Origin of the sequence: Pseudomonas sp. PNPG3, from assembly GCF_023093815.1 — a bacterium.
In the GTDB taxonomy this organism is placed as follows: domain Bacteria; phylum Pseudomonadota; class Gammaproteobacteria; order Pseudomonadales; family Pseudomonadaceae; genus Aquipseudomonas; species Aquipseudomonas asiatica.
Genome location: NZ_JALLKV010000014.1, coordinates 1 through 57,671, shown reverse-complemented (window position 1 = coordinate 57,671; position 57,671 = coordinate 1). Strand labels below are relative to the sequence as shown.

48 protein-coding genes, 1 pseudogene and 1 riboswitch are annotated in these 57,671 nt (G+C 63.4%); of the genes and pseudogenes, 31 read left to right on the top strand and 18 right to left on the bottom strand.

The annotated features are described in order from the left end of the window. Positions 1 to 8: 8 nt before the first annotated feature. The 4 genes from MJ643_RS11985 to MJ643_RS11970 all read right to left on the bottom strand — a co-directional run bounded on the left by MJ643_RS11985 (position 9) and on the right by MJ643_RS11970 (position 4,756). Positions 9 to 686: a DUF3313 domain-containing protein gene (locus tag MJ643_RS11985; protein WP_024087157.1), complete on the bottom strand. Its 678-nt coding sequence runs from the start codon at positions 684 to 686 to the stop codon at positions 9 to 11. Between the two features lie 174 nt (positions 687 to 860). Then, positions 861 to 2,156 (bottom strand): FAD-binding oxidoreductase, encoded by a 1,296-nt coding sequence (locus tag MJ643_RS11980; RefSeq protein WP_047932726.1) that lies wholly within the window; start codon positions 2,154 to 2,156, stop codon positions 861 to 863. A 13-nt stretch (positions 2,157 to 2,169) separates the two neighbouring features. Then, positions 2,170 to 3,258, bottom strand: a complete 1,089-nt coding sequence (locus tag MJ643_RS11975; protein WP_208209658.1) for a polyamine ABC transporter substrate-binding protein — start codon at positions 3,256 to 3,258, stop codon at positions 2,170 to 2,172. Positions 3,259 to 3,397: 139 nt separating this feature from the next. Then, entirely contained in the window at positions 3,398 to 4,756 is a 1,359-nt protein-coding gene (locus tag MJ643_RS11970) for a glutamine synthetase family protein (RefSeq protein WP_013972693.1), read from the bottom strand. Positions 4,757 to 4,939: 183 nt separating this feature from the next. Here MJ643_RS11970 and MJ643_RS11965 point away from each other — a divergent pair, with 183 nt between their 5' ends. Together MJ643_RS11965 and MJ643_RS11960 are read left to right on the top strand one after the other, a co-directional pair. Further along, positions 4,940 to 5,839: a helix-turn-helix domain-containing protein gene (locus MJ643_RS11965; protein ID WP_013972692.1), complete on the top strand. Its 900-nt coding sequence runs from the start codon at positions 4,940 to 4,942 to the stop codon at positions 5,837 to 5,839. A gap of 176 nt (positions 5,840 to 6,015) precedes the next feature. Continuing rightward, positions 6,016 to 7,926 (top strand): AAA family ATPase, encoded by a 1,911-nt coding sequence (locus MJ643_RS11960; protein WP_024087154.1) that lies wholly within the window; start codon positions 6,016 to 6,018, stop codon positions 7,924 to 7,926. Positions 7,927 to 8,271: 345 nt separating this feature from the next. On the opposite strand, the gene MJ643_RS11955 is transcribed toward MJ643_RS11960, so the two are convergent. After that, positions 8,272 to 9,657, bottom strand: coding sequence for an aldehyde dehydrogenase family protein (locus MJ643_RS11955; protein WP_247726814.1), 1,386 nt, complete (start codon positions 9,655 to 9,657; stop codon positions 8,272 to 8,274). A gap of 107 nt (positions 9,658 to 9,764) precedes the next feature. Between MJ643_RS11955 and MJ643_RS11950 the strand changes: the two genes are divergently transcribed. The 4 genes from MJ643_RS11950 (at position 9,765) to MJ643_RS11935 (ending at position 12,721) form a co-directional block, all read left to right on the top strand. Continuing rightward, a complete protein-coding gene (locus MJ643_RS11950; RefSeq protein WP_013972688.1) occupies positions 9,765 to 10,631 on the top strand; it encodes a LysR substrate-binding domain-containing protein in 867 nt (288 codons plus the stop codon). Between the two features lie 125 nt (positions 10,632 to 10,756). Continuing rightward, entirely contained in the window at positions 10,757 to 11,200 is a 444-nt protein-coding gene (locus MJ643_RS11945) for a carboxypeptidase regulatory-like domain-containing protein (RefSeq protein ID WP_208209656.1), read from the top strand. A gap of 55 nt (positions 11,201 to 11,255) precedes the next feature. After that, entirely contained in the window at positions 11,256 to 12,002 is a 747-nt protein-coding gene (locus tag MJ643_RS11940; RefSeq protein WP_013972686.1) for a phytanoyl-CoA dioxygenase family protein, read from the top strand. 197 nt (positions 12,003 to 12,199) lie between these two features. Then, positions 12,200 to 12,721, top strand: coding sequence for an acyloxyacyl hydrolase (locus tag MJ643_RS11935; RefSeq protein ID WP_013972685.1), 522 nt, complete (start codon positions 12,200 to 12,202; stop codon positions 12,719 to 12,721). Positions 12,722 to 12,837: 116 nt separating this feature from the next. Here the strand turns inward: MJ643_RS11935 and MJ643_RS11930 are convergent, their stop codons facing one another. Further along, positions 12,838 to 14,973, bottom strand: a complete 2,136-nt coding sequence (locus MJ643_RS11930) for a TonB-dependent siderophore receptor (RefSeq protein WP_196185093.1) — start codon at positions 14,971 to 14,973, stop codon at positions 12,838 to 12,840. Positions 14,974 to 15,218: 245 nt separating this feature from the next. Continuing rightward, positions 15,219 to 16,109 carry a universal stress protein gene (locus MJ643_RS11925; RefSeq protein ID WP_013972683.1) on the bottom strand — a complete coding sequence of 297 codons (891 nt, stop codon included), beginning with the start codon at positions 16,107 to 16,109 and terminating at the stop codon, positions 15,219 to 15,221. Positions 16,110 to 16,256: 147 nt separating this feature from the next. Here MJ643_RS11925 and hisN point away from each other — a divergent pair, with 147 nt between their 5' ends. The 16 genes from hisN to MJ643_RS11850 all read left to right on the top strand — a co-directional run bounded on the left by hisN (position 16,257) and on the right by MJ643_RS11850 (position 33,272). Then, positions 16,257 to 17,048: a histidinol-phosphatase gene (hisN, locus tag MJ643_RS11920; RefSeq protein ID WP_013972682.1), complete on the top strand. Its 792-nt coding sequence runs from the start codon at positions 16,257 to 16,259 to the stop codon at positions 17,046 to 17,048. Between the two features lie 225 nt (positions 17,049 to 17,273). Then, positions 17,274 to 18,005, top strand: a complete 732-nt coding sequence (locus tag MJ643_RS11915; protein ID WP_024087153.1) for a hypothetical protein — start codon at positions 17,274 to 17,276, stop codon at positions 18,003 to 18,005. Between the two features lie 258 nt (positions 18,006 to 18,263). Beyond that, positions 18,264 to 19,220: a benABC operon transcriptional activator BenR gene (gene benR, locus MJ643_RS11910; RefSeq protein ID WP_013972680.1), complete on the top strand. Its 957-nt coding sequence runs from the start codon at positions 18,264 to 18,266 to the stop codon at positions 19,218 to 19,220. A gap of 306 nt (positions 19,221 to 19,526) precedes the next feature. After that, positions 19,527 to 20,192 carry an RHS repeat-associated core domain-containing protein gene (locus MJ643_RS31550; RefSeq protein ID WP_080563783.1) on the top strand — a complete coding sequence of 222 codons (666 nt, stop codon included), beginning with the start codon at positions 19,527 to 19,529 and terminating at the stop codon, positions 20,190 to 20,192. Positions 20,193 to 20,333: 141 nt separating this feature from the next. Further along, on the top strand, positions 20,334 to 21,692 hold the full coding sequence (gene benA, locus MJ643_RS11905) for a benzoate 1,2-dioxygenase large subunit (RefSeq protein WP_013972679.1): 1,359 nt from the start codon (positions 20,334 to 20,336) through the stop codon (positions 21,690 to 21,692). Next, positions 21,689 to 22,174: a benzoate 1,2-dioxygenase small subunit gene (gene benB / locus MJ643_RS11900; RefSeq protein WP_013972678.1), complete on the top strand. Its 486-nt coding sequence runs from the start codon at positions 21,689 to 21,691 to the stop codon at positions 22,172 to 22,174. Before benA ends, benB begins: the two co-directional genes overlap by 4 nt. A gap of 72 nt (positions 22,175 to 22,246) precedes the next feature. After that, positions 22,247 to 23,257, top strand: coding sequence for a benzoate 1,2-dioxygenase electron transfer component BenC (benC, locus tag MJ643_RS11895; protein ID WP_013972677.1), 1,011 nt, complete (start codon positions 22,247 to 22,249; stop codon positions 23,255 to 23,257). Between the two features lie 144 nt (positions 23,258 to 23,401). Continuing rightward, complete coding sequence (locus MJ643_RS11890; protein WP_013972676.1) at positions 23,402 to 24,163, top strand: 1,6-dihydroxycyclohexa-2,4-diene-1-carboxylate dehydrogenase; 762 nt, start codon at positions 23,402 to 23,404, stop codon at positions 24,161 to 24,163. 57 nt (positions 24,164 to 24,220) lie between these two features. After that, complete coding sequence (locus tag MJ643_RS11885; protein ID WP_208209575.1) at positions 24,221 to 25,549, top strand: aromatic acid/H+ symport family MFS transporter; 1,329 nt, start codon at positions 24,221 to 24,223, stop codon at positions 25,547 to 25,549. 30 nt (positions 25,550 to 25,579) lie between these two features. Then, on the top strand, positions 25,580 to 26,494 hold the full coding sequence (gene catA, locus MJ643_RS11880) for a catechol 1,2-dioxygenase (RefSeq protein ID WP_208209574.1): 915 nt from the start codon (positions 25,580 to 25,582) through the stop codon (positions 26,492 to 26,494). 161 nt (positions 26,495 to 26,655) lie between these two features. Next, complete coding sequence (locus MJ643_RS11875) at positions 26,656 to 27,855, top strand: benzoate/H(+) symporter BenE family transporter (protein ID WP_247726813.1); 1,200 nt, start codon at positions 26,656 to 26,658, stop codon at positions 27,853 to 27,855. A 54-nt stretch (positions 27,856 to 27,909) separates the two neighbouring features. Beyond that, positions 27,910 to 29,160, top strand: coding sequence for an OprD family porin (locus MJ643_RS11870; protein ID WP_208209573.1), 1,251 nt, complete (start codon positions 27,910 to 27,912; stop codon positions 29,158 to 29,160). Between the two features lie 269 nt (positions 29,161 to 29,429). Beyond that, positions 29,430 to 30,506, top strand: coding sequence for a metal-dependent hydrolase (locus MJ643_RS11865; protein WP_085720228.1), 1,077 nt, complete (start codon positions 29,430 to 29,432; stop codon positions 30,504 to 30,506). Between the two features lie 3 nt (positions 30,507 to 30,509). Beyond that, positions 30,510 to 31,202 carry a TraX family protein gene (locus tag MJ643_RS11860; protein ID WP_208209572.1) on the top strand — a complete coding sequence of 231 codons (693 nt, stop codon included), beginning with the start codon at positions 30,510 to 30,512 and terminating at the stop codon, positions 31,200 to 31,202. A 77-nt stretch (positions 31,203 to 31,279) separates the two neighbouring features. Then, positions 31,280 to 32,191, top strand: coding sequence for a LysR family transcriptional regulator (locus MJ643_RS11855; protein WP_013972669.1), 912 nt, complete (start codon positions 31,280 to 31,282; stop codon positions 32,189 to 32,191). A 100-nt stretch (positions 32,192 to 32,291) separates the two neighbouring features. Beyond that, positions 32,292 to 33,272: an LLM class flavin-dependent oxidoreductase gene (locus tag MJ643_RS11850; protein WP_038409660.1), complete on the top strand. Its 981-nt coding sequence runs from the start codon at positions 32,292 to 32,294 to the stop codon at positions 33,270 to 33,272. 64 nt (positions 33,273 to 33,336) lie between these two features. On the opposite strand, the pseudogene MJ643_RS11845 reads toward MJ643_RS11850, so the two are convergent. The 5 genes and pseudogenes from MJ643_RS11845 to MJ643_RS11825 all read right to left on the bottom strand — a co-directional run. Beyond that, a pseudogene (locus MJ643_RS11845) lies at positions 33,337 to 33,672 on the bottom strand (alkene reductase); the annotation flags it as partial. 104 nt (positions 33,673 to 33,776) lie between these two features. Next, positions 33,777 to 34,658 carry an RHS repeat-associated core domain-containing protein gene (locus tag MJ643_RS11840; RefSeq protein ID WP_080708161.1) on the bottom strand — a complete coding sequence of 294 codons (882 nt, stop codon included), beginning with the start codon at positions 34,656 to 34,658 and terminating at the stop codon, positions 33,777 to 33,779. 122 nt (positions 34,659 to 34,780) lie between these two features. After that, on the bottom strand, positions 34,781 to 35,791 hold the full coding sequence (locus tag MJ643_RS11835; RefSeq protein ID WP_013972666.1) for an aldo/keto reductase: 1,011 nt from the start codon (positions 35,789 to 35,791) through the stop codon (positions 34,781 to 34,783). 71 nt (positions 35,792 to 35,862) lie between these two features. Beyond that, a complete protein-coding gene (locus tag MJ643_RS11830; RefSeq protein ID WP_208209571.1) occupies positions 35,863 to 37,383 on the bottom strand; it encodes an FAD-dependent oxidoreductase in 1,521 nt (506 codons plus the stop codon). A gap of 197 nt (positions 37,384 to 37,580) precedes the next feature. Beyond that, entirely contained in the window at positions 37,581 to 38,909 is a 1,329-nt protein-coding gene (locus MJ643_RS11825) for an MFS transporter (protein WP_208209570.1), read from the bottom strand. 163 nt (positions 38,910 to 39,072) lie between these two features. Between MJ643_RS11825 and MJ643_RS11820 the strand changes: the two genes are divergently transcribed. The 3 genes from MJ643_RS11820 (at position 39,073) to MJ643_RS11810 (ending at position 42,513) form a co-directional block, all read left to right on the top strand. Beyond that, the gene (locus tag MJ643_RS11820; RefSeq protein ID WP_054573272.1) at positions 39,073 to 40,170 is read left to right on the top strand and encodes a sugar diacid recognition domain-containing protein; all 1,098 of its coding nucleotides are present in this window, start codon (positions 39,073 to 39,075) and stop codon (positions 40,168 to 40,170) included. Positions 40,171 to 40,290: 120 nt separating this feature from the next. Further along, positions 40,291 to 41,430, top strand: coding sequence for a glycerate kinase (locus MJ643_RS11815; protein ID WP_208209569.1), 1,140 nt, complete (start codon positions 40,291 to 40,293; stop codon positions 41,428 to 41,430). 165 nt (positions 41,431 to 41,595) lie between these two features. Next, the gene (locus tag MJ643_RS11810; RefSeq protein ID WP_232109093.1) at positions 41,596 to 42,513 is read left to right on the top strand and encodes an SMP-30/gluconolactonase/LRE family protein; all 918 of its coding nucleotides are present in this window, start codon (positions 41,596 to 41,598) and stop codon (positions 42,511 to 42,513) included. On the opposite strand, the gene MJ643_RS11805 is transcribed toward MJ643_RS11810, so the two are convergent. From MJ643_RS11805 to MJ643_RS11790, 4 genes are all read right to left on the bottom strand, one after another. Further along, entirely contained in the window at positions 42,503 to 43,453 is a 951-nt protein-coding gene (locus MJ643_RS11805; RefSeq protein ID WP_013972660.1) for a site-specific integrase, read from the bottom strand. The genes MJ643_RS11810 and MJ643_RS11805 overlap by 11 nt on opposite strands. 87 nt (positions 43,454 to 43,540) lie before the next feature. Further along, the gene (locus MJ643_RS11800; RefSeq protein WP_196184719.1) at positions 43,541 to 45,862 is read right to left on the bottom strand and encodes an EAL domain-containing protein; all 2,322 of its coding nucleotides are present in this window, start codon (positions 45,860 to 45,862) and stop codon (positions 43,541 to 43,543) included. An 81-nt stretch (positions 45,863 to 45,943) separates the two neighbouring features. Then, positions 45,944 to 46,927 carry an SCO family protein gene (locus tag MJ643_RS11795; RefSeq protein WP_023663263.1) on the bottom strand — a complete coding sequence of 328 codons (984 nt, stop codon included), beginning with the start codon at positions 46,925 to 46,927 and terminating at the stop codon, positions 45,944 to 45,946. A gap of 57 nt (positions 46,928 to 46,984) precedes the next feature. Next, positions 46,985 to 50,377, bottom strand: coding sequence for a multicopper oxidase domain-containing protein (locus MJ643_RS11790; protein WP_196184720.1), 3,393 nt, complete (start codon positions 50,375 to 50,377; stop codon positions 46,985 to 46,987). Between the two features lie 225 nt (positions 50,378 to 50,602). Continuing rightward, a riboswitch (TPP riboswitch) is annotated at positions 50,603 to 50,717 on the top strand. Between the two features lie 80 nt (positions 50,718 to 50,797). Here MJ643_RS11790 and MJ643_RS11785 point away from each other — a divergent pair. From MJ643_RS11785 to MJ643_RS11765, 5 genes are all read left to right on the top strand, one after another. After that, positions 50,798 to 51,445, top strand: coding sequence for a TenA family protein (locus MJ643_RS11785; RefSeq protein WP_024087147.1), 648 nt, complete (start codon positions 50,798 to 50,800; stop codon positions 51,443 to 51,445). Next, positions 51,442 to 52,104 (top strand): thiaminase II, encoded by a 663-nt coding sequence (gene tenA, locus MJ643_RS11780; RefSeq protein WP_013972655.1) that lies wholly within the window; start codon positions 51,442 to 51,444, stop codon positions 52,102 to 52,104. The genes MJ643_RS11785 and tenA overlap by 4 nt, the downstream gene beginning before the upstream one ends. Positions 52,105 to 52,327: 223 nt before the next feature. After that, positions 52,328 to 53,569 (top strand): cytosine deaminase, encoded by a 1,242-nt coding sequence (codA, locus tag MJ643_RS11775; protein WP_013972654.1) that lies wholly within the window; start codon positions 52,328 to 52,330, stop codon positions 53,567 to 53,569. 228 nt (positions 53,570 to 53,797) lie between these two features. Further along, on the top strand, positions 53,798 to 54,778 hold the full coding sequence (locus MJ643_RS11770; protein ID WP_023661657.1) for a DNA-binding protein: 981 nt from the start codon (positions 53,798 to 53,800) through the stop codon (positions 54,776 to 54,778). A gap of 55 nt (positions 54,779 to 54,833) precedes the next feature. Beyond that, positions 54,834 to 55,004: a DUF6021 family protein gene (locus tag MJ643_RS11765; protein ID WP_230397094.1), complete on the top strand. Its 171-nt coding sequence runs from the start codon at positions 54,834 to 54,836 to the stop codon at positions 55,002 to 55,004. Between the two features lie 108 nt (positions 55,005 to 55,112). Here the strand turns inward: MJ643_RS11765 and MJ643_RS11760 are convergent, their stop codons facing one another. Then, positions 55,113 to 55,364 carry a hypothetical protein gene (locus MJ643_RS11760; RefSeq protein ID WP_013972652.1) on the bottom strand — a complete coding sequence of 84 codons (252 nt, stop codon included), beginning with the start codon at positions 55,362 to 55,364 and terminating at the stop codon, positions 55,113 to 55,115. An 8-nt stretch (positions 55,365 to 55,372) separates the two neighbouring features. Then, a complete protein-coding gene (locus MJ643_RS11755) occupies positions 55,373 to 55,873 on the bottom strand; it encodes a DUF4142 domain-containing protein (RefSeq protein ID WP_013972651.1) in 501 nt (166 codons plus the stop codon). Positions 55,874 to 56,025: 152 nt separating this feature from the next. Here MJ643_RS11755 and MJ643_RS11750 point away from each other — a divergent pair, with 152 nt between their 5' ends. Beyond that, positions 56,026 to 57,594 carry a sensor domain-containing diguanylate cyclase gene (locus MJ643_RS11750; RefSeq protein ID WP_038409652.1) on the top strand — a complete coding sequence of 523 codons (1,569 nt, stop codon included), beginning with the start codon at positions 56,026 to 56,028 and terminating at the stop codon, positions 57,592 to 57,594. Positions 57,595 to 57,671: the final 77 nt, after the last annotated feature.

Here is a 57,671-nt window from a genome sequence, read left to right as displayed (position 1 = left end):
GGTCGGTATCAGCGGGCTTTCTGCTTCGCTTCCAGGAAGCTCGCGCGCATGTCCTTGGCCCAGCCATCCAGCACCGGCTTGACGTCATTCAGGGTCAGTTGCGTGGTCTTGTTCTCCAGATCCTGCCCCGTGCCCTTGCGCACGACCTGGGCCAGCACTTTCTGACTGGCACCATCGAGGAACGCAGCTTCCACGCCGACATCCACCTCTTGGTCACGGCCGCCCATGGCGGTGTTCACACCGGCTGAAATCAGCGCGATAGGGATGACCTCATAAGGCTTGAGACCCTCGTTGCTGGTGGACACCGCAGTGATGGCCGGGCGCACCACGATCACGCCCGGGCCGGGGCCCTTGGCCAGCGGTACCACGCTGCCCATTTCACGGCGCAGCGCTTCGTTGAAGTAGCGGGTGATTTCCTGCAGCGTCTGCGCCGAGATGACCGGCGTCGGCTGCGGCTTGGGGTAGAACTGGCTGGGCTCGATGAACACCTGGCTGTACTGGTTGACGTTGACCTTGGGGTCGATCCAGCGCATCACCGGGTCACCCGACGGGCTCTTGGCTTCCTGCAGCCGGCTGTAATCCTTGAGGAAGCCGGAGTAGTCCTTCGGGTCCACGCGATTGCTGGAGCAGGCGGCCATGGTTAGCAGTGCGGCGCACAACAGGGTAATGCGGGGCAATGATTTCATGATGAAGATGCATCCATGATAGGTCGGCCAGAACAACGCTAGCAGGTGCGGGGCAGTTGGCCAGTGGGTAGGTTCAATCGATTGTGAAATGGTAGAAAGTTGGAGGGGGTGGAAGGGTTTGTCTTGAGTTTTTCTGCGCCTGTGAGACCGAGCGCCGCAAAGCTCGTGGCGAACTCAACCCAGCACCTCCCGCAATCGATACCACAACATCCCCAGCGCCAGCAGCGGCGAGCGTAGTGCCTTGCCGCCGGGGAAGGTCAGGTGTGGCACGGCGCTGAACACGTCCAGCCCCTGGCTGTGGCCGAGCGCGATGCTTTCGGCCAGCAGTTTCGCTGTCCAGTGCGTCACGTTCAGCCCATGCCCGGAATAGCCCTGGGCGTAGTAAACATTGGGGTGCTGGCTGAGGCGCCCGACTTGGGGGAAGCGGTTGGCGGTGATGCCGATCATGCCGCCCCACTGGTAGTCGATACGCACGTTGGCCAGCTGCGGGAACACCTTCAGCACCTTGGGCCGCATGTAGGCGGCGATGTCCTTGGGGTCGCGACCGGAATAGTGGCAGGCGCCGCCGAACAGCAGGCGCCGGTCTGCCGTGAGGCGGTAGTAGTCCAGGCCGACTTTCTGGTCGCACAGCGCCATGTTCTGCGGGATCAGGCTGCTGGCCAGTGACTCGGGCAATGGTTCGGTAGCCACCACGTAGCTGCCGGCCGGCAGCACCTTGCCGCTCAGGCGTGGCTCCAGTTCATCGAGATGTGCGTTGCAGCCCAGCACCAGGCTGCCTGCCCGCACCTTGCCACGAGCCGTGTGCAGGGTCACGCGGGGGCCATGCTCGATGCGCAACACCGGACTCTGCTCGAAGATGCGTACGCCCAAGCCATGGGCGGCGCGGGCTTCGCCCTGGACCAGATCAAGCGGGTGCAGGTGGCCCGAGCCCATGTCTACCAGGCCGCCGGCGTATTGGTCGCTGGCAACGATTTCATGCAGCCGGTCGGCACTGACCAGGCGGGTTTCAGGGCGATAGCCGAGTGCGTCGAGATCGTCCTGTTCGTCCTTGAAGGCGGCGAACTGCGCAGGGGTGTTGGCCAGTTCGCAGAAGCCCCAGCGCAGGTCGCAGGCAATGCCGTACCGGGCGATGCGGCTGGCCACCAGCGCTACCGAATCGATGCCGGCTTGTTTCAGGTAGTGCACGCCGTCCTGGCCGACATGCCGGGCAAAGCCGTTGACGTCATGGCCGATGCCGCGAATCAGCTGGCCGCCGTTGCGGCCGCTGGCGCCCCAGCCGATGCGCCGGCCTTCAAGCAGCACCACCGAGAGCCCGCGCTCGGCCAGTTCCAGGGCGGTATTGACCCCGGTCAGCCCGCCGCCGACCACGCACACGTCGGCGCTCAGTTCGCCGTCCAGGCTGGGATAGGGCGCCGCATCGCGTGCCGTGGCGGCATAGTACGAAGCGGTGTGTTGGGTAGTGAAAGACATGGGCGTTCTCGACTCAGCGGTTGGACTTGATCTTGCTCCAGGAGCGAGTCATGACGCGCATGATCTTCGGGCTCGGCGTGCTGGAGATGTACAGCTTGTCCAGCACGTCCTGGGGTGGGTAGATCTCAGGGTTGTTTACCAGCGACGCGTCCATGTAGGCCTGGGCATCGGGGTTGGCGTTGGCATATCCGACCGTGGCGCTGACCTTGGCGATCACCTTGGGGTCGAGCAGGTAGTTGATGAACGCCAGGGCTTGTTCGGGGTTGTTGGCGTCCTTGGGGATGGCCAGCAGGTCGAACCACAGGTTGCTGCCTTCCTTGGGAATGCTGTAGGCGATCTTTACCCCGTTCTTCGCTTCCACGGCGCGGTTGGCGGCCTGGAACACGTCGCCGGAGTAGCCGAAGGCCACGCAGACATCGCCATTGGCCAGGTCGGAAACGTACTTGGAGGAGTGGAAGTAGGTGATATAGGGGCGCAGTTCGAGCAGGCGGGCTTCCGCCTTGGCGTAGTCGGCCGGTTTTTCGCTGCGCGGGTTAATGCCCAGGTAGTTGAGCACGGCCGGGAACAGTTCATCGGGCGAGTCCATGAACGCCACGCCGCATTGCTTGAGCTTTTTCAGGTTCTCGGGTTCGAACAGCACCGCCCATGAATCGATATGGTCGACGCCCAGGGCCGCCTTGACCTTGTCGATGTTGTAGCCGATGCCGTTGGTACCCCACAGGTAGGGTACGGCGTACTGGTTGCCCGGGTCGTTCTGTTCAAGTTGCTTGAGCAGCTTGGGGTCCAGGTGCTGCCAGTTCGGCAGCTTGCTGCGGTCCAGCGGCAGGAAGGCACCCGCCTGTGCCTGGCGTGCGAGGAAGTGGTTGGATGGCACCACTACGTCATAGCCGGTGCGCCCGGCCAGCAGCTTGCCTTCCAGTGTTTCGTTGGAGTCGAACACGTCATAGACCACCTTGATCCCGCTGCTGGCCTGGAAGTCGGCCACGGTGGTGTCACCGATGTAGTCGGTCCAGTTGTACACGCTGACCGAGGGAGTGGCCTGGGTAGTGGTGGCGAACAGCAGGGTGAATGCGGCGGGGATCAGGGCTTGCAGATGACGCATGGGGACACCTCGTTGGTATTGTTCTTCGAGTTCGGTGCAAGGGCTCGTGCCCTGTGGGAGCGGGTTTACCCGCGAATACGTCGTTGAATGCACCACAGCATTCGCGGGTAAACCCGCTCCCACAGGTACCGCGAAAAGGTCAGACGCTCAGCATCAGGAATTCACGCTCCCACGAACTGATAACCCGCTTGTAGTTCTCGTGCTCGGCACGCTTGACCGCCACATAACCCTGGACGAATTGCTTGCCCAGGTACTGCTGCACGGTCTCGCAGTCTTCCATGTGCTGCAGCGCGTCCTCGATGGTGATCGGCAGGCGCAGGTTGCGCCGTTCGTAGGCACGGCCCTGCACAGGTGCGCTGGGCTCGATGCGCTCGACCATGCCCAGGTAGCCGCACAGAAGGCTGGCGGCGATGGCCAGGTACGGGTTGGCGTCGGCGCCCGGCAGGCGGTTTTCCACGCGCATTGCCTCGGGGCTTGAGGTGGGTACGCGCAGCCCGGCGGTACGGTTTTCCTCACCCCACTCGACGTTCACTGGTGCCGAGGTGTCCGGCAGGAAGCGGCGGAACGAGTTGACGTTGGGCGCGAACATCGGCAGCAGCTTGGGGATGTACTTCTGCAAACCGCCGATGTGGTACAGGAACAGCTGGCTCATGCTGCCGTCTTCATTGGCAAAGATCGGCTTGCCGGTGGCGATGTCGACCACGCTCTGGTGCAGGTGCATGGCACTGCCGGGCTCATCGGTGATCGGCTTGGCCATGAAGGTGGCGGCCACGTTGTGCTTGAGCGCGGCTTCACGCATGGTGCGCTTGAACACGGTGATCTGGTCGGCCAGGTCCAGGGCGTCGCCATGGCGGAAGTTGATCTCCATCTGCGCCGGGCCGTCTTCATGGATCAGTGTGTCCAGGTCCAGGCCCTGGATCTCGCACCAGTCGTAGACGTCTTCGAACAGCGGATCGAACTCGTTGGCGGCATCGATCGAGAACGACTGGCGGCCGCTTTCGGCACGGCCGGAACGCCCCAGCGGCACTTGCAGCGGCAAGTCCGGGTCTTCGCAGCGCTGGGTCAGGTAGAACTCCATCTCCGGTGCCACGATCGGCTGCCAGCCTTTGTCTGCATAAAGCTTGAGCACTTTCTTCAGCACGTTGCGCGGCGACAGTTCGATGGGGTTGCCTTGCTTGTCGAAGGTGTCGTGGATAACGATCGCGGTCGGCTCGATCGCCCACGGGATCTGGTACACGGCGCTCGGGTCTGGGCGGCAGACCATGTCGATGTCGGCGGCATCGAGCAGGTTGTAGTAGATGTCATCGTCGACATAGTCGCCGGTGACCGTCTGCAGCAGCACGCTCTCGGGCAGGCGCATGCCACGCTCGTGGAGAAACTTGGCGGTGGGTGCGATCTTGCCGCGGGCGATGCCGGTCAGGTCGCTGATCACGCATTCGACTTCGGTGATACGGTGTTCTTTCAGCCAGGCGGACAGCTGATCGAAGGGGGCGTTCATACAGACCTCTTGGTTGGGTTTTGGTGTGGGAGCAGGCGTGCCAGCGTAAACCGTTCCAGGGTTTCGAAGGCGTCCCGCTTCCCAGGTGACGCGCTGGAGACTATCTTGGTCGCAGCCCGCAAGGCTGATCTATCCACTTTCTCCGGCAATGAATGCACCAAAAGAGTGCGACTAGGACCGAGCGTGACAACCGCCAATGCCCTGCAAGTCCAGGCTTACCACACCACCGACGTAACCGAACAAGTACGTGCCACCCCTGGCTGGCAGCAGCAGTACCGGCAGATGTCGCCCGGGCATTTCAGCGGTGAGCTGCGTTGCCTGGGGCTGGACGGGGTGGAGGTGTACGAGGAGCGGCTGAACACCCGGGTGGAGCAGTTTTTCCGCGCGCCGAGCGGTTCGCTGGCGTTCTGCTTCGACCGCAGCGAGAACAGCCTGTACCTGCTGAACGAACAGAGCCGGAACATCTGGATCACGCCAGAGAACTACCAGGAAGTGGCGGTCGTGTTCGACCAGGCCTTCCTGGCCCGCCATGGGCTTGACCCGCAACGCCTGGAAGGGTTGTTCATGGTGCCGCTGGGCAGCGGGCAGAACGCTCTGTTCGGCAGCTGGCTGAGCGCGACATTGACCCGCCTGGGCCAGGCGGATTGCCCGCTGCAGGGGCAGGCCCTGGCGGAGCAGCTGCTGGAGGACTGCCTGTTCATCCTCGACAACGCCTGCCAGCGACTGCAGGGCGTGGCGTTGGGCCGGCGTGACGAGGAACGGGCGATCATGCGCCGGGTAAGCGAATGGGCGGCCGACTGCCCGGAGGAGACGCTGAACCTGGTGGAGCTGGCGGATGCTGCCGGGGTTTCTTTGCGTCAGTTGCAACAGGCCTTCAAAGCGTTTACCGGAATGCCGCCGGCGCACTGGTTGCGCCTGCGCCGGCTGAACGGTGCGCGGCGCGATCTGTTGCGTGGCGATGGTGTGACCGTGGCCGAGGTGGCGATGCGTTGGTCGTTCTGGCATTTGGGAAGGTTTTCAGAGAGTTACCGGCAGTTGTTCAAGGAGTTTCCCAGCGAGACCTTGAAGCGGGGCAGGGGCTGAATTTGGTGGTGTAGCTTGGTGGTATAGCTGCTCTTACAGGATTACCTCAGTGCCAGGCATGTGAGGTCCCTGTGGGAGCGGGTTCACCCGCGAAGAGGCAGGCCCAGGCAATACACAACCCAGCATTCCACAGCAAAAATTGCTATCGTGCCGCCCTGATTCCACCCGAGGTGCCGATGTTCTACCTGCCTTTGCCCAGCGACCAGGCCGACCGCCTCGCCAGCGAGCCCACCACCGACTTCTTCACCACCGCCAGCGTGCTCGACGCCGCCGCTGTGCTGTTCGTGCAGAACCTGCCGCGCCAGCCCGCCACCGCCTCGGCGGATGCGCAGGAACGCCGCTTTGCCGAAATCGTGCGCATTGCCAACGAGGTCGAAAGCGCCGCACCGGGGCGCTTCCAGGGCCAGGTGGCGCAGCACTTCGATCGCGAAGCCTTCGCCATGGGCCTGGGCATGCTGGGCGAAAACGGGATTGCACTGCTATCGACCGAGGTGGAGTACCAGGCCGAGGAGTTGCTGGACGCCGAGGGCCAGTGGAATTTCCAGTTCGCCGACAGCTACCGCCAGCGGGCAACACCGCTGCACCCGGTGTATCTGCCTTCCCTTGCCAGCGACCTGATGCTCAGCGACCAACAGAACCGCCTGCTGCGCGAATTCCTCAGTGGTATCGATGAGTCGGTGGCGGTGCAGGGCTTTGCCGGCACCGGCAAGACCTTCCTGATTCACCAGTTCGCCCGCCTGCTCGAGCCCCAGCGCACGCTGTTGCTGGCCTTGACCGAAGGCCAGCTGCGCGCCCTGCAGGCGCGGGTCAAGGACGCCGCCGCCTACACCGCGCTGACCTTCGGCCAGCTGGCCGACGAGCTGCTCAACCGCGACCTCACCAGCAACGGCTGGCGCCTGCGCGACCCGTATCGCACCAAGCTTTCGTGGCGCCCGCAGGATGCGCAGGTGGTACGTTGGCTGGCCATTCCCGACATCGGCCCGCTTGCCGCGCGTGATGTGGTTGCCTTGTGCATCCGCGCGGTACGCACGTTCTGCCATAGCGCCGATACCCAGCTGCAGTTGCAGCACCTGCCGTGGGCCGGGCCGGGTACCACGCCGCTGGACCAGGAAGTGTTGCTGGAAAAGGCACGCCTGTACTGGCAGGAGCTGATTCGCCCGTCGGCACGGGAGATCCAGTTGCCGGTGCGCGATTACCATCGGGTCAAACTGCTGTCGCTGACCGGTCATGTGATCGACAGCCGCTACACCCATGTCATCGTCGACGAGGCCCACGAGCTGTCGGCACCGATGCTTGCCGTGCTCGACCGCAGCCCGCAGTCGATCATTGCCCTGGGTGACGAGCTGCAGAACCTCAACGGCCTCAGCGCGCACCATGGCGGCTTTATCCGCCAGCGTTACATCGACCATTCACTGCGGGCCGGGCCGGCGATGGACAACGTGCTGAACCCGCTGATCAATGCCCACCCGGCGGCGATCCAGGCGGCCTTCAGTGGCAGCGCCGAGCACTACACCCGGGTCAGCTTTTTCGATGCGGTAACGGTGCCGGAACAGCCTACGGCGCTGATCGTCGACGATGAATGGGGCCTGTTTGGCTGGTTCCAGCGCCTGACCCACCAGGGCGTGCCGTTCGTGCTGCTGAAAAGCGCGCGCAAGGACTTCGAGCTGTTCGTTGAAGACTGCATCGAGTTGTACCGCCATGGCACCCGGCCGCGGCACCCGATGCTGTTCCGCTATGCCAGCTGGCAGGCGCTGGAGCAGGACAAGGGTGATGACAAGGCGTTCGTCGCCGTGGCCAACATGCTGCGCAAGGGCTACACGCCAGAGCACTTTGCCAGGGCCAAGAGCCGTTACCGTTGGGACAAGGCGCCCAAGCTGTTCCTGGGGCGGGTGCGCGATGTGAAGAACATGGAGTTCGCCCGGGTGATGGTGTCGCCGGAGCTGATGGTAGCGCCGCAGGTAGCGGGGAACCGCAATGAACGGGCGCGGATGCTGGCGGGGTTGTATACCGCCTGTTCGCGGGCCCGGCATGAACTGATCGTGCCGGGGGGGATGCTGGACTGGGTCAAGGACCAGATTCGGGATTGAGGCCCCTCGGGCTGCTTTTTCAGCCCTTCAAAGTCCCTGTGGGAGATTGCCCAGCCCTTTGGGCCGCGCTGTCGCACAGATAACTGAATTCGCAAGCGATCCTCGTACCCTGTGGGAGCGGCTTTAGCCGCGAAGAATCCAACGCGGTGCATGGCACCGGCTGCGCCGGTGTTCGCGGCTAAAGCCGCTCCCACAGGGTCCCTGCTAATTCAATGAGTTATATGCAGTTCTATGAGAGCGGGTTCATACGCGAACACCGGCGAAGCCGGTGCCGGGCACCGTGTCGCCTGATTCGCGGGTAAACCCGCTCCCACAGGGCCGCAAAGCGGCCCCTGTTACGCTGGATCAGTTACGGTCCAGCCACACAGTCTGGGCATTGGTGAACTCACGCACACCAAAGTGCGACAGTTCACGCCCGAAGCCGCTCTTCTTCACCCCGCCAAACGCCACGCGGGGGTCGGAAGCGCAATAGCCGTTGATGAACACGCCGCCGGTATCCAGCGCCGCGGTCATGCGTTCGGCCAGCGCGTAGTCGGCGGTGTAGATGGTCGAGGCCAGGCCGAATTCGCTGTCGTTGGCCAGCTCCACCGCATGCTCCGCATCACGTGCGCTGATGATCGCAGCCACCGGCCCGAACAGTTCCTGCTTGAACGCAGTCATCTGCGGGGTGACGTTGGCGAACACGGTCGGCGCGTAGAAGTTGGCCACGCCATCGACCTTGTGGCCGCCCAGCAGCAGGGTGGCGCCTTCGGCGATGGTCGCCTGGACCTGGCCATCCAGCTCGTCGCGCAGGTCGTAACGGGCCATAGGGCCGATGTAGGTACCTTCTTCCAGCGGGTTGCCGACCTTCAGCTCGCGAGTGGCCTCGACGAACTTGCGGGTGAATTCGTCAACGATGCTTTCCTCGACGATCAGGCGCTTGGCGGCAGCGCAGACCTGGCCGGTGTTCTGGTAACGGCCGACCACCGCAGCCTTGACGGCGGCATCCAGGTCCGCGTCGGCCAGCACGATGAACGGGTCGGAACCGCCCAGCTCCAGCACGCACTTCTTCAGCGCCGCGCCGGCTTGCGCACCAATCGCCATGCCGGCACGCACGCTGCCGGTCAGGGTCACCGCGGCGATGCGTGGGTCGTTGATGGCGCGAGTGACACCGTCCGGCGTCACGTTGAGCACTTCGAACACGCCTTCCGGCAGGCCGGCATCCTTGAACAGCTCGCCCAGCAGGTAGGCGCTGCCCATCACGTTCGGCGCGTGCTTGAGTACGTAGGTATTGCCGGCCAGGATTGCCGGCACGGCGCCACGCAGTACCTGCCAGACCGGGAAGTTCCAAGGCATCACCGCCAGGATCGGGCCCAGCGGGCGGTATTCGATGCGGGCTTTCTCGACCTGGGTCGGCTCGGGGGAGAGCATGGCCGGGCCGTGTTCGGCGTACCAGCGGCACAGGCCGACGCACTTGCTGACTTCACCACGGGCCTGGGCGACAGGCTTGCCGATTTCGCGGCTGATCATTTGCGCGAAGGCTTCGGCCTTGGTTTCGAGGGTGCTGGCCAAGGCAAGCAGGTACTCGCTGCGCTGACCCAGCGACACCTGGCGCCACTGGCGGTAGCCAAGCTTGGCGCGTTGCAGCGCCGCTTCCAGTGCGGCGTCGGTGTCGAACGGGTAGGCGCCGATCTGCTCGCCGCTGTACGGGTCGAGGGAGATGGCGTGGGTCAGGCTGCTGATCGCACTCATGGCGGGACACTCTCGTTGTAATTGATCCGTGACGCCAGACTAGTGGGCTATGGCTTTAATGAAAACTGAATAATAATGAGCGAAACATTCACGTTTGGAGAATGGCTGTGGACCTGGTGCAACTCGAGATCTTCAAGGCCGTGGCAGAGCAGGGCAGCATCAGTGCCGCTGCGCAGCATATCCACCGGGTGCCGTCGAACCTGACCACGCGTATCAAGCAACTGGAGGAGGACTTGGGCGTGGAGCTTTTCATACGTGAAAAGAGCCGCCTGCGCCTTTCCCCCGCAGGCTGGAACTTCCTCGAGTACACCCGGCGCATCCTTGACCTGGTGCACGAGGCGCGGCTGACAGTGGCCGGTGAAGACCCGCAGGGCACTTTCGCCCTGGGGTCGCTGGAAAGCACGGCGGCGGTGCGCATTCCGGCCTTGCTGGCGGCCTATAACCAGCGTTACCCCAAGGTCGACCTGGACCTGTCCACCGGGCCTTCCGGGACCATGCTCGAAGGCGTGCTGTCGGGGCGCCTGGTGGCGGCGTTCGTCGACGGCCCGGTGCTGCACCCGACGCTGGAGGGCATGCCGGTGTTCGAGGAAGAAATGATGGTCATCGCGCCGCTCAACCACGCCCCGGTAACCCGCGCCCAGGACGTCAACGGCGAAAGCATCTACGCCTTCCGCGCCAACTGTTCATACCGGCATCACTTCGAGAACTGGTTCGTGCAGGACCAGGCGGTACCGGGCAAGATCCACGAAATGGAGTCGTACCACGGCATGCTGGCCTGCGTCAGCGCCGGCGCCGGCCTGGCCATGATGCCGCGCAGCATGCTCGACAACATGCCCGGTTGCAGCACCGTCAGTGCCTGGCCGATGTCGGAGGACTTCCGTTACCTCAAAACCTGGCTGGTGTGGCGCCGGGGCACGGTATCGCGCAGTTTGAGCATGTTCGTGAAACTGCTCGAGGAAGGGCGCGCAACCTGATGTTCCAGCGCAACATCCATACCATTGATGCAAATTTCATCAAGACGACCATGCATCAGCACGAACGCCGTTACGCCCGAAGGATCTGATAATAGGTAAGCCATCCTCGAAAGGAGGGTCGTATCATGCGTAACCATCACTATGCCCTCGGCGCGGCGCTGCTGATCGCTCTGGCGCTGCCATGGACCCTGGCGGCCGCCTCCGACCACAATGCCCCCATCGACATGCAGGCCGTGCAACTGCAACAGCAGGAGCAGAACGGCGTCCGCTACCTGCAAGGCGGCATCGGCCAGGATGAAGCCAACGCCCTGCGCAAGACCCCGGGCTATGACCTGCACGTAGAACTCTCCACCGGCCCGGAAGGCAAGTTCCAGAGCGGTGCTACCGTCGACATCGAGAATGCACAGGGCCAGCCCGTGCTCAGTCTTACGGATGCCGGGCCGCTGCTGTATGTGCAGTTGCCTCCCGGCAAATACAAAGTGACTGGCAACGCCCAGGGTGAGACGGTGCAGCAATTGGTGACCGTGAATGGCAAGACCCCCACCACCGTGAACCTGAACTGGCGTTGATGGAAAAACGGGCAGGAGTACGGATGTGCTCCTGCCTGCTAAGGAGCACATCGCCATGAGCCTGGATCTTCAGCTGGAGATGTTGGACGAGCGGGGCTATGTTTTGCTCCCCGGTGTGCTCGAACCCTTGCGTATCGCCTTGCTGCGCTGCGCCATCGATGACCTCCAGCCCATCCACTGGGATTACCAAGGGCTGCTGGAACACTACAAGTGCGTGTTCAACCGCAACCCGCTGTGGTTACCCTTTCTCGACCTGCCGCCGCTGATTGCCCTGGCCGAAGCGGCATTGGGCGCCGACTGCCATGTGATCGGCCAGACTGCCTGGCGCAGCCACCCGGGCTACACCGGCATGGCCCTGCACCTGGACCATTTGCCCATGCAGTTGCCCGACTGGCTCAGCGAGCGCGGCGACTTCACCCAGCCCCCGCAGATCCTGACTGCGCAGCTGTACCTCAGCGATATCGACCATCACATCGGGCCGACCTGGATTGTGCCCGGCAGCCACCGCGCGGCACGGCCACCGCAGGCTGGCGAGCAACACTGGCAGGGCCGAGAGGCCCAGCCGGTGCTGTGCAAGGCCGGGGACGCGCTGGTGTTTCGCAGCGATGTCTGGCATAGCGGCGGGGCCAACTGCACCCAATCACGCCAGCGCGACATGCTGCAAGTGCACTATGGCCGGCGCATGGTCGCGCAGAAGTTTTCGCCATACCTGAACTGGCGTTTCAACCCGCAGGTACTGGAGGAAGCCACACCCAGGCAAAGGCGCCTGTTGGGCGAGCACGAAGAAGCGGAATACGACTGAGTGCTGCTGCTCGGCATGGCAGATGCTGGCGCAGGGTATTAGCCAATGGTGGCAATTCACTTTCAACTTTCTGTTTATCTGGACGATAATCAGAAAAGTATTACTTCCTGTGACCGGTCTGGATGTATCCGGTCACCACATAAGATCGAGGGGCCCAAGCCTCCGCTTGCCGTGTAGACCATCAGGAGAAGTCATTGATGAAAACCCGTCTAGCAGCTTCGCTGGCTGCTGCAGTGCTGGCCTTTGCCGGGGCGAATCTGGCCCAGGCAGCGCAGGTGAGCGGCGCCGTTGGCGCCACTGGCCAAGGTGACATGACCTACCGTATTGGCCTGTCGTTCGACTGGGACAAGAAATGGCTGGAAAGCAGCGCCGGTCATCTGACCGGATACTGGGATGCGGCCTACACCTATTGGGAAGGCGGTGAGGCCAGTGGTGCACACTCACTGTCGTTCAGCCCGGTATTCACCTACGAGTTCAGCGGTTTTACTTACACCCCGTATATCGAGGCCGGCATTGGTTTGGCGGCGTTTTCCAAGACCGACGTGGGCGACCAGCGCCTGGGCTCGTCGGTCAACTTCGAAGACCGCATCGGCTTCGGCCTGAAACTGCCGGGGGAGCAGAAGGTGGGGATCCGCGCGATGCATTACTCCAACGCGGGGCTCAAGCAGCCTAACGACGGCATCGAATCGTACTCGTTGTTCTACAGCAAAGGTTTCTGAGGCCGGGGGCCGCTTTGCGGCCCTTTCGCGACACAAGGCCGCTCCCACAGGTATGCGCGTAACTTCTGTGGGAGCGGCCTTGTGTCGCGAAAGGGCTGCGAAGCAGCCCCGGCAATTCAGAAGGTATACGAAACCCCAGCCTGCACCGTCCGCGGCGCACCCGGGTAGACGTAGTTGTTGAAAGCGCCTTCGTCATAGCCCTTGTTGAACACGTTCTTCACGTCCAGGTTCAGCCGCACGTGTTCGTTGACCTTGTAGAAGCTCAGCAGGTCCACCACGCTGTAGCGCTCCATGGTGTAGGTCGTAGCTGCCGTCTGACCGGCGCGATCATCCACGTACTTCACCCCAACCCCCAACCCCAGCCCCTTGGCCAGGCCATCCTGGAACTCGTAGGTGTTCAGCAGGCTGAAGCTGTTGCGCGGGATGTTGGCCAGGCGTGTGCCCTTGGGCAGGGTCGTATCCTGGGTCACTTCCGCGTCCACGTAGGCATAACCACCGATCACGCGCCACTCCGGCGTCAGGTTGCCGGCGATGTTGATGTCCAGGCCACGGCTGCGCACTTCGCCGGCCGCAATACTGTAGGTACCGGTGGGGTCGTTCGGGTCGCGCGCCAGGACGTTCTCCTTGACGATGTGATAGATCGCCGCGTCGATGCTCAGCTGGCGGTCGAGTGCCTCCCATTTCACACCCAGTTCGTAGGACTTGCCTTTCTCCGGGTCGAAGCCTCCGCCTCCGCTTGGCGTGCCGGTGTTGGGCTTGAACGAGCGCGCGGTGTTGGCATAGACCGCAACCGTATCGGTCAGGTCGTAGATCAGGCCGAAGCGTGGGGTGACGCCGTTTTCGCCCTTGCTGAAGTCGCGGTTGGTCGGCAGCTTGTCGTCGTAATCGTGCTCGAAGCGCTCGAAGCGCACACCCGCCAGCGCCTTCAGTCGCTCGGTCAGGGCCACTTGGTCCTGGATGAATGCCGCCCAGGTCTTCAGGTTTTCCTTGTCATGGGTGGTGGTGCGGGTCAGGGCAGGGCGTGGCTGGCCCAGTACCGGGTCGAAGATGTCAATCGGGTACTTATCGGCACCGCTGGCCGAGCGCTGGATGATCGAGTTGTAGTCGTAGTCTTCGTACTCGATGCCCGTCAGCAGTGTATGAGCGTAGCCGCCGGTGTCGAAGTGGCCGGTGAGGTTGAGCTGGTAGTCGCGGTCGGTCCACTCCAGTTTGCGGTAGTTGAAGTTGCGCCCCAGCGTGCGACCGTCAGCCTGCAATGCGTTGGCCTCCACGGCGTTGCCCTTGAGCGAGCCGTCGAGCCACTGCATGCCACCGCCCAGCGTCCAGTTGTCGTTGAGCAGGTGCTCGAAACGCAACTGGACCATGTTGTTGTCGTTGTGCAGCAGGTTGTCGCTGCCCTTTTCCCAGATGTTGGTGTCGCGCGAAGCTGTGCCGAGCTGGCCGGGCAGGCGGGTCAGGCCACGGTCCAGCGGGTGGTTGTTGCGCATGAAGTCGCCCTCGAAGACGATCTTCGTGCTGTCGTTGACCTGCCAGCTGACTACAGGCGCCACGTCATAGCGCTCGCTTTCCACATCGTCACGGAAGCTTTCGCCGCCTTCACCCAGCAGGTTCAGGCGGTAGGCCAGCGAGCCGTCCTGGTTCAGCGGCCCGGTGGCGTCCAGGGTAGCGCGGTGCATGCCCTGGTCATCGAACTGGCTTCCCAGGGTGACTTTCGACTCTGGCAGCGGCTGCTTGCTGACCACGTTGAAGGTGCCGCCTGGGTCGCCACGGCCGTACAGGCTGCTGGCCGGGCCACGGATCACTTCCAGGCGTTCGACGGTGTTGGCGTCGGGGGCGTTGGGGTAGCCGCGGTTGATCGGGAAACCGTTGCGGTAGAACTCGCCGGTGGTGAAGCCACGCACGGTGAAGGTGGTCAGGCCCTGGCCGCCGAAGTTGTTGGCGCGGCCGACGCCGCCGGCGTAGTCCAGGCCGTCCTGCAGACGCGTGGCGCCTGTGTCTTCCAGTACATCCTTGGGCACCACGCTGACCGATTGCGGGGTTTCGTGCAGGGCAGTGTCGGTGCGAGTGGCGCTGGCCGAGCGGGTAGCCTTGTAGCCCTCGACCGGGCCATCGGCACGTTCGCTGTCGGCGCTGCTGGTGATGTTCAGGGCCTGGAGTTCGATCTGGGTGGGTTCGCTGAGCGGTTCAGGCTCGGCAAAGGCCAGCGGAGAGACAGCATGAAGCACACAAAGCGAAACGAACGTGCGACGCATCGACGGTACGATCCTGGAGTAGGGCGCTGAGGGTAGGGTGGGCAAGCGCCGAGAAACTACTACGAATCATTATCAAATGCATTCTTTTTATGTGGCACTGGTGTACCAGATTCCAAGGGTAGAATCCGTGTTGGCTTCTTCGCGGGTAAACCCGCTCCCACAGGGGTTTCACCAAGCCTGAGGTCAGTGGAATTCCTGTGGGAGCGGGTTTACCCGCGAAGAGGCCGGTGCAGGTATACCAGCACTCACCGAACCGCCTTGATCGCCAACACATTGCACAGCGGATGTTCCAGCACATGCGCCGTGGTCCCGCCCAGGAACGTCTGCATGGCATCATGCCGGTGGCTGCCCATCACGATCACATCCGCCCGGCTGTGGCCGACGAACTGGGCAATCGCCTTGATCGCGGCCCCTTCCAGAAAGTGCCTGCGCTCCAGCGGGATCTGGTGGTGGTCGCCCAGCCGGTTGAACGCCGCCCGCTGCGCGGTGCGCACGCTGACATCGAAGCCGGGCATGGTCACCGTGCCAGCGCCGAAGTCGGCAATGTGTGTCTTGGCCGCGTCGCACACATGCAGCAGGTGCAGTTCGGCATTGCACTGCAGGGCCAGGGCATGGGCGCAGCGGATCACCTGCTCATCCAGATGCTCGCCTGCGCCATGGCTGTTCAGGTCCACCGCGGCGGCAATCTGCCGGGGCAGGGGCAGGCGGATATCGCTGACTAGGTGCACGGCGACCGGGCTGTCCTTCAGCAACTGCCAGTCCAGTGGCGTTACCAGCAGGCGCTTGAGCACCGGTTCGTGCTGCACATCCTTGATCAGCAGGTCGCAGCCCAGGCGCTCGACCCGTTCCAGCACACTGCTCAGCGGGTCGCGGGTCAGCAGCAGTTCGGTAGATACATCCAGGCCGGCGTTGGCAAGTTGCTCGGCTTCGTCCGCCAGCCATTGGCGGTTGTCACTGAGCAGCCGTTCCCGCTCGCGGCTATCGCTCATCAAACCGAAGGTGTCGACATCGTCGACGAACACGTTGATATCCAGCAACGCACCGCTGGATTCCGCCAGCGCCGCAGCGCGTTGCAGCGCTGGCGTGTGGCGCATCTGCGGGCCGAGCATGACGAACAGACGCTTGAACTGGCTCATCTCACACCTCCACGTGTGGCAGCCCCCCGGTGATCTGGTCTTGTTCAGTCTAGACCGCGCAGGGCGCATGAGCAGCCTGGTGGAGGCTGGCGCGGCACGGCGTGTCGGGTATGATGCGGGCCCCATCATTTTCACGAGGCCCGCCCCATGTCCCTGAGTGCTGAACAGATCGGCGAATTCCGCGCCTTTGCCGAGCAGCTGGCCGATGCCGCTGCCGTGGCGATCAAGCCATACTTTCGCGCCAGCCTGGACGTCGAGGACAAGGGTGGGCGCCTGTACGACCCGGTGACCGTGGCCGACAAGGCAGCCGAGGATGCCATGCGCGAGCTGATCCAGGCCCGCTATCCCGACCACGGCATCCTCGGTGAAGAAGCCGGCGTGGCAGTCGGCAGCAGCCCGCTGACCTGGGTGCTCGACCCGATCGACGGCACCCGCGCCTTCATCACCGGCCTGCCGCTGTGGGGCACGCTGATTGCGCTGAACGACGGCACCCGCCCGGTGGTCGGGGTGATGAACCAGCCGTTCACCGGCGAACGCTTTGTCGGAACGCCGGAAGGCGCCTGGCACAGCGGTGCGCCGTTGAAGACCCGTGCCTGTGCCGACCTGGCCTCGGCCACGTTGATGTGCACCACGCCGGACATGTTCGATACCGCCGCGCGCAAGGCTGCGTTCGAGGCCGTTGCCGGCAAGGCGCGCCTGATGCGTTACGGTGGCGATTGCTATGCCTATTGCATGCTGGCTTCCGGGTTCGTCGACGTGATTGTCGAGGCGAGCCTGCAGCCATATGACGTGCAGGCGCTGATGCCGATCATCGAAGGGGCGGGCGGGGTGATCACGGCGTGGGATGGCAGCAGCGCACAGAATGGCGGGTGCGTGGTGGCCTGTGGCGACCCGGCGCTGCATGCGCAGGTGGTGGAGATGTTGCGTCACGCCATGTGATTCATGTGTTGCCTGGGCCGGCCTCTTCGCGGGTAAACCCGCTCCCACAGGTACTGCGCAGTATTCAAGATATGTGGTGATCTTGTGGGAGCGGGTTTACCCGCGAAGAGGCCGGCGCAGGTATCCAAAACCCCCGATCACCGCACTTTTTCCAATTTCCGGGCTCTATGCATGGCCAGGCCACACTGATCCACGGTGCGGCCGCCGAATATCGACCCGGTGCCGATGGTTGCAAGCAAGCCAAAATTCTTCCCCCGCCTGCTAATGGCAGGCGCCCTCACATGCCTGTGCGCCTGCACCCAACAGCAGGGCCGCGACGTGCTCGAGCAGTTCGGCAACGGCAAGCCCAGCGAACTGTTCCAGACCAGCGTCGACCGCCTGGCCACGCTGTCCATGCGCGACAACCTGCAGAGCTTGTACCTGCTGATGAACAAGCTGTACCTGCGCAACCCCAACCAGTGGAAGCTGTCCGGCTACGTTGACGCTGCCACTGCCGAGCGGCAGATCCGTATCGCCATCGAGCAACGCCAGCCTTTGCCACAACTAGGCAACCGTCGCGACCTGGCAGCCTTGAGCTACGCCCTGAGCCCCGAGTTTCGCGGTGACCGGGTCGGTGCGTTCATTTACGCCATCGGCAGCATGCTGATTACCGCGCACGGCGGCCGTACCGAGTTCTACATGACCGATACCATCGACCCGCTGTTCGTCAACAACGCGGCGCGCAATATCGAGAAGGCCACCTGGATGTTGAGCCAGCGGCAGGATGCCAATGGTGTGCTGCTGTTGTTCTCCAACGAAATCTCGGAAGAGGGCAGCAACCTGAGTTTTGCCGTGGAGTTCGGCAAGATCGTGGCACGGCTGGACTTGCTGGCGGAGTTGCTGGATGAGCGTTATCGACGAATTGGGTTGAATTATGCGCAAAGCCTGCTGTTGATGAACTTCCTGCCGGTGCAGTGAAGTGAGCGGTGCCGGGTTGCCTGAGCCGTTCGATAAACGAACACTGACCTGTCCTTACTGTTCGCTATCCGCCCATCCATCCCCAAGGTCGCATTGCCCAACCCCCGCCTTTTTGCTTAAGTGTGCCCATCCACCGGTTGTCGCCTGCCCCCGCGACTCGCAGCCGGCTCGATAGAATGACCGTGACGACCGCAACCACAGCCCGCCGGGCCGTAGGATGCGGCAACCAGAACAATAACGATCCGGGTAACCTTGCCTATGGAAAGCCGCCTGCTGAGCGAGCGCAGTAGCGTGTTTCATCACGCCGACCCTTATGCTGTGTCCGATTATGTCAACCAGCACGTAGGCCAGCATTGCATCGGTTTGTCCCGCACCACTCATCCGCAAGCCAGCCTCAGCCACCGCAAGTTCGCTGAGCTGGACCTGTGCCGCATCAGCTACGGCGGCAGCGTGCGCGTTACCTCGCCGGCACTGGAAACCATCTACCACCTGCAGGTGCTGCTAAACGGCAACTGCCTGTGGCGTGGGCACAAGCGCGAGCATCACCTGGTGCCGGGCGAGCTGTTGCTGATCAACCCCGACGACCCGGTCGACCTGACCTACTCGGAAGACTGCGAAAAATTCATCCTCAAGGTGCCGACCCGGCTACTGGACTCGATCTGCGACGAACAGCGCTGGCACCGACCCGAGGGCGGGGTGCGGTTCTTGCGCAACCATTACCGGCTGGACGAGCTGGACGGGTTCGTCAACCTGCTGGCCATGGTCTGCCAGGAAGCAGAGGTGAGCGATTCGCTGCCCAGGGTGCAGGGCCACTACAGCCAGATCGTCGCCAGCAAGCTGCTGACCCTGATGAGTACCAATATCCGTCGCGAATGCCTGAGCGGGCCGCAAGCGGGGCTTGAGCGCATTCTTGACTACATCGAGCGCAACCTGAAGCTGGAGTTGTCGGCTGAGGTACTGGCAGAGCAGGCCTGCATGAGCTTGCGCTCGTTGTATGCGTTGTTTGACCAGCACTTGGGCATCACGCCAAAGCATTACGTGCGCCAGCGTAAGCTGGAGCGGGTGCATGCGTGCCTGAGCGACCCGACTTGTGGCGTACGTAGTGTGACCGAGCTGGCCCTGGATTACGGATTCCTGCATCTGGGGCGGTTCTCGGAGGTGTACCGGCAGCAGTTTGGTGAGCTGCCTTCGCAGACGTTCAAGCGGCGCGAATGATAGCGTTTGGTCATCGGACCTAGCATTTTTGCCAGTTGCGAGTGCTTTGAGCCCACACCACGATTTACTCTTTACCGGTAAGTGGTGGCAATCATGGCGAAGTTACAGCAACAATTGTATTTCTATTCTGCGGAAGGCCTTACGCTTGTCAAACATAGCAGTTCGGGGGAGGCGGCCTTAATGCGTGCTACGGGGCGTGTATTGGCTCAGCGGGATGGTCATCAGGTCGCATTGTACGGGACAGATATACTAGGGTCGATAGCACAATATCTGGAAGGCGGCGAGCTGTGTTCCTTGTAGTACACACTGTATGGGTATGATAGTGACAAGTTATGCGCTTCTGTATTGCGATTTAACAGCCAGCGGAAAGACCGACCAATCGAAGGCTATCATTTAGGAAACGGTCATCGTACGTATAGCCCCATCTGCATGCGGTTCAATTCTCCTGACACACTTAGCCCACATGATGAGGGAGGGCTGAACGCCTACAGCTATTGTGGGGGCGATCCCATTAATCGGAGTGACCCCAGTGGTCGGTCGTGGATAGGTAGCCGCTTCCTCAGAGCATTGTCTCCCCGAAGGAATCGTGGCTCAAAAATTCCTGTACTGGTAGAACTTCGCCCCCTGCAAAAACGCCGATCGCTGGACCAAAATTTTTTAAATGCATCCATGGATAAGAAGTTAAAACAACATAACCAACGGATTTCTGAAACAAAACCAGAGGTCGAAATTAGAGGCTTTATAACTGAGCAATATGGGCGAAAGTTTGGTTATACGGTCCACAGGCTTAGTGAGGGTCTGCCCGTGATGGATCCAAACTTGGATTTGAATATCGCAGCTGTGAGCAGGCACGCCGCGGTTTATCGCAGAAGAGTCCAGGAGAATCCGTCCGAGCTTAATATTAAAATGGCCACTAAGCTTGCTGAAGCTGATAAGTATCTTCAATCGCTACAGAAGCAAATTCGAAGCTGACCCTGGCCGTCAATGCTAGCTTTTGCAAAGTCACGGCAAATTTGTGCAAACTGGATAACGCTCTGCACAATCCGGATAGTCCCCCGCCAGCCGTCTCCCTAACCTGACCAGGTCTAAACAATAACAAGGGAGACCCTGGCCATGTCCCTGGGATTCGACTACCTCAATGCCTTGCTCGAGGACGACCGTGAAAAGGGCATCTACCGCTGCAAGCGCGAGATGTTCACCGACCCACGCCTGTTCGACCTGGAGATGAAACACATCTTCGAGGGCAACTGGATCTACCTGGCCCATGAAAGCCAGATACCCGAGAAAAACGACTTCCTCACCCTGACCATGGGGCGCCAGCCGATTTTCATCGCGCGCAACAAGGACGGTGAACTCAATGCCTTCCTCAACGCCTGCAGCCACCGCGGCGCCATGCTCTGTCGGCACAAGCGCGGCAACCGCTCCAGCTACACCTGCCCGTTCCACGGCTGGACCTTCAACAACAGCGGCAAGCTGCTCAAGGTCAAAGACCCAAGCAACGCCGGCTACCCCGCCAGCTTCAACTGCGACGGCTCCCACGACCTGACCAAGGTGGCACGCTTCGAGTCGTACCGTGGCTTCCTGTTCGGCAGCCTGAAGGCCGACGTCAAGCCGTTGGTCGAGCACCTGGGCGAGTCGGCCAAGATCATCGACATGATCGTCGACCAGTCGCCGGAAGGCCTGGAAGTGCTGCGCGGCGCCAGTTCGTACATCTACGAAGGCAACTGGAAGCTCACCGCCGAGAACGGCGCCGACGGCTACCACGTCAGCTCCGTGCACTGGAACTATGCCGCCACCCAGAACCAGCGCAAGCAGCGCGAGGCGGGTGACGAGATCAAGACCATGAGCGCTGGCGCCTGGGCCAAGCAGGGCGGGGGCTTCTACTCCTTCGACCACGGCCACCTGCTGCTGTGGACCCGCTGGGCCAACCCCGAGGACCGCCCGGCCTACGAGCGCCGCGACCAACTGGCCGCCGACTTCGGCCAGGCCCGTGCCGACTGGATGATCGAGAACTCGCGCAACCTGTGCCTGTACCCGAACGTGTACCTGATGGACCAGTTCAGCTCGCAGATCCGCATCGCCCGGCCGATTTCGGTGAACAAGACCGAAATCACCATCTACTGCATCGCACCGAAAGGCGAGAGCGCCGATGCCCGCGCCAAGCGCATTCGCCAGTACGAAGACTTCTTCAACGTCAGCGGCATGGCCACCCCCGACGACCTGGAAGAGTTCCGCTCGTGCCAGACCGGCTACGGCGGCGGTACCGGCTGGAATGACATGTCCCGCGGCGCTGAACACTGGGTGGAAGGCGCCGACGAGGCGGCCCGGGAAATCGAACTCAAGCCGCTGCTGTCGGGCGTACGCACCGAGGACGAAGGCCTGTTCGTGCTGCAGCACAAGTACTGGCAGGAAACCATGATCCAGGCCTTGAAGGATGAACAGCAACTGATCCCCGTGGAGGCCGTGCAATGAGCCTGTATGCAACCGTGCGCGACTTCCTTTTCCGCGAAGCGCGTTACCTGGATGACGCCCAGTGGGATCAGTGGCTGGAAATGTACGCCAGCGATTGCACCTTCTGGATGCCGAGCTGGGACGATGACGACACCCTCACCGAAGACCCACAAAGCGAAATCTCGCTGATCTGGTACGGCAACCGAGGCGGCCTGGAAGACCGGGTGTTCCGCATCAAGACCGAGCGCTCCAGTGCGACCGTGCCCGACACCCGCACCTCGCACAACATCAGCAACATCGAGATCGTCGAGCAGGGCGAGGGCAGCTGCCAGGTGCGCTTCAACTGGCACACCCTGAGCTTCCGCTACAAGACCACCGACAGTTACTTCGGCACCAGCTTCTACACCCTCGACCTGCGCGGCGAGCAGCCGCTGATCAAGGCCAAGAAAGTGGTGCTGAAGAACGACTACGTTCGCCAGGTCATCGACATCTACCACATCTGATCCAGGGTTTTGCGAGCACTGCCCGGTGCGTCCTGCGACGTGCCGTGGCCCGGCTCGCCCGCGAGGTGCAACATGAGCTACCAGATCGCACTGAATTTCGAAGACGGGGTTACCCGCTTCATCGAGGCCACCGGCCATGAAACCGTGGCCGACGCCGCCTACCGCCAGGGCATCAACATCCCGCTGGACTGCCGCGACGGCGCCTGCGGTACCTGCAAGTGCAAGGCCGAGTCCGGCCGCTACGACCTGGGCGACAACTTCATCGAAGATGCCCTGAGCGAAGATGAAATCGCCGAAGGTTACGTACTGACCTGCCAGATGCGCGCCGAGAGCGACTGCGTCATCCGCATCCCGGCCTCGTCGCAGCTGTGCAAGACCGAACAGGCCAGTTTCGAGGCCGCCATCAGTGATGTCCGCCAACTGTCGGCCAGCACCATTGCCCTGTCGATCAAGGGTGAATCCCTCAGCCGCCTGGCCTTCCTGCCGGGGCAATATGTCAACCTCAAGGTGCCGGGCAGCGAGCAGAGCCGAGCCTATTCGTTCAGCTCGCTGCAGAAGGACGGCGAGGTCAGCTTCCTGATCCGCAACGTGCCGGGTGGGTTGATGAGCAGTTTCCTGACCAACCTGGCCAAGGCCGGCGACAGCATGACCCTGGCCGGGCCGCTGGGCAGCTTCTACCTGCGGCCGATCCAGCGCCCGCTGTTGCTGCTGGCCGGTGGTACCGGCCTGGCGCCGTTCACGGCGATGCTGGAGAAGATCGCCGAGCAGGGCAGCGAGCACCCACTGCACCTGATCTACGGCGTGACCAACGACTTCGACCTGGTCGAACTCGACCGCCTGCAGGCGCTGGCGGCGCGCATCCCCAACTTCACCTTCAGTGCCTGCGTGGCCAACCCCGACAGCCAGTACCCGCAGAAGGGCTACGTGACCCAGCACATCGAACCGCGCCACCTCAACGATGGCGATGTGGATGTGTACCTGTGCGGCCCGCCACCGATGGTCGAGGCGGTGAGCCAGTACGTGCGCGAGCAGGGCATTACACCGGCGAACTTCTATTACGAGAAGTTCGCGGCGGCGGCCTGATTCCCTTCATCCGAACATAACACCGCTTCTGTGGGAGCGGGTTCACCCGCGAAGAGGCCGGCAGGTACAGCGGTTTTGTCTTGTCGGACGCATTCGCGGGTAAACCCGCTCCCACAGGGACCGCGGGCTAGCGGAGATTTGCATATGAACAACCGATTCCAAGGCAAGGTCGCCCTGGTCACCGGTGCCGCCCAGGGCATCGGCCGTGGCGTGTGCTGGCGGCTCAAGGCCGAAGGCGCGCAAGTGATTGCGGTAGACCGCTCCGAACTGGTTCACGAACTGGCCAGCGAGGGCATGCTCACCCTCACCGCCGACCTGGAACAATATGGTGACTGCGCCAGGGTCATGGCCAACGCGGTTGAAGCGTTCGGCCGCCTCGACATCCTGGTCAACAACGTTGGCGGCACCATCTGGGCCAAGCCCTTCGAACACTACGAAGTGGACCAGATCGAAGCCGAAGTACGCCGTTCGCTGTTCCCCACCCTGTGGTGCTGCCATGCCGCACTGCCATACATGCTCGAACGTGGCAGCGGCGCCATCGTCAACGTCTCGTCCATCGCCACCCGTGGCGTCAACCGCGTGCCCTACGGCGCAGCCAAGGGTGGCGTCAACGCGCTGACTGCGTGCCTGGCCTTTGAAACCGCCGGCCGTGGCATCCGGGTCAACGCCACTGCTCCCGGCGGCACCGAAGCGCCACCCCGGCGCGTACCGCGCAACAGTGCCGAGCAGACCGAACAGGAAAAGCACTGGTACCAGCAGATCGTCGACCAGACCCTCGACAGCAGCCTGATGCACCGCTACGGCAGCATCGACGAGCAGGTGGGCGCAATCCTGTTCCTGGCCTCCGACGAAGCCTCGTACATCACCGGCGTGACCTTGCCGGTAGGGGGCGGCGACCTCGGCTGAGCGACACCCCAAGGCAAAAAGCTTTCTTCCACAACAAAAACAAGAGCGACAGATGCCATGCGAACCCTTGACGTACACCCGATCATCGATAATGCGCGCTTTACCCCGTTCCACTGGATGGTCATGGCCTGGTGCGGCCTGCTGCTGATCTTCGACGGCTATGACCTGTTCATCTACGGCGTGGTACTGCCGGTCATCATGAAAGAGTGGGGCCTGACCCCGTTGCAGGCGGGTGCACTGGGCAGCTATGCGCTGTTCGGCATGATGTTCGGCGCCCTGGCGTTCGGCAGCCTGGCCGATCGCATCGGGCGCAAGAAGGGCATCGCCATCTGTTTTGCCTTGTTCTCCGGGGCAACCATCCTCAACGGGTTTGCCAGCAGCCCGAGCGAGTTCGGCATCTACCGCTTCATTGCCGGCCTGGGCTGTGGCGGCCTAATGCCCAACGCCGTGGCACTGATGAACGAGTACGCGCCCAAGCGACTGCGCAGCACGCTGGTAGCGATCATGTTCAGTGGCTACTCGCTCGGCGGCATGCTCTCGGCGGGTGTCGGCATCTTCATGCTGCCGCGTTTCGGCTGGGAATCGATGTTCTTCGCCGCAGCGGTGCCACTGCTGTTGTTGCCGGTAATCCTGTACTACCTCCCTGAATCGATCGGTTTCCTGGTACGCCAGGGCCGTACCGACGAGGCCCGCAAGCTGCTCAAGCGGCTGGAACCGGATTGCGACGTGCAGGCGGATGATGTGCTGCAGGCAGCCGACCGCAAAGGCAGCGGGGCTTCGGTGCTGGAACTGTTTCGCAACGGCCTGGCCATTCGCACCCTGGCGCTGTGGCTGGCGTTCTTCTGCTGCCTGCTGATGGTCTACGCGCTCAGCTCCTGGCTGCCGAAGCTGATGGCCAACGCCGGCTACAGCCTGGGCTCGAGCCTGTCGTTCCTGCTGGCGCTGAACTTCGGTGGCATGGCCGGGGCGATTCTCGGTGGCTGGCTGGGCGACCGTTACAGCCTGGTCAAAGTCAAAGTGGCGTTCTTCATCGCCGCCGCGCTGTCGATCAGCCTGCTGGGCGTCAACAGCTCGATGCCGGTGCTGTACCTGCTGATCTTCATTGCCGGCGCCACCACCATCGGCACGCAGATCCTGCTGTATGCCGGCGCCGCCCAGCTGTACGGGCTATCGGTGCGTTCCACCGGGCTGGGCTGGGCCTCGGGCATCGGCCGCAACGGCGCCATCGTCGGCCCGCTGCTGGGTGGTGCGCTGATGGGCATCAACCTGCCCCTGCAGCTCAATTTCATTGCTTTCGCCATCCCTGGCGCAATTGCCGCGCTGGCCATGGCCGTGCACCTGGCCAGCGGCCGTCGGCACGCCCAGGCGGTTGCGGCACAGGCGTAACTTCAGAAAAACAACATGAGGTAAACCACCATGACCGTGAAAATTTCCCACACTGCCGAGGTACAGCAGTTCTTCGAAGAGGCCGCAGGCTTTGGCAACGATGCCGGCAGCCCGCGCCTTAAGCGCATCGTGCAACGCGTGCTGCAAGACACCGCGCGGCTGATCGAAGACCTGGAAATCAGCGAAGACGAGTTCTGGCATGCCGTCGACTACCTCAACCGCCTGGGTGGCCGCGGCGAGGCCGGGTTGCTGGTGGCTGGGTTGGGCATCGAGCACTTCCTCGACCTGCTGCAGGATGCCAAGGACCAGCAGGCAGGCCTTGTCGGCGGCACTCCACGCACCATCGAAGGCCCGCTGTACGTGGCCGGCGCGCCGATCGCCGAAGGTGAAGTACGCATGGATGACGGTAGCGAGGAGGGCGTGGCCACGCCGATGTACCTCGAGGGCCGGGTGCTCGACCCACAAGGACGGCCGTTGCCTGGGGCCACGGTTGACCTGTGGCATGCCAATACCCGTGGCACCTATTCGTTCTTCGACCAGAGCCAGTCCGAGTACAACCTGCGTCGGCGCATCATCACCGATGGCGAAGGCCGTTACCGCGCGCGCTCCATCGTGCCGTCCGGGTATGGCTGCGATCCACAGGGGCCGACCCAGGAGTGCCTGGACCTGCTCGGCCGTCACGGCCAGCGTCCGGCGCATGTGCACTTCTTCATCTCGGCACCGGGGTACCGACACCTGACCACGCAGATCAACCTGGCCGGAGACAAATACCTGTGGGATGACTTTGCCTATGCCACGCGGGATGGGCTGGTGGGCGAGGTGGTGTTCGTCGAGGGCGAGGCGGGGCGACATGCCGAGTTGAAATTCGACTTCCAGTTGCAGCAGGCCCGGGGCGGTGCCGATGAGCAGCGCAGTGGGCGGCCGCGGGCTTTGCAAGAGGCCTGATCCACCCAGTTGGCTTCTTCGCGGGTGAACCCGCTCCCACAGGTACGGCGCAAATGCTGGAACCTGTGTAGTCCCTGTGGGAGCGGGTTTACCCGCGAAGAAGGCAACACAAGAACAAGAGCCGGTCACCTAGCCCGGCCAGATGCCTTGCGAGAGGTGCCATGAAAACCCTGATCAAGGACAGTTCGCTGTCCGCCATCGTCGCCGGCTGCATCGCCACGATGATCTCCTACGCAGGCCCCTTGGTGATCATCTTCCACGCCGCAGAAGCCGCCGGCCTGTCCCATCGGCAACTGTCCTCCTGGGTCTGGGCAGTGTCCATGGGCAGTGCCGTACTCGGCGCGCTGCTCAGCCTGCGCTACCGGGTGCCGGTGGTGATCGCCTGGTCGATCCCTGGCTCGGCGCTGCTGGTCACCGCCTTGCCGCAACTGGGCCTGGAACAGGCCGTTGGCGCCTACCTGGTAGCCAACCTGGTCCTGCTGCTGATCGGCATCAGCGGGGCCTTCGACCGCATCATCGCGCGGCTGCCGGGCTCCATCGCCGCCGGCATGCAGGCCGGCATCCTGTTCAGCTTCGGCATCGAGGTGTTCCGCGCCTTGCCGGTGCAACCGCTGCTGGTACTGGCGATGTTCGTCACCTACGTGCTGATGCGCCGGGTGCAGCCGCGCTACGCCGTGGCGGCGGTGCTGTGCGTGGGCACGCTGGTGACCGTGGCCAGCGGGGCGTTTCGCAGCGAGGCATTGGTGCTGGAACTGGCGTCGCCGCAGTGGGTCACCCCGCAGTTCAGCCTGGCAGCGGTATTCAGCTTGGCACTGCCGCTGGTGCTGGTGGCCCTTACCGGGCAGTTCATGCCGGGCATGGCAGTACTGCGCAACGCCGGCTACCCCACGCCGGCCAGCCCGATCATCAGCACTAGCGCTCTGGCCGGTGCCGCGCTGGCGCCGTTCGGTTGCCACGGGCTGAACCTGGCGGCGGTCACCGCCAGCCTGTGCACCGGTCATGAGGCCCATGAAAACCCACGGCGGCGCTACGTCGCGGCGGTGGCTGGCAGTGCGCTGTACCTGCTGCTGGGGATCGCCGGGGCCACGCTGATGTCGCTGTTCGCAGCATTCCCCGCCGCCCTGATCGCCGCCCTGGCCGGGCTGGCCCTGTATGGCGCCATCAGCGAAGCCCTGGCCCGCAGCCTGGCGGAACCAACCGAGCGCGATGCCGGGCTGTTCACTTTTCTGGTCACCGCTTCGGGGGTGGCCTTCCTGGGCCTGTCGGCAGCGTTCTGGGGCCTGCTGTTCGGCCTGCTGAGCCATGGGTTGCTGAGGCTGCGCCAGCCACGTGCCCGGGAGGTGCTGCGCCGTACCCCATGAACCGCCGTGCTTCCAACGCTTTACCCATAAAAACAAGATCAAGAGAGCTTCGGAATGAAACACACCCCTTGCGTCGCCCTGGGCCTGACTTTGCTCAGCCAACCGTTGCTGGCCGCCGAAGGCGGCTTCTTCGAAGATTCGAAGGCCACCCTGAGTGCCCGTAACTACTACTTCAGCCGCGACTTCTCCGACATCGTCGGGGCAAACCGGCAATCCAAGGCCGAGGAGTGGGCCCAGGGCTTCATCCTCGACTTCAAGTCGGGCTACACCCCGGGCACGGTCGGCTTTGGCATTGATGCCCTGGGCCTGCTGGGCATCAAGCTCGACAGCAGCCCAGACCGCACCAACACCGGGTTGCTGCCGGTGCACGGCGATGGCCGCGCCGCCGACGAATACAGCCGCCTGGCGCCCACCTTCAAGGCCCGGCTGTCCAAAACCGAATTGCGCGTCGGCGAACTGCAACCCAACCTGCCGGTGCTGACCTTCAGCGACATCCGCCTGTTGCCACCGACCTACCAGGGCGCCAGCCTGAGCTCGGCGGAAATCGACGGCCTGACCGTGCAGGCCGGGCACCTGAAAAGCACCCACCTGCGCAACGAAGGCGGCGACGGCAAGATGAACGCCATGCTCGGCCATGTGCCGATCCGCCAGGTAGAAAGCGACGCCTTCAACTACCTGGGCGGGGACTATGTGTTCAATGCCAACCAGAGCAGCGTCAGCCTGTGGTATGGGCAGCTTGAGGACATTTACGAACAGGGCTTTGTCGGCCTCAAGCACAGCAAGCCCCTGGGCAACTGGGTGCTCAGTGCCAACCTGGGGTATTTCACCGCGCGCGAGGACGGCGATGCGTTGCTCGGCAATATCGACAACCAGGCGTTCTTTTCGATGTTCACTGCCCGGCATGGCGGGCACAGCTTCCATGCCGGCTACCAGGGCATTTATGGCGACAGCCCTTTCCCACGGGTGTTCGCCAACATCTCGCCGCTGGGTAACGAAGTACCGACCTATGAGTTCGCCTACACCGACGAACGCTCGTACCAGGTGCGCTACGACTACAACTTCGCGGCCATGGGCGTGCCGGGGCTGACCGCGACCGTGCGCTACATAACCGGTAACAATGTCGATACCGGGCTGGGTTACGAAGGGCGCGACCGCGAGCGCGACCTGGACATCGGTTATGCGGTGCAGGGCGGTGTGCTGAAGGGGCTGGGGATCCGGGTGCGCAATGCCATGGCCCGGTCCAACTACCGCAGCGACATCGACGAGAACCGTCTGACGCTGGTGTACACCTGGCAGTTGTTCTGACGCATCCACAGGTTGCCAGCGGGACCTTTGTGGGAGCGGCTTTAGCCGCGAACACCGGCGCAGCCGGTGCCATGCACCACGTTGGATTCTTCGCGGCTAAAGCCGCTCCCATAGGGTATGCGGAGTGCTTGCAATGTCAGTTATCTACGCGACAGCGCAGCCCAAAGGGCTGGGCCATCTCCCATAATGAAAGCCCATAACCAAGGGAATTGCGCATCAGGGCGGGATGAAGGTAGCTTCTGGAAACCACCTTTTCAGGAATGCCACCCTTGGACTCCATCACCCAGGCCGTACTCGGCGCGGCCTTGCAAGGTACCGTGCTCGGCCGCATCCAGGGCCGCCGCTCGCTGTTGTATGGTGCGGCGCTGGGCACGCTTCCCGACCTGGACGTGATCATCCGCTACGCCGACCCGGTGTCGCAGATGACCTACCACCGCGGCTTTTCTCATTCCTTGTTCGTGCTCACCGGCCTGGCCTTGCTGCTGGCCTGGCTGGTCAACAAATGCTGGCCAGGCAAAGGCTATACCTTGCCCAGGCTGTTCCTGGCGTTCTGGCTGGTGCTGGTCACCCACCCGTTGCTCGACGCCTTCACGGTCTACGGCACGCAGTTGTTCTGGCCCTTGCAGGCCACCCCGGAAAGCTGGGCGGCGGTGTTCATCATCGACCCGGTCTACACCGTGCCACTGCTGGCCGCGGTGATCTACGCAAGCATAAAGGGGCTGACAAGCAAGGCGGTGCAGCTAATGACCTTGGCCTTGCTCTTCAGCGCAGCCTACCTGGGGTTCGGCCTGGCCGGACGCATGGCGGCCGAGCAGCGGTTCCAGGCTGCCCTCGACCGCCAAGGCATCGCCGTCAGCCAGGTGCGTGCCGTGCCGATAGCGTTCAACAGCCTGGTCTGGCGGGTGCTGGCCAAGACCCCGGATGGCGATTACTACGAAGGCATCAGCAGCGGGTTCGACCAGCACCCGCCAGAAATGCAACGTTTGCCGCGTAATCTTCAACTGGCGCAAGCGCTGGCCGGGCACCCGTTGCACCAGCGCTTGCGCTGGTTCACCGACGACTGGCTGCGCTACGACCAGGTCGGCGATGCGCTGGTGGTCAGCGACCTGCGCATGGGCATCCCGGGTAACTACACGTTCCGCTTCAACATGGCCCACCGAGACAGCCAGGGGCACTGGATTGCCGATGTGCCGTCGCTGTGGGAGGGTGCCGGGCCAGGGGCGGCGTTCAATGGCGACGACCTGGTGCTGATCTGGCGACGGATCGTCGAGCAGCAGCCACCTTTGCCGCTGGCCGCCTGGACCGATCGCTACCTGGGGCCTGCCACAGTCGAGCGCGGGCGCTGAGGCGTGCGTTCAGCCGGGCTGGACCTGGTCAAGTGGACGGCGATGCTGACCATGGTCGCCGACCACCTGCGTTTTCTGTGGCCTGATGCCGATGGCTTGTTCGTGGTTGGCCGGTTGGCGTTTCCACTGTTTTGCCTGGCGATTGCGGTGAATGTGGCGCGCACCAGGTGCGGGACGCTCTATACCCGCGGCAACCTGCGTTATCTGGGGCTGATGCTGGTGTTCGCGGTGCTGTCGGAACCTGCGTACCGTTGGCTGGACAGTGGTTCTTCAACATTCAGCGTGATGCCGACCCTGGTGTTGGGGTTGCTGGTTGCCTGGGGTGTGCATCATCCGTTGATTTCGGCGCGCGTGCTTGGCTTTGCCGGTCTGCTTGCAGGGTGGCTGTTCAGCGAACAGCTGATGTACGGGCTGCCGGGGGTGATGCTGCCGGGCGCCTGGTTGATGGCCCGGCGCAAGGAAGGGGCGGCCTGGTTGTTGCCCAGCCTGTTGGCCATGGCTGGGAACCTGACCAACAGCTGGTTGCAGGAGCATCTGTTGGCGCCGTTTACCGTGCTGACGCTGATGGCCGCGGCCTTGGCGATTCCGCTCGGGTGGTCGTTGCTGCGTCAGGAGGGTTGGCGGGTGCCTGCGGTGGGGCGTTGGGGTTACCTGTTCTATCCGGTGCATTTACTGGTTATCAAGGTCTTCGCTTGATCGCTCTCGACAGCCCTGCTTGCATTTCACAAATCCATACCTATCTAAACCAGCCGCACCAGACCCAGGAACCACCCATGGAACCCAACCGCTTCGGCGACATCGCCGCCTTCGTCAGCGCCGCGAGGGCCGGCAGTTTTACCGCCGCCGCCGCCACCTTGGGCCTGACGCGCTCGGCGGTGGGCAAGAGCATCGCTCGCCTGGAGGCGCGCATGGCCGTGCGCCTGCTCAACCGCACCACGCGCAAGCTGAGCCTGACCGACGAGGGCCTGGTGGCCTACGAGCGCTGGCGGCAGATTCTGGATGACCTGGACGAGGTGGAAAGCACCATGGCCCAGCGCCGTGGCAAGCCCACCGGCACCCTGCGCCTGACAGCACCCCTGTCGTTCGGCCAGCGCCATGTGCTGCCGATTCTCGACCGTTACCTGAAGCAGTGGCCCGAGCTGCGCGCGGATATACGCTTCACCGACCGTTTCGTCGACCTGGTCGAGGAGGGTATCGACGTTGCGGTGCGTATCGGTGTACCGAAGGAAGACTCGCAACTCTTGACCCGTACGGTGGCCTGGCAGCAGTTCGTCACCTGCGCCTCGCCCGCATACCTGGACGAACGCGGCGTACCACAGGTGCCCGGCGACCTCTACGGCCATGACAAGATCGCCTTCCTGGCCGGCGAAAAGGTCATGCCGTGGCGCTTTCATACCGAAGCGGGACTGCACCTGTGCGAAGACCCCGGGCGGCTGAACATCGACAGCTCCGAGGCGATGCTCGCCGGCGCCCGGGCGGGTTTCGGGCTGGTTCACCTGCCCACCTACATCACCGGCGACGACCTGCGCGACGGCACCCTGGTGGAGGTGCTGCAAGCCTATCGGCCACCGGCGGACCCGATTCGCATCGTCTACCCAAGCAAGCGCCACCTGTCGCCACGGGTACGCGGCTTCATTGACCTGCTGGTAGCCAGCTGGGAACCGGGCGTGCCCTGGGAAGACTGATTGGGGAATGGCAGGCCCCTATGCCGGGCCTGAAGCCGGGTTTATCACTGGCTGCGCAGCAGGGAAACTGGCAGTCACTGATAATCCCTGTGGAGACCCCATGACTGCACTGTCCGTACTGGACCTGGTCATGATCGGCGAAGGCAAGACCTTCGCCGACGCGATCGAAGAGTCCCGCCAACTGGCGCGCCATGTCGAGCAACAGCACTACAGCCGCTACTGGATCGCCGAGCACCACGACATGCCGGGCATCGGCTCGGCCGCCACGTCACTGGTCATCAACGAAATCGCCAACGCCACCCGGCATATCCGCGTTGGCGCCGGTGGCATCATGCTGCCCAACCACGCGCCGCTTGTTGTGGCCGAGCAGTTCGGTACGCTCGACACCCTGTACCCTGGCCGCATCGACCTGGGCCTCGGCCGTGCGCCGGGCAGCTCCGGGCCTACCGTGCGCGCCTTGCGTGGTGCTGCGCCAGAGCGCGACTTCAGCCAGGACATAGCCGAACTGCGCGACTACCTGGCTGACAATGGCAAACGGCGGGTGCGCGGCGTGCCTGGCAAGCATGACATACCGGTGTGGATTCTCGGCTCCAGCCTGTTCGGTGCCGACCTGGCAGCGAAACTGGGCCTGCCCTATGCCTTCGCCTCGCACTTTGCCCCGCGCTACCTGCTGCAGGCCATTGCCCATTACCGGGCCAACTTCCAGCCTTCGGCACAACTGGCCAAACCGTATGTGATGGTGGGCATGAACCTGTTCGCCGCCGACAGCGATGCCGAGGCGGATTACCTGGCCAGCTCCCATCGCAAGTGGATGCTGGACTTGCATGTCGGGCGCTTCGGCCTGTTGCCCAAGCCGCAGGAGGGGTATGTCGAGAGCCTGCCGGGCCATGAGCGCGAGGTACTCGAGCAGGTGATGGCCTGCACCGTGGCCGGCGGGCCGGACCGGGTAAGGGAAGGGTTGCGCACGCTGATCGAGCAGACCGGTGCGGATGAACTGATGATCGACTGCCGCATCCACGACCCGCTGGCACGGCAGCGTTCGCATGCCTATGCCGCGCAGGCCCTGGCTGAACTGAGCTAAGCCTACAGGCCTCTTCGCGGGCACCGGCAACAAAAAGGGAGCCCATGAGCTCCCTTTTTCAGCATCAAGGCTGCTTGAGGAACGGATAATCCGTATACCCCTCAGCCCCATTGGCATAATCGAACTGCGCCCGGTGCGCATTCAACGGCGCCTGCACCCGCAGCCGCTCTACAAGGTCCGGGTTGGCAATGAAGCAGCGCCCGAACGCTACGGCATCGATCAAGCCACGCCCGATCAGGTCTTCACCTTTCTCGGCGGTGTAGGCACCGGCAGCAATGATCACCCCCGGGTAGACCGCACGAATCGCTTGGCGGAATTCGTCACGCAGCGGCTTGCCACCGGCCCAGTCCGGTTCGGACAGGTGCAGGTAGGCAAGGTTGCGCTTGGCCAGTTCGCGGATAGAAAACCAATGGTGCGCACGATACCGGGGTGACTGGGGAAAGGGGGACCGGGAGCCCGGCATTGGGCTCCCCATGGTGATAGAGACTGGCAGCCAATCTTCAGTCAGTTCTTCCTTGTAAGAAGTACTGCAGCTGTTATACCTCCGACAATACCGATAACTGCAAGAATGGATATCGCTGGATACCTTCTGGCGATGCTGTAGGGAAGATAGATCGCGATCTGGAGATTTTGCATGATAGTGCCTGGTCGATTCCACGCCTGACTGAGGTTAAAACTCTCCCTCTCATTGAGGTTTGCAGGACTTTCCCCTCCTGAACCTATTCGTCTCAATTCAGTTTCTTGCGGACGCGCTCCTGCAGCTTGGTGGCCTCTGTGGGCTGACTGATGGCTGGACTGGTTGGAGATGTTCAACGACGAACTTGGTGGCGGATTACTGCCACCTCGCGCAGAGTTTCGGTTTGGAGAAATTCTTGAAACCAGTCTTGAAAAAAGTGTTGAAGGACGTCCTGAAGGAAGTCTTGGCGGAGAAGAAACATAAAACCTGCGCAACCCTGTCGGATCGGCGAAATTCACAGGGTCACCTTCGCAGTAGGTATAGCAATTGGTTCCCCCTTCCCCGAACGGGCTCAATGGGTCGGGACTGTTGAATCTTGCCCTGGCGAGATAAAACCGTTTGGCTTGCCCAAGCGGATAGCCGAGCGTCACGACATCCAGATACTCGCCATTGAAGCCTGCGAGTACCTTCCCCGAATCATCAGGAGAAAAACCGTAAGGCGTGTAAGCACGAATACGCTGTTGCCCCCGCGCATTCAGCACCGATCCGTTCGAATCGGTCTGCAGCAGCATTGAATGTTCATCCGTTCTGGCGTCCAGCTGCGCAAGCAGCTTCTCGGCGTATAGCAACCTTGCGTGTTTGTCGCGATACCTGGACACCAAACGGTCCTGTTGATAGAAAAAACGGTCAGTGACGGCGGTGGATGACATGGCTACGCCCCGTTCAAGTGAGTGACCTCACCCTATGCAGAGCAGCACTGGTGGACAACTGGCAGAAATACCAGGCCGCGCCTTGTGACTGCTGCTCGATGCCACGCGTGTGTTGACAAGTGTTAATGCACGGTAATTCTGCCGCTAACAAAATGCGCCACATCATTGAACCCCGGCGTCGACGCATGCCCTGGTGTGACCAGCGAATCAATGAACGCTTCATCCTCCGCCGTGATCTTCACTGCCAGCGCCCCGCCATAGGTATCCCACTGTTCTTCCGTCCGCGGCCCGACAATCGCCGAACTGACCAGCCGATTGTTCAGTACCCAGGCAATCGCGAACTCGACGATACCCACGCCCTTGGCTTCCACATAGGCCTGGATCTGCCGGGCAATGGCCAGCGACTCCTGGCGCCATTCCACCTCCATGATGCGCTTGTCCTGGCGCCCGGCACGGCTACCGGCATCCGGCACCGCCCCCGGCGCATATTTGCCGCTGAGCACGCCCCGCGCGAGCGGGCTGAATGGCACCACGCCCAGGCCATGGGCGGCCGCAGCGGTAAGCTGCTCCGGTTCGGCCTGGCGATTGACGATGTTGTACAGCGGCTGGCTCACCACCGGCCTGGGCACGCCCAGGCGCTCGGCAATGTGGCACGCCTCGGCGATGCGCCAGCCGCGGAAGTTGGACACGCCCCAGTAGCGGATCTTGCCTTGGCGCAGCAGGTCGCCGATGGCCTGCACGGTTTCTTCCAGCGGCACCTTGTGGTCTTCGCGGTGCAGGTAGTAGATATCCAGGTAGTCCATGTCCATGCGCGTCAGCGTGGCATCGAGGGCATTGAAGATGTGCTTGCGCGACAGGCCGCTGCGGTTGGGAAGGCCATCGGCCGGGCCAAAGCCGACCTTGCTGGCCACGATCCAGTCATGGCGATGGCGGGCCACCGCTTCGCCGACGATTTCCTCCGCGCGTCCGGCGTTGTACACGTCTGCAGTGTCGATGAAGTTGATGCCCTGGTCCCAGGCCTTGTCGATGATGCGCAGGGCGTCCTCGGTGCTGGTCTGCTCGCCGAACATCATGCTGCCCAGGGTAAGGGCGGAAACCTGCAGGCCACTGTGGCCGAGGGGGCGGTAGATCATGCGCTTGGGTCCTTGTGCGGTCGGCTGATCTACCCGTTTTACACACAACCGGGGCGCAATGAAAGGCAGCCTCAACCGATCAGCGCCAATGCCTCCTGCAAGGTCAACGGGCGCTTCAGGCGTTGCGACAGCGTCGCCATGGCATCGGAATAGCCCTTGGCGACAACTGCCTCGACCCGCTCATCCACGCATTGCAAGGCAATGAAGTCGCCTTTTTCCGGCTCGCCGACGAACTCGATACGGTTCCAGTCCCGCGCGTGGCCCAGTACTTCGTAGGTGCGGCCGTGCTGGTAGGTCCAGAAGAACGGTACGTCGGCGTAGCGGCGCTGCTCGCCGAGCATGTTGGCGGCGGCGATCACCCCATGTTGCTGGGCCAGCCGCCAGTGCTCGATACGCACCGAGCGCCCGCTGAGGGGGAAGGTGGCGATATCCCCCGCGGCCCACAGGCCATCTGCGGCGCGCATTTCGGCGTCCACTTGCACTGACTTGTCCTCGGTCAGCAGCACGCCCTGAATGAACGCGGTCGCAGGTTTTACCCCGGTGCCCAGCAACACCAATGGCGTCTGTAGCCGCTCACCGTTGGCCAGCAGCACGGCCTCGACATTGTCCTGGCCCTCGATCCGTTCGACCTCGGTAGGGCCGTGGAAGGTGACCCCCTTGCGTTCGTGCAACTCGCGGATGCTACGGCCAATGCGCTCGCCCAGTTGCCGGGCCAGGGGGACCTCATGGCGGGTGATCAGGTGCACCTGCACGCCGTACTTGCGCAAGGCCGACGCGGCTTCCAGGCCGATGAAGCCATCGCCGACGATCACTGCCGGCTGGCCGGGCTCGGCAGCATCCAGCAGGTGCGCGGCATCCTCCCGTGAACGCAGGGTAAATACCCCAGGCAGGTCGACGCCCGGGATATCGGGCCGCAGCGCCTTGCCGCCGGTGGCCAGCAGGCAGGCGTCATAGTCGATCTGCTGGCCGTCGGCCAGGGTGATCTGGCGCTTCTGCGTGTTCAGGGTGCGCACCTTGCCATGCTTGCGCTCCAGCTGGCCCTTGCGCAGAGCATCGGGCTCGAGCAGGGCCGGTACTTCATCAGGCGGCATCTGCCCGGCGATCACGAATTTGCTCAGGGAAGTACGATCGTAGGCAGGTTGGCGCTCCTGATCGATCCAGACCAGGCGGCCGGCAAAGCCATGGGCCAGCAGGGTGGAAACTGCGGCACTGCCCGCGGCACCAGCGCCGACCACCACGAAACAGCGGGCGTCGCTGTGGCGGGGCGGCTCGGTTCTGGGCAGGGGTTGGTCGTCGACCCAGACCTCGTCGCCTTTGACCCAGGTTTTGTAGCGGCGCAGGTCGGCCAGGGCCGGCGGCTCGCAGACCGCGCCCTCGTCCACGGCGAACGCGGCCTTGTGCCAGGGGCACACCAGCAGGCCGCCGCACACCACGCCTTCATTGAGTGGCGCGCCTTCGTGGGGGCAGTTGCCCTGGTAGGCGTGCACCTGGTCGCCCTGGCGGATGAGGATGATCTCCTCGCTGCCGGCCTGGACGCGCAGGGGGCGGTGTTCGTCGAGTTGAGCCAGTCGGGCCACGGCGTGCTGGGTCATGGGGGTTCTCCAAAGGGACCTTTGGAACCATTTGACGCCTGGGCTGGGGAGGGGATGCGTTGAACTGACGATCGGTGGAGGGTGTGGATTGTGTGTGGCCTGGGCGGGCCTCTTCGCGGGTAAACCCGCTCCCACATGGATCCCACCATCTTCGAGTTGGTGGTGATCCTGTGGGAGCGGGTTTACCCGCGAATGCCTCAACTGGCCCTTGCAGTACTCAGCGCACCAGCCCGGGTAACCCGCAAGGCCACCAGGCTACCCAGCACGATCAACGCCGCCAGCGAATACAGCGCAGCATCGGTCGAGCCGGTCTGGTCCTTGATGAAACCGACCAGGTACGGGCTGAGGAAGCCGGCCATCTGGCCCACCGAGTTGATGATCGCAAGGCCCGCGACAGCCGCGCCGGCGCTGAGCAGCGCGGTGGGCATCGGCCAGAACATCGGCAGGCCGGTGAGCGCGCCCATGGTGGCGATCGACAGGCCGAGGATGGCAATGGTCGGGTTGCCGGCGAAGTTCACCGCAATCAGCAGGCCGATGGCGCCCATCAGCATAGGCACCACAAGATGCCAGCGGCGCTCGTTGCGCAGGTCGGCAGAACGCCCGCAGAGGATCATGAACACGCCGGCCAGCAGGTACGGGATGGCGCTGAGCCAGCCGATCAGCAGCGGGTTGTCGAAGCCCATGTTCTTGATGATCGACGGCAGCCAGAAGTTGATCGCATACACACCGCTCTGGATGCAGAAGTAGACAAAGCCGAAGGTCCAGATCAGCGGGTTGGTCAGCACGGCGAGCACGCCGTCGCCGGTGGTTCTCGGCTTGCTCGCGGCATCGGCGTCCAGGTCGGCGGCGATCAGCTGACGTTCGGACGGGCTCAGCCAGGCGGCTTTCTGGTAGCCGTCACTGAGCAGGAACACCGCCAGTACACCCAGGGCAACGGTCGGCAGACCCTGGATCAGGAACATCCATTGCCAGCCGGCCAGGCCGTGCTGGCCGGCGGCGAAGTGTTGGAGGATCCAGCCGGAGAACGGCCCGCCGAGCAGGCCCGATACCGGGATCGCCGACATGAACAGCGCCATGATGCGGCCGCGGCGGGCCGCCGGGAACCAGCGCGAAAGGTACAGCACCACGCCCGGGAAGAAGCCGGCTTCGGCGGCGCCGGTCAACAGGCGCAAGGTATAGAACTCGGTGGGCGTGGTGACGAACAGCAGGCAGGTGGAGAGGCTGCCCCAGGCGATCATCATCAGCGCGATCCAGCGCCGCGGACCGAAGCGGTTGAGCGCCAGGTTGCTCGGCAGGCCGCAGAGCACATAGCCGATGAAGAAGATGCCGGCGCCAAGGCCGTACACCGTTTCGCTGAACTTCAGGGCGTCGAGCATCTGCAGCTTGGCAAAGCCGACGTTGACGCGGTCCAGGTAGTTGAACAGGTAGCAGATGAAAATGAACGGAATCAGCCGCAGGGTGATGCGCCGGTACAGCGCGTTGCGGGTGATGTCCGTGCCTTGGTCAGGGGCGGGGCTGTATGCCATGATCGGGTTCTCTGTTGTTATGGTTGTCGCCGCGTCGCCTGTTCCGGCGCTCGCCCTGACGAGTCTCGGGGACTGCGGCGTGCCTGTCTTTGTGCTTTTGCACAGCACTTGCACCGGGCTGCTGTGCCCGAGCCCAAATCCCTGACACCCAAAGGACCGCTCAATGTTCGAACTCGACCATGACCTGGCGCAGGATATCGTTGACCGCGCGATGGCCATTCTGCCATGCAACGTCAATGTCATGGACAGCCAGGGGTTGATCCTCGGCAGTGGCGAACCTGAGCGTATCAACACCCGCCACGAGGGTGCGCAACTGGTGCTGGCCAACGGCCGCATCGTCGAACTGGATACGGACGCTGCCAAGTGCCTCAAGGGCGTGCAGCCCGGGGTGAACCTGCCGCTGATGCTGGATGGCCGATTGATGGGCGTACTCGGCCTGACCGGTGACCCGCAGCAAGTGCGCACCTATGGCGAGCTGGTGCGCATGACCGCCGAAATGCTGCTGGCCCAGCGCCATTTGCAGGCCGACCAGCAATGGCGACGCCAGCGCTGTGACGATTTGCTGGCCCTGTTGCTGGGCGGCAGCGGCGATTCTCCCCGGTTGCTCGACGAGGCCCGGCAACTGGGCCTCAAGCCCCAGCTGCCGCGGGTACCGTGCCTGTTCGAGCTGGCCTCGGGGCCAGCCGCCGAAACCCTGGCGGCATGGTTGATGAGCCGCTACCCGGACAGTTGGTGCGTAAGCCCGGCCCGTCAGTCGTTGTTGTGGTGTCGCCCGGCAGGTGTGGCGTTGGACGAAACTCGCCTGCTGGAACGCCTGCAGCGCCATGGCTGGGACGTGGAGCGGCTGGCCCTGGGCAGTGTCGCGCAAAGCCTGGAGCAACTGCGCCGGGGTTATCGCCGGGTGCGCGACCTGTTGGCCTATGGGCGCGAGGTACTGCCCGGCGAGCGCTTGCTCAGCCTGCAGCGCTACCGGTTGCCGGCATTGCTGTGGCGGCACCGCAACGACGATGCGCTGGATGAATTGCTGGAGCCGTTGCAACGTATTCGCAGCAAGGACAGCAGCGGGCAATTGCTCACCACCCTGCGCGCCTGGTGTGCCCATGACGGCCAGAGCCAGGCCTGTGCCGATGCCCTGGGCATCCACCGCAACAGCTTGCGCTACCGCCTGGAGCGGATTGCCGAGCTGGGCGAGGTCGACCCGCTGCGCATGGAAGGGATGCTTAGCCTGTACCTGGGGTTGCAGCTGCTGCCTGCCGACTGAAGGGCCAGTGCAGGTGAAAGGCATCTGCCCAAACAACCCGCCCGGCGTTTTGTGCATTTGACCGAGGCCTCCTTGGCAGCCACCTGTCAGCATGCCGCTCATCAGGACAGGAGAAACCCCATGAAGATCGTCATTGCCCCCGACTCGTTCAAGGACAGCCTCGACGCCGCCGGTGTCGCCCGCGCCATCGCGGCGGGCCTGGCCGAGGCCTGGCCGGAGGCCGAGTTGGTCGAGTACCCGATGGCCGACGGTGGCGAAGGCACCATGGATGCGATTCTTGCCGCCAGCCACGGCGAGCTGCGTCGTCAGACGGTACGCGGGCCGTTGGGGCAAAGCGTGGAGGCGGGCTGGGGCTGGCTGCCGCAAAGCCGCACGGCGATCATCGAAATGGCCCAGGCCAGTGGCCTGCAACTGGTGCCCACTGGCCAGCGCGATGCCTGCCGCAGCAGCACCTGGGGTACCGGCGAGCTGATTGCCGCCGCCCTGGCCGCCGGCGCGCAAAGGGTAGTGCTGGCCATTGGCGGCAGCGCCACCAACGACGCGGGCAGCGGCATGTTGCGGGCGCTGGGCCTGCGCCTGCTGGACGCCCACGGGCAAGCGCTGGAAGAGGGCGGCCTGGCCTTGGCCAAGCTGGCCCGCATCGATGCCAGCGACCTTGACCCGCGCCTGGCCGAGGTGCAGTTCGAAGTCGCGGCAGACGTCGACAACCCGCTGTGTGGCGCCAACGGCGCATCGGCGATCTTCGGCCCGCAGAAGGGCGCCAACCCACAGCAGGTGCAGGCGCTGGACCAGGCCCTGGGGCATTTTGCCGACCATTGTGCGCAACTGCTGGGTGAGGATGTGCGGGACTACCCAGGCTGTGGCGCTGCTGGCGGCATGGGGTTCGCAGCCCGGGCCTTCATGGGCGCGCAATTCCGCCCTGGGGTGGAAGTGGTGGCCGAACTGGCCGGCCTGGATGCCTTGGTGCAAGGTGCAGACCTGGTAGTGACCGGCGAAGGGCGCTTCGACGCCCAGACCTTGCGTGGCAAGACGCCGATGGGGGTGGCTCGGGTTGCCAAGCGCCATGGGGTGCCGGTGGTGGTGCTGGCCGGGACCTTGGGTGAAGGCTACCAGCAGCTGTATGCCCATGGCGTCGACGCTGCCTTTGCCTTGGCCAGCGGGCCGATGAGCCTGGAGCAGGCTTGTGCCAATGCTGCTGAGCTGCTGCGGGCGCGGGCTTGTGATATCGGGCGGCTGTGGCGCTGCGCAACGCGAACTTGATCGACCGCTGCAGTCTGCCGCACCCCGCGCTTGGTCATTGATTTTTTTGTTGTTATCGTAGAAAGGAGAATCGAAGGTAGCCAGCAAATGCCCGTCACAGAGCCTTTCCACGATAACGTTGCGGTCTTTACCGATGCCGCACAGGGCCTGGGACTGGCCTGTTCCATGACGCTGGCGGAGGTGGGCGAGTTGCGCAACCGCCTCAAGGCCTGCCGCTACGTGCCAGTCAACGTCGCCAGCACCCGCGCCGACCTGGGCGAAAGCCTGGTCTGGGATGAAGGCAGCGGCGCGTTGTACTTCGTCGATATCTCTGGCGGGCGGATCAACCGCCTGACGCCTGATGGCCAGGCCGAGTGCCTGTACGAATCCGCGGCACGCATTGGTGCGCTGGCGCTGACCGACCAGGGCAACCTGATTTTCACCGAAGACGCCAGCGTGGCCATCTTCGACGTATCGCTGCGCAAGGTGCGCCGGCATTCGGTGTCGGTTCACCCGCGGTCGACCTACCGTTTCAACGACGGCGCCTGCGACCCGCAGGGCCGATTCGTGACCGGGCTGATGGACGATGCCCTGAGCGGCAACACCGGGGCACTGTTCCGCTTTGACGGGCAGTTGAATGATCAGGTGATCCACGACGACATGGCGTTGCCCACCGGCCTGGCCTGGTCGCAGGACGGCCACACGGTGTACTTCGTGGACTCGGCGGCGCGCTCGATCTACCGCGCCAGTTACCTGGCCGAAGGCCGGCTTGGCGCGGTCACTCTGTTTGCCGAAACCCCTGCCGAACTGGGGCGGCCGGACGGCCTTGCGCTGGACCGTGACGGCGGCCTGTGGGTGTGTCAGTACCATGGCAGTTGCCTGTTACGCTATGACCGCCATGGCCACCTCACCGACCAGGTACTGATGCCAGTGCCGTGCCCCACCAGTTGCTGCTTCGGTGGGGAGGGGATGAATACCTTGTTCATCAGCACCGCGCGCTTGGGCATGAGTGCCGAAGACTTGCAGCATTACCCCGACGCTGGCGACCTGTATGCCATCAACCCGGAAATTGGCGGCATCGCCCGTCACACCTTCAAGGAATAAGCTTTTGCGCCTGGCTGGCCGGTAGCACGGCCAGTTCGCCAAAGCGCTGCGCCGCGTCGATGTAGCGCAACGCCGACTTCGCGTCTTTCCAGCCCACATAGCTCATCAGCGCCTTCAGCTCCCAACCGTTGGCCGTGGCCCAGGTGGCAAAACCTCGGCGCAGCGAGTGCCCGGTATACAGCGCCGCCGGTACCCCGGCGCGCTCCAGCATGCGCCGCAGCAGGCCGACCAGGCTGTTGCTGTTGAGCGCGGTGTCGCCGAGGTTGCCCCAGCGGTCGAGCTTGCGGAACACCGGCCCATGGGCGATGCCGGCGACTTCCAGCCATTGCAGGTAGGCCGTGACCGGGCACAAGGCCTTGAGGGCCGGGGTGCGATGCTGTACGCCCAGGGCTTCGCGGTCGCCCTTGCTGCGCGGCAGGAACAGGGTGATGCCGACGCCGGCCTCGGCCTGGATGTGCTCCACGCGCAGGCGTGCCAGTTCATCACCCCGAAAACCGCGCCAGAAGCCCAGCAACAGCAGCGCAGCGTCGCGACGCGCCCGGCGCAGGGTGGCCAGGTCATGCTGTTCGCGGGCCTGGCGGGCTTCTTCTTCGAAGCATTGCACTGCGCTTTGCAGGTGCTGCAGCAACAGCGGCGCCGCCTGCCGGGGCGGTGTCGGGTGCAAGGTGCGGATGCCGCGCAGCACCTGGCGCACCAGCGGCGCCTTGGTCGGGTCGGGGAAACCTTGGGCGACGTGCCATTGGCTGAGCGCCGCCAGGCGCTGGCGCAGGGTACTGACGGCATGCTGGTCGGCGTGGTCGGCCAGGTAGCGGGCGATGCTCTCGGCCGTGGCCGGGAGAAAACCGCCCCAGTGGGTTTCGAAATGCTCGATGGCGGCCTGGTAGCTGCGCCGGGTGTTGTCACGGGTGGCGGCGCGGAGGTAGCGCTCGATGTCGGTCATGGTGCGGGGGCGAGTGGATGATGGGCACACGATAAACCGAAATGGATTGCCTGTCCTGGCTGCAAAGCAGCCCCAATCTGGCTTGCGTTACACGCAGGCCTTGTCCTCGACACCGTTGAAGAGCGGGTAGTCACGCAGCTGCGCCGGCGACAGCGGCCGGCTGAAGTGGTAGCCCTGGGCGATATCGCAGCCGGCAAGCTTCAGGCACACCACTTGTTCGCGGGTTTCCACGCCTTCGGCCACCACTTCTAGGCCCAGGCGTTTGGCAAGGATGATGGTGGACGATACGATCGGGCTGTCGTCGTGGCTGTTGGACAGCGGCGCAATCAGTGAGCGGTCGATCTTCAGCTTGCTCAGCGGCAGCGAATGCAGATGGGCAAAACCGGCGTAGCCGCGGCCGAAATCGTCCAGGCTGATGCCCAGCCCGGCGTCGCGAAGAGTGTGCAGGTGCGCCACCGCCGTGCCTTCGGGGTCGAGGATGGTGGTTTCGGTGATTTCCAGCTCCAGCCGCTGCGGGGCGATGGCGTACTGCTGCAGTTCGCTCAGTAGCCGTGCAGCGAAGTCTGCCTGGCGTAGCTGCAGCGCAGATACATTGACCGCCAGCCGCGTCTTCCGGCCTTGGGCGTCCCAACCCGACAGGGCCTCGCAGGCCAGGCGCAACACCTCCCAGCCCAGCTCGACAATGAAGCCGCTGCGTTCGGCCAGGTCAATGAACCGGTCAGGGTACAGCAGGCCGAACTCGGGGTGGTCCCAACGCACCAGCGCTTCGTAGCCCAGCACCTGCTGGGTGTCGAGGCGGATCTGTGGCTGGTAGTGCAGCACGAACTGGCGCTCGGCCAGGGCGCTGCCGAAGGCCTGTTCGAGGGTGAAGGCGTGGATGTCGGCCAGGTTCAGCGATGGGTCGAAGAAACGGTACTGCGCACGCCCGGCCTGCTTGGCCGAGTACATCGCGGCATCGGCACTGCGGATCAGGCTGTCGATGTCCTGGCCGTCGCGCGGGCAGATACTCACGCCTACGCTGGGGCTGGTGTTGACCTCCTGGCCGTCCAGCGCGTAGGTGGCCGACAGCTTCTGCACCAGTACGCGGACCCAGGCATTGATCTGCTCCTCGCTGCGCTCGCCGGCCAGCAGCACCACGAACTCGTCGCCACCAAAGCGCGAAGCCTCGTCGCCGGGTTCCAGCAGGCGCTGGATACGCCCGGCAACGGCCTGCAGCAGCAGGTCGCCGATCTTGTGCCCGAGCGAGTCGTTGATCGACTTGAAGCGGTCCATGTCGATGAACAGGATCGCCATCAGCCGGCGCTTGCCGCGTTGCCGGGTCAGCACCTGGCCGGCCACCTCGACGAACTGGCGGCGGTTGTGCAGGCCGCTGAGGTGGTCGGTGGCCGCGGCATGGCTGCTGCGCCGGTGTTCGTCCTCGAGGCGGTCGATCAACTGCTGGTTGACCTGCTGCGCCTGTTCCAGCGCGCTGAAGGCCTCCTGGCGCTTGCGCAACAGGCGCAAGGTCCACAGCAGGCTGGCGAGGATCATCAGGGTCATGCTCAGGTTCAACCAGAACTGCCGGGAATAGGCCAGCGTCGAGGGCGCGAGGATTTCGTCCTGGCGCTGGCTGACCACCACGCTGAAACCCCGCTCCGGCAGGCGCCGGTACAGGCTCTGGTAGGGGGCGCCGGCCGCGCACTGGGTCAGCATGCCTGCTTCACTGCCACTGTCCGGCAGCCCGGGCAGTAGTGCGTCACCGGCCACCACGCCGCTGCTATCGATGCGCACCCGCTCCAGGCCGTCATCCTGCAGCAGGCGCACCAGCCCGCTGCCGCCCAGGTCGATGTGCTGCAGCAGCACCGCCAGGTAGCCGATGTCCAGCTGCACCACCAGGATATTGTCGATTTCGCGACCGGGCAGGTTGGTCAGCGGCAGCAGGAAGGGCAGGTGCCAGTTGGGCACGGTGGTCGCTTGCCCGGGGGGCTGCACGCTGGGCAGGAACGGTTTGAAACCGTAGCGGGCAACGTGCCGCTGCAGCTGGCGCAGCCAGTCTTCGGGCAGCTCGGCGGCCTCGTCGGCATGGCTGGCCGACAACAGCCGGCCTTGCCGGTCGTACAGGCTCATGCGCTTGAATACCGGGTCTTCGGCAAGCATGCGCGCCAGGCTGACGCTGCCCTGGCTCAGCATCTTCATGTCGTCCTGGGCGACCCGGCCCACGGCCTGGGCGCGATCCACCAACTGGCGCAGGCTTTCGCCAACGATACTGGCCAGGTTCAGGTGCTCGGCGGCCTTGGCCGACAGCGTGTCCTGGCGGGCGGCAACCTTCTGCGAAACATGCAGCCCCCAGACAAAGGCCAGGGTGGCTGCACAGAGCATCAGGATCAGCAGCCGCAGAAGGCTGGCGGATGAAAGCGAACGGCGAATCACTGCTGATAGTTCCCGACCCTGGGTGATGGTCGAAAAATACGACAGTAAGATGACAGCCTAATGACTGGTGGCCAATTGCCTTTAAGGATTTCCCTTATCGGCCAGCGGCGTCTGCAGGCGCGCAGTTTCTTCCTCCATGTAACTCATCAGCGCGCTGACTTCGGTATCGCCCAGGCGCATGTTGGGCATGGCCACGCGGTTGTATTGTTCGTACAGCAGCATGGCCAGGGGGTCTTTCTGGGCCAGCATCTGGTCGGGCTCCTTCAGCCAGCGGGTCAGCCAGTTGGCATCACGCTGGCGGGTCACGCCGAGCAGGTCGGGGCCGATGCCGGGTTGTCCGGGCTCGGCATTGCCCAGGGTGTGGCAGGACGAGCAGCGGGTACGGAAGAGTTGCTCGCCACTGCTGGGTGCGCGCACCTCGGGAGCCTGGGCGTAGTCATTGGCCATGGCACTGGCCTGTTTCCAGTTGTGCAGGCTGTTGCCCAGGCGGTCGGCGAGAATGTACGGGTTTTCGAAGGGCGAGGCCTTCATCCAGCGGCCGGTGGCCTGGTTGCCGATGATCAGGCTCAGGTTGTGGTCCTTGGAGCGGCCGTTTTCCAGGCCATCGATGTACAGGCCCAGGCTGCGGCGCAATTGTTCGATATCGGCCGGCTCGCCGGTGAGCAGCGTCCAGCCGGGGCCGATACCAAACTTTTCGGCGTAGCGCTTGAGGGTGGCGGGGGTGTCGTTGTAGGGGTCGATGCTGATGGAGTAGAGGAAGATGTCCTTGCCGACCCGGTCACCGAGGATTTTCTGCACCTGACGCAGGCGCGCGGTTTCCACCGGGCAGGAGTCGGAGCAGCCGGTGAAGATGAAGTTGATGGCGACCACCTTGTCCTTGATCAGGTCGTCGAAGAAATGCACCTTTTCACCGTCCTGGGTGAGCAGCGGGATGTTGGGGAAGTAGTTTGCGCCCCAGGGAGTTGCAGCTTCCCCGGCCACGGGTTGCTGTGGTTGCAACGGCCAGAACGGGATACTGGCGGCGAACAGCGAGAGCACCAGCAGGAAACGCCATGAGCCGGACATGATGCGGTCCTCGTCGAAAACGGTAGCGGGGGCTGCATGGCAGCCCCCGCTTTTCGGTTACCTGATGCTGACCGGCGCCGTCACGCTCTGCCCCAGCGCCGATTTCACGGTCACGGTCGCCGGTGTGGCCGGGCCGCTGCCGGTGGTTGTGGTCGACAAGCGCCAACGGGCGCCGCTGGTAGTGGTACTCAGCGTGGCCGTACCCAGCAGCAGCGGGCCACTGGTGGTTGCCGCAGTCACGGTGATGCTGTTGCCGGTGGCCACCGTGGTGGTGCCCGAAATGTCCCAGGTAAAGCGGTTGCCGCTGCGCACCTGCACCGTGGCACTGGTGACCTGGATCTGGTCGACCGCCGCTGCCGGGCTCACCGCAATGCTGACCGTGGCCGGGGCCACCGATTCGGCGCCCTTGGCGTCACGAGCCGTGTAGTTGAAGCTGGCGGTGAACGCTGTGGTTACCGTGGCCGGTGGGACGTAGGTGACCGTGCTGCCGTCGGTACTGGTAGTGCCCTGGCCGGAGTTCGGCTGGCTGAGGCCGACTACGGTCAACGGCAGGTTGTTTTCCGGGTCGGTGTCGTTGGCCAGCACGTTCAAGGTGATCTGCTTGCCGGCCGTGGTAGCCGCGCTGTCGTTGGCCGCAACCGGCGGTTTGTTGGTCGGGTCGTCGTTATCATGGCCTTCGGTGCGGAAGGTCGGCAGCCCAACCGAAGCCACGTACTCCACGCCATCCCAACCCGGTAGTGGGGTCGGCATCACCTGGAACTGGCCTGGGTGTTCCAGGTCCCAGCGCAGCAGCATCGACGAGTCTTCATGCTGGGTGTTGTGGCAATGTTCCATGTAGGTACCGGCGAATTCGCGGAAGCGGATGGCCATTTCCACCTCTTTGGACGAGTCGGTATCCGGCCCTATGCGATACACGTCCTTGCGCGCCCATTTTTCCCATTCTGGCGGGGCCTTGCCGTCGCGACTGAGGATCACCCCTTCCTCGAAGTGCACATGCACCGGGTGACTCCAGCCATTGCCACCATTGATGATCTTCCATACTTCCAGGGTACCGTCGCCGCTGAAACCGCCGTCGGTAGACTGCTGGGTCAACTGTGGCGCCGCGTTGATGCGACGTGGGTCCATGGAGTAGCCAAAGCTGCCATCTGTCTTGATGGTCCAGGGCTGGGTGTCGGTACCGTCCGAGCGGCCGAAGATGAACTCGCGATGGCGGGCATCCTTGAGCTTGGCCTGGTCGGTGGCCGAATTACGGTCTATCGGCAGCGGCAGCATTTTCAGGCCTTCGGCCTTGCCCGGCTTGGCCGGTTCATAGGCAACCGGGTCCATGCTCAGGTCCTGGCCGCTGTAGGGCTGAACCACGAACTGCATGAACTTGCCGATCGCCGGGTCGCCGTTGTCCCACTCAGGCCCGTTGCTGGTCTGCTTGATCACCGCCTTGTATTTTTCCGACAGCACATCGGCCAGGGCAATGGCACCCTCCGGGCCCTTGCCGCTCTGATGTTCCTCCAGGTTGACCAGGTACAGCTTGTCGCCGACCTTGATGCCGTGTTTGGCGAAGTTGATGATGATGTCGTAGCGTTCGGCGATACCCTGCAGCGGCAGGACGCCGTTGTTGTCCTGCAGGTTGCCGTCACCGTTGAGGTCCATGGTGCCGTCGAACGGCACGGTGTGTTCCATGATGTTGCCGTCGTTGGCGATCATGTGGAACGGTACCCGCGCGTATGAAAGGTTGGAGCCGGTAGGGCCTTTGAACTCGCCGCTGTTGCCGGCGATCTCCCGCACGACGGCAAGCTTCAGGTAGCGCGACACCGAGCCATTGAGGATACGGAAGCGGTAGCTGCGCGCGCGTACCTTGAGCGTTGGCCGGTACTGCCAGTTGACCAGGATCTGGTCGCCGAGGAAGCCATCGGTGTTGAACGGGTTGAACCACAGCTGGCCGTTGGCATCCCAGGCCTTGTCGGCGATCACCAGGTTGACGTCGTAGTCGCGGTTACCCCACGGCATGCCCGAGCCACTGGGGAAACGTAGGTTGACGCCATCCTGCAGGGCCTCGTTGCCGCGATCCAGGGCGCTGTAGTAGTTCATCATCACGGCGTTGCCCTTGTAGACGTTCTGCGCTGTGAAATCCATCATGTGGTCGTGGAACCAGTGGGTGCTCATGGTTTCGCGCCAGTCACCACGAATCTTGATGCTGCCGTTCTGGCAGGTTTTCAGGCCGGGGTTGGCATCGTTGACGAACAAGGTTTCGCCCGCCGAGCAAGGGAACGCAGCGCGTGGGTCTTCGGCACGGGTGTTGATGGTGTCATACCCAGCCAGTTGCAGCGGCCAGCGGTAATCGTAGTACTGCCCCGGGAAGAAGTAGGCGTTTGCATAGCCATCGCTCTCGGCCGGGGAGTGGCCATTGTGCTCATGGGTCGAAAGGGTGTGCAGGCCAAACCCGGCGTTGGCCGAGGGGTCGATCGGCAACGCGTTGTAATGGCGCATCAGGATCGGTTGGCCATAGCGCACCATCAGCAGCTTGGGCGGGAAGGTGCCGTCGAAGGTCCATAGCGACTTGTGGTTTTGCAGCGGCATCTTCGGGTGGAAGCGGGTGTCGATGCCCTTGGTGGTGCCCAGTGTGTTCGGGATATCGGAAGTCTGGTAGTACAGGCCGCCCGGGGCGAACTCGCCAACTGCATAGTTGTGCAGCTGCTTGCGGTCACGCAGGCCGAGGTTGATGCGCGCACCGGCCTGGGCGGTCTTGAACCCCGCCTGCGGGTAGAACTCGTTCCAGCGCTGGTGCGACCAACCTTTTCCTGGTGGCCGGCCTTCCGCAGGCGAACCGACCGGTTGGCGGTTGAGGAACATCTCGATCTGCGCCTTCCATGGGTTGCGGTCGAGCACGTTGGAATACTGGGTCGGGAAGGGGTACAGGCCCGGCTGTTTGAGGAAGGCTTCCAGGGCTGTACCGCTGGGGCCGCTGCGGGCCACCACGTTGGGGTCCTGCGCTGGTGCCGCGCCCAGGGTCGGCACCGGGAAGGTCAGAGTGGGCGGCGGCAGCGTGGGGTCGAGCCTTTCCGTGCCGAATTCCTCGAATAGCAGTAACTGCTGGGTAAACGGCAACGCTCCGAACAGCGGGCTTGGCTTGCCATTGGTGGGGTATTTTTCCCCGGTTTGCAGGGCCGGTGGCAACACGTTGTTTGCGCTTACCGTGTTGCGGTCACCGTACACGCCATCGGTCAGTTCGAGTGAGCCTTGATTCGCCTCTGGCATGCTATAGAGGTCCAGCAAGGGCTGGGTCGGGTCAGCCGGCTGATCAGTGTAGGCCGACGGGTCGGTCGGCGGGGGCATGCTGTTGTCGTCCATGGGCGCCGCTGTCGCCGTGACCAGCCCAAGGCCGAGCATCAGCGTAGCGACGGTGGACAGCTGGAATGCATGCCTTGCAGGGTGGATCATGGCAGGTGTTTTCATTGCCTTGCGCCTCGTTTGCGCCGTCATGGCTATTTGCCCGTTTCCGGGGCTGGAGCAACGGGTGTGCCAACCCAAATACGAGGAATATGTTTCTAAATAAATCCTTGTGGCGCCTGATGCGCGCTAAATGCCACGGCGTCAAAAATGGGTGAGGGCCCCCACTAGTGGGTCACCCATTGCCCACAGATTGGGTGGTGACAGCTTCGGCGCCCTGGGGTATACCTGAGCGCCACCAAGGGGAGCCCGGGAACGGGCTGAGAAACCGCTGGATGCTGCAGCGCGGTGACCCTTCGAACCTGATCCGGATCATGCCGGCGAAGGGATGGGACTTTGAAACCTGCCTTTTTGCCGGCCTCACTGCGAGGCCCGTCCATGCCAATCACCGCGGTCTCGCTGTCACCCCCCATCAAGGACAGCAACATGACCGAACGCTTCAGCCAGTCCCTGCGCCGCCGCAGCGAGCCGACCTGGTCGGCGGCCGTTGGCCACCGCTTCGTCACCCAATTGTGCGACGGCAGCCTGCCGGACCCGATCATGGTCGACTACCTGGTGCAGGACCACCGCTTCCTCGACAGCTTCCTGACCCTGCTGGGCGCGGCCATCGCCACCGCCGACACCTTCGAGGCGCGCCTGCGCTTCGGGCGCTTTGCCGGGATGATCTCCAGTGACGAGAACACCTACTTCCTGCGCGCCTTCGAGGCCTTGGGGGTAAGCCCCGCACAACGCAGCGAACCAGCCGACACCGTCCCGACCGCAGGCTTCAAGGCGATCATGCGCGAAGCGGCGGCCACCCGGTCCTATGCGGCCGCGCTGGCGGTGCTCAACGTCGCCGAAGGCCTGTACCTGGACTGGGCGTTGAAGGCGCCAAAGCCAATGCCGGACAACTTCGTCCACGCTGAATGGATCACCCTGCACGACAACCCGGCATTCCAGGACTTCGTTGCCTTCCTGCAAGCCGAACTCGACCGCGTCGGCCCGCAGGACGCCGTGCTGGCGGGTGACTTCTACCAGCGCACCGTGGCGCTGGAGCTGGCCTTCTTCGATGCCGTCTACCCGGAGGACAAATGAGCATGGATATCTTCGACCGCCTCAAGGCTGCCGCCACGCCGCAGTGGAACAGCTACGTCGACCACGAATTCGTGCGCCAGATGGGCGAGGGTACGTTGAGCGAAGCCGCCTTCCGCACCTACCTGGTACAGGATTACCTGTTCCTCATCCAGTTCGCCCGCGCCTGGGCACTGGCTGCCTACAAGAGCCGTCGACCGGCCGACATCCGCGCCGCGCAGGCCGGGCTGGCGGCGATTCTGGATGAAACCGAACTGCACTTGCGCCTGTGCGCGCGCTGGGGCCTGACCCAGGCCGATATCGAGGCCGCGCCCGAACACCAGGCCACGGTTGCCTATACCCGCTATGTGCTGGACTGCGGTGCCGCGGGTGACCTGCTGGAGTTGCATGTGGCGCTGGCGCCTTGCGTGATCGGTTATGCCGAGATTGGCCGGGCGTTGTCCGAGCGCATTGGCGATCTGAGCAATCACCCGTACCGCGAGTGGATCGCCGAGTATGCCGGCGAGGGCTACCAGGGTGTCGCCACAGCGGCGCGCAAGCATCTGGACGAGCTGGCAGCGCGGAGCATGACCGAGCAACGGTTTGCCGAGCTGGTGGAGATCTTCGGCCAGGCGTCCAGCCTGGAGGCGGACTTCTGGCAGATGGGGTTGGCTAGCCAATAGCGCACTGCATGGCCCTGCGCGGACTCTTGTAGGAGCGGCCTTGTGTCGCGAAAGGGCTGCGAAGCAGCCCCAGCAATTTGTGCTTCTGCGCTGAAATCCTGGGGCTGCTTCGCAGCCCTTTCGCGACACAAGGCCGCTCCTACAAAGGTCCGCGCTAACCGGGCAGATGAGATTTAGGCCAATATGCTGGTAGGGCCACCCGCAAAGCCCAGGGAGAAGCATCATGAACATCATCAACGCACGCCTGCGTGGCAAGCCTGGCCTGTTCCGCATCGAGCTCAGCGGCGAACGCATCGCCGCCATCTTGCCCCAGGCCGAAAGGGGGGCGGCGCGCGCTGCCGATGACCTGGATGCCGGGCAGAACCTGGTGGTGGCGCCCTTTATCGAACCGCACATCCACCTGGACGCCACGCTGACCGCCGGCGAGCCGCAGTGGAACATGAGCGGGACCCTGTTCGAAGGCATCGAGCGCTGGGCCGAGCGCAAGGCAATCACCACCCACGACGACATCAAGAGCCGCGCTAAGAAGGCCATCGGCATGCTGGTGGATCATGGCATCCAGCATGTGCGTACCCATGTCGATGTCACCGACCCCACCCTGACTGCGCTAAAGGCCATGGTCGAAGTGCGTGACGAAGTGCGCCACCTGCTCGACCTGCAGATCGTCGCCTTCCCCCAGGAGGGTATCGAGTCGTACGCCAACGGCCGGGCGCTGATGACCGAAGCGGTGGCCATCGGTGCCGACGTGGTCGGCGGCATTCCACACTTCGAGAACACCCGCGACCAGGGCGTGTCGTCGGTCAAGTTCCTGATGGACCTGGCCGAACGTACCGGCTGCCTGGTGGATGTGCATTGCGACGAGACCGACGACCCGCAGTCGCGCTTTCTCGAAGTGCTGGCCGAAGAGGCGCGGGTGCGCGACATGGGCGCCCGGGTGACAGCCAGCCATACCGTAGCCATGGGCTCGTACGACAATGCCTACTGCTACAAGCTGTTCCGCCTGCTCAAGCAGTCGGGTATCAATTTCGTATCTTGCCCGACCGAGAGCATTCACCTGCAAGGGCGTTTCGACAACTACCCGAAACGCCGCGGCGTCACCCGCGTGGCCGAACTCGACCGGGCCGGGATGAACGTGTGCTTTGGCCAGGATTCCATCGTCGACCCTTGGTACCCGCTGGGCAATGGCAACATCCTGCGTATTCTGGAGGCCGGCCTGCACATCTGCCACATGCTTGGCTACGAAGACCTGCAGCGCTGCCTGGACCTGATCACCGACAACAGCGCCCGCACCCTGAACCTGGGCGAGCGTTACGGCATCGAAGTGGGGCGGCCGGCCAACCTGTTGCTGCTGTCTGCGCCGGACGATTACGAAATGGTGCGCAGTCAGGGGCATGCGCTGGTGTCGGTACGCAACGGCAAGGTGCTCATGCGTAGAACACCTGCCAGGGTTGAACACTACAGCTGACGCTCCCTGCTTCAGCATTCTGCAGCGCCCCGCCGGCTTGAAGCCGAGCGGGGCGCTTTGCTGTCTGGCGTACTGGTTTATGCCCGCGCACAGCTCCCAGGAACCATTCACATGCGATAAGCCGTGATTATTCCACCATAGGAAATGTTTGCTCGGGCAATGGCTTGCCTTCATAATCGGTATGTAATTACATGGTACATAACACGGTACAAAATCGTAGGAGCAAGCATGGCCCGGGGCGGTATAAACAAGGTTGTAGTGCAGCAGGCACGTCAGGCGCTGATTGCCCGGGGCGAGAACCCCAGCATCGATGCGATACGTATCGAGCTGGGCAACACCGGCTCCAAGACCACGATTCACCGCTACCTGAAAGAGTTGAACGGCCAGCAACCCGTGGCTTCCGAGGGTGGCATTGCGCTGAGTGACGTGCTGAGCCGAATGGTCGGGCAACTGGCAACCCAGTTGCAGGACGAGGCCGACCTGAAGATCGAGCAGGCGGAAAGCGCCTTCACACGACAGCGCGAACAGCTGGAGGCACAACTGGCCATTGCCCAGCAGGCACTGGCTGCGGCGCACCAACAGCATCAGATCGATGTGGCCGCACTGGCCGCCGAATCGGAAAAACTGCTTTCCACCCAAAGCACCCTGCAGGCCGAACAGCTGCGCAGTGCCAGCCTCAACCAGTCGCTGGGCGAGTTGCAGGTGCGCCTGGCCGACAAGGAGGAGCAGGTAAAATCACTGGAAGACAAGCACCGTCATGCCCGCGACGCGCTGGAGCACTACCGCAACGCCAGCCGCGAACAGCGTGAACAGGAGCAGCGCCGCCACGAAGCGCAGCTGCAACAGTTGCAGGTGGAGGTGCGTCAACTGCAGCAAGGCATGATCGTCAAGCAGGACGAGCTGACCCGCCTGCACCGCGACAACGAGCGCTTGCTGGGTGAGCATCGCCAGGCCGCCAGCGCCTGCAGGGCGCAGGACGAGTTGCTGGAGCAGCGTGATGCACAGATCCAGGGCTTGCGCACGATCCTGGCCCAGGCGCAGGGTGCAAGCGAGGAAATGCGTCGGCAGCTGGATGTGCAGGCACAGAGCCTCGAGGCCAGGCGCGACTTGTGCACGGAGCAGGCTCGTCAACTGCAGCAGCTCGAGGAGCAGCTGAAGCAACGTGATGAAGCGTTGGTTCAATGCCGAGCCCGGCTAGCTGTAGATTAATCAAACTTTTCCCGGCCGGTGGTTTCTTCCCTAGACACTCACCGGAGAAAGCCTCATGCCTGAACCACAACAGCCAGAAAAACATCCCCAAGGGCCCCATTCGTCCGAGAAGGCGAACAAACGCCAGGACTTGGGTTTCGACCCCGATTCGCCAGATGTGGAGGATCCGCAAGTCGACCCTCAAGGACCTGCCAAGCCACCGCGGGACGTCGAAAAATCCCCGTGAAGGTGGCATTTGTCGCTAAGGGCCGCTCAGCGGCCCCCGCGATCAACACGGTACTGCTTGGGGCACGCTGTCTCGAGGCCTTTGCCAGGCAAGCTACGCTCGCTTGACTCAGGACTCTGCCTGCCTGGCTGCCTCCACGCCCGCAGCCGAGAGTTTGATGGGGTAGTTCACACTGATCTGGTGGTCGCTGCTCACCGCAACGCTGCCATCCTGGATCAAACCGGCCTCCTGCAGCGTCTTGAGCATGCCGGCCACGGCTTTCTCGCCCCGGTAGTTGTCCAGCACTTCCTTGCCGAGCCCCTGGGGGTGAGCGTGCAACAGGCGAGTCAGCACTTCGGCTTTCAATGCATCGTTACTCATGGCGGGCCTCACTTGCCGTGTTTGGCCTGAAGCGCCTTGGCATGCTCCAGATGCTGTTCGAGCTTGGGCAGGGTTTCGCTGGCAAAGGCCTTCAATTCAGCCTTGTCGGAAGATGCGGCTTCCTTCTTGAACAACTCCACCGCCTTTTCGTGAGCGTCGACCTGGTTGTTGACGTAAGACTTGTCAAACGACTCCTCTCGCCATTCCAGGATCATTTTCTTGACCTTGTCGGTTATTGCCGCCTCATCGGGTACGGAGATGTCGAGCTTGCGAGCTATGTCGCCGAGTTTCTGATTGGCCTTGGTGTGGTCGCTGACCATCTGCTGGGCAAAGGTCTTGATTTCGGCATTCTGAGTTTTTTCCAGAGCCAGCTTGCCGGTGACCACTTCGGCAATACCGGCCTCGGTGGCCGCTTCGACGAAGTCATCGGAACTCGCCGCCATTGCCTGCACCGATGCCAAGCCCAACACCATGGAAAAACCGACACGCTTGATGAAGAGACTGCTCATGCTTCACTCCTTAAACCGTGGCGCGACCTCAGTGTCGCGTACGGTTGAGGGTGAATGGGGAGCAAAGGTTTAATCTTTTTCCTGGTCGGCTGCGCCCAGATGATGCTGAACTATAGTGAAACGCGGCGAACGCGGTAAGGCTAGGGATTTCAATGTGCGCAGCCAGGAAACAGGATGAGGACGGGCTCTTCGCGATAACCGGCGAGGGCCGGGCCGTGGCGCTGTTCCGCCTGGTACTCGCGTTCATGCTGGTGGTGATGCTCGCCTTCGTCGTGGTGGAAGGTTGGCGCATCTGGCGCGACTACCGGCACGCCTTCACCAATGCCGAGAACATGGTCTCCAATCTGGCCCGGGCCACGGCGCAGCATGCCGAAGATGCCATCCGCCAGGTCGACGCAATTACCGCGGCGCTGGCCGAGCGCCTGGAAGGCGACGGCTTCGAGCACATCGACCGGCCGCGCCTGCATACCTTGCTGGTCCAGCAGAAAAGCATCATGCCGCAGTTGCACGGGTTGTTCGTGTATGGCCCGGATGGCAGCTGGATCGTTACCGACCAGGCGGTAGTCCCGCCCAATGCCAACAATGCCGACCGCGACTACTTCATCTACCACCGCGAGCATACCGACCGCAGGGTTCACATCGGCTCGGTGGTGCGCAGCCGTTCTACTGGCGACCTGATCATCCCCATTTCGCGGCGCCTGCAATACGCCGATGGCAGCTTCGCCGGGGTGTTGCTGGGCACCATCAAGGTGGACTGGTTCGTACGCTACTACGGCGACTTCAAGATCGACGAACGCGGCGCGCTGGTACTGGCCAAGCGCGACGGCACTATCCTGGTACGGCGGCCGTTCGTCGAACAGGTGATTGGCCGCAGCCTTAGCAGCAGCGAGATCTTCCGCAAGCACCTGCCGCATGCAAGCGAAGGGGTGGCCGAGGCGGTCGCCGTGGTGGACGGTACGCCACGGCTGTATGGCTATCGCGCGCTGGCCAGCTACCCGTTGGTGGTGGAGGCCGGCTTGTCGCGGGAATCGATCGTCGCGCCCTGGCGGCACGATGCGATCAAGTCGGTGGCAGTGTTGCTGCTGTTGCTGGTGGGGCTGGCAGCGTTTGGTGGTGTGGTGTTGCGCCAGTTACGCGAGCGTATTGTCATCGAGCGGGCGCTGCACCAGGCACACCAGACCCTCAAGGCCCTGGCACTGACCGACAGCCTGACCGGCTTGGGTAACCGCAGGCGGCTGGACGCAGTGTTCGAGCCGGAGCTGCGTCGGGCACGACGCCAGGGCTACTCGCTGGCGCTGGTGATGCTCGACCTGGATTACTTCAAGGCCTACAACGACCGTTACGGGCACCCAGCGGGCGACCAGTGCCTGCGGCGCTTTGCCGAGGTGCTGCAGCAGGCACTGAAGCGGCCGGCCGACCTGGCTGTGCGCTATGGGGGCGAGGAGTTCACACTGCTGCTCCCCGATACCGATGCCCGCGGGGCGGAGCTGCTGGTGCAGGAAGTGCAACAGCTGTTGCGGCGTCAGATGCTGGAGCATGCAGGTAGCCCACTGGGGCGGGTGTCGTGCAGTGCGGGGATTGCCGTGGGTGACCTGGCGCGGGAGGGGGTGACGGCCGAGCGCCTGATGGCGGCAGCGGATGCGGCGCTGTACCAGGCCAAGCGCCGGGGGCGGGACGGGTATTGCCTGGCAGAACGTGCAGTGGTGGGCGTAGATGAATAAAGGCCCTTGGTTGCCTGTACCGGCCCCATCGCCGGCAAGCCAGCTTGTGTCTTCAAGGTCTCTTAAACTCGAAAGGG

Coding starts and splice junctions, on each gene's coding strand:
- MJ643_RS11985 (WP_024087157.1), bottom strand. CDS start 686: ATGAAATCATTGCCCCGCATTACCCTGTTGTGCGCCGCACTGCTAACC.
- MJ643_RS11980 (WP_047932726.1), bottom strand. CDS start 2,156: ATGTCTTTCACTACCCAACACACCGCTTCGTACTATGCCGCCACGGCA.
- MJ643_RS11975 (WP_208209658.1), bottom strand. CDS start 3,258: ATGCGTCATCTGCAAGCCCTGATCCCCGCCGCATTCACCCTGCTGTTC.
- MJ643_RS11970 (WP_013972693.1), bottom strand. CDS start 4,756: ATGAACGCCCCCTTCGATCAGCTGTCCGCCTGGCTGAAAGAACACCGT.
- MJ643_RS11960 (WP_024087154.1), top strand. CDS start 6,016: ATGTTCTACCTGCCTTTGCCCAGCGACCAGGCCGACCGCCTCGCCAGC.
- MJ643_RS11955 (WP_247726814.1), bottom strand. CDS start 9,657: ATGAGTGCGATCAGCAGCCTGACCCACGCCATCTCCCTCGACCCGTAC.
- MJ643_RS11945 (WP_208209656.1), top strand. CDS start 10,757: ATGCGTAACCATCACTATGCCCTCGGCGCGGCGCTGCTGATCGCTCTG.
- MJ643_RS11940 (WP_013972686.1), top strand. CDS start 11,256: ATGAGCCTGGATCTTCAGCTGGAGATGTTGGACGAGCGGGGCTATGTT.
- MJ643_RS11935 (WP_013972685.1), top strand. CDS start 12,200: ATGAAAACCCGTCTAGCAGCTTCGCTGGCTGCTGCAGTGCTGGCCTTT.
- MJ643_RS11930 (WP_196185093.1), bottom strand. CDS start 14,973: ATGCGTCGCACGTTCGTTTCGCTTTGTGTGCTTCATGCTGTCTCTCCG.
- MJ643_RS11925 (WP_013972683.1), bottom strand. CDS start 16,109: ATGAGCCAGTTCAAGCGTCTGTTCGTCATGCTCGGCCCGCAGATGCGC.
- hisN (WP_013972682.1), top strand. CDS start 16,257: ATGTCCCTGAGTGCTGAACAGATCGGCGAATTCCGCGCCTTTGCCGAG.
- MJ643_RS11915 (WP_024087153.1), top strand. CDS start 17,274: ATGGTTGCAAGCAAGCCAAAATTCTTCCCCCGCCTGCTAATGGCAGGC.
- benR (WP_013972680.1), top strand. CDS start 18,264: ATGGAAAGCCGCCTGCTGAGCGAGCGCAGTAGCGTGTTTCATCACGCC.
- benA (WP_013972679.1), top strand. CDS start 20,334: ATGTCCCTGGGATTCGACTACCTCAATGCCTTGCTCGAGGACGACCGT.
- benB (WP_013972678.1), top strand. CDS start 21,689: ATGAGCCTGTATGCAACCGTGCGCGACTTCCTTTTCCGCGAAGCGCGT.
- benC (WP_013972677.1), top strand. CDS start 22,247: ATGAGCTACCAGATCGCACTGAATTTCGAAGACGGGGTTACCCGCTTC.
- MJ643_RS11890 (WP_013972676.1), top strand. CDS start 23,402: ATGAACAACCGATTCCAAGGCAAGGTCGCCCTGGTCACCGGTGCCGCC.
- MJ643_RS11885 (WP_208209575.1), top strand. CDS start 24,221: ATGCGAACCCTTGACGTACACCCGATCATCGATAATGCGCGCTTTACC.
- catA (WP_208209574.1), top strand. CDS start 25,580: ATGACCGTGAAAATTTCCCACACTGCCGAGGTACAGCAGTTCTTCGAA.
- MJ643_RS11875 (WP_247726813.1), top strand. CDS start 26,656: ATGAAAACCCTGATCAAGGACAGTTCGCTGTCCGCCATCGTCGCCGGC.
- MJ643_RS11870 (WP_208209573.1), top strand. CDS start 27,910: ATGAAACACACCCCTTGCGTCGCCCTGGGCCTGACTTTGCTCAGCCAA.
- MJ643_RS11855 (WP_013972669.1), top strand. CDS start 31,280: ATGGAACCCAACCGCTTCGGCGACATCGCCGCCTTCGTCAGCGCCGCG.
- MJ643_RS11850 (WP_038409660.1), top strand. CDS start 32,292: ATGACTGCACTGTCCGTACTGGACCTGGTCATGATCGGCGAAGGCAAG.
- MJ643_RS11840 (WP_080708161.1), bottom strand. CDS start 34,658: ATGTCATCCACCGCCGTCACTGACCGTTTTTTCTATCAACAGGACCGT.
- MJ643_RS11835 (WP_013972666.1), bottom strand. CDS start 35,791: ATGATCTACCGCCCCCTCGGCCACAGTGGCCTGCAGGTTTCCGCCCTT.
- MJ643_RS11830 (WP_208209571.1), bottom strand. CDS start 37,383: ATGACCCAGCACGCCGTGGCCCGACTGGCTCAACTCGACGAACACCGC.
- MJ643_RS11825 (WP_208209570.1), bottom strand. CDS start 38,909: ATGGCATACAGCCCCGCCCCTGACCAAGGCACGGACATCACCCGCAAC.
- MJ643_RS11820 (WP_054573272.1), top strand. CDS start 39,073: ATGTTCGAACTCGACCATGACCTGGCGCAGGATATCGTTGACCGCGCG.
- MJ643_RS11815 (WP_208209569.1), top strand. CDS start 40,291: ATGAAGATCGTCATTGCCCCCGACTCGTTCAAGGACAGCCTCGACGCC.
- MJ643_RS11810 (WP_232109093.1), top strand. CDS start 41,596: ATGACGCTGGCGGAGGTGGGCGAGTTGCGCAACCGCCTCAAGGCCTGC.
- MJ643_RS11805 (WP_013972660.1), bottom strand. CDS start 43,453: ATGACCGACATCGAGCGCTACCTCCGCGCCGCCACCCGTGACAACACC.
- MJ643_RS11795 (WP_023663263.1), bottom strand. CDS start 46,927: ATGTCCGGCTCATGGCGTTTCCTGCTGGTGCTCTCGCTGTTCGCCGCC.
- MJ643_RS11790 (WP_196184720.1), bottom strand. CDS start 50,377: ATGAAAACACCTGCCATGATCCACCCTGCAAGGCATGCATTCCAGCTG.
- MJ643_RS11785 (WP_024087147.1), top strand. CDS start 50,798: ATGACCGAACGCTTCAGCCAGTCCCTGCGCCGCCGCAGCGAGCCGACC.
- tenA (WP_013972655.1), top strand. CDS start 51,442: ATGAGCATGGATATCTTCGACCGCCTCAAGGCTGCCGCCACGCCGCAG.
- codA (WP_013972654.1), top strand. CDS start 52,328: ATGAACATCATCAACGCACGCCTGCGTGGCAAGCCTGGCCTGTTCCGC.
- MJ643_RS11770 (WP_023661657.1), top strand. CDS start 53,798: ATGGCCCGGGGCGGTATAAACAAGGTTGTAGTGCAGCAGGCACGTCAG.
- MJ643_RS11765 (WP_230397094.1), top strand. CDS start 54,834: ATGCCTGAACCACAACAGCCAGAAAAACATCCCCAAGGGCCCCATTCG.
- MJ643_RS11760 (WP_013972652.1), bottom strand. CDS start 55,364: ATGAGTAACGATGCATTGAAAGCCGAAGTGCTGACTCGCCTGTTGCAC.
- MJ643_RS11755 (WP_013972651.1), bottom strand. CDS start 55,873: ATGAGCAGTCTCTTCATCAAGCGTGTCGGTTTTTCCATGGTGTTGGGC.
- MJ643_RS11750 (WP_038409652.1), top strand. CDS start 56,026: ATGTGCGCAGCCAGGAAACAGGATGAGGACGGGCTCTTCGCGATAACC.